The 57,671-nt window shown below is 44.9% G+C and carries 54 protein-coding genes and 1 riboswitch (1 of these 55 running past the window's edge); of the genes, 15 read left to right on the top strand and 39 right to left on the bottom strand.

What is annotated here, in order from left to right; genetic code table 11:
• Nucleotides 1-1,024: the 3' portion of an adenine deaminase gene (gene ade, locus ACIGG7_RS04775; protein ID WP_397549029.1), read on the top strand. The gene continues 722 nt to the left of window position 1, outside the view; the window shows 1,024 of its 1,746 coding nt (coding positions 723-1,746); its start codon lies beyond the left edge, outside the window; its stop codon occupies nucleotides 1,022-1,024.
• A 203-nt stretch (nucleotides 1,025-1,227) separates the two neighbouring features.
• Here ade and ACIGG7_RS04770 read toward each other — a convergent pair whose 3' ends face one another.
• The 4 genes from ACIGG7_RS04770 to ACIGG7_RS04755 all read right to left on the bottom strand — a co-directional run bounded on the left by ACIGG7_RS04770 (nucleotide 1,228) and on the right by ACIGG7_RS04755 (nucleotide 4,527).
• The gene (locus ACIGG7_RS04770) at nucleotides 1,228-2,742 is read right to left on the bottom strand and encodes a flotillin family protein (RefSeq protein WP_397549028.1); all 1,515 of its coding nucleotides are present in this window, start codon (nucleotides 2,740-2,742) and stop codon (nucleotides 1,228-1,230) included.
• Between the two features lie 183 nt (nucleotides 2,743-2,925).
• A complete protein-coding gene (locus tag ACIGG7_RS04765; RefSeq protein WP_397549027.1) occupies nucleotides 2,926-3,294 on the bottom strand; it encodes a DUF1761 domain-containing protein in 369 nt (122 codons plus the stop codon).
• A gap of 13 nt (nucleotides 3,295-3,307) precedes the next feature.
• Nucleotides 3,308-4,240 carry an AraC family transcriptional regulator gene (locus ACIGG7_RS04760; RefSeq protein WP_397549026.1) on the bottom strand — a complete coding sequence of 311 codons (933 nt, stop codon included), beginning with the start codon at nucleotides 4,238-4,240 and terminating at the stop codon, nucleotides 3,308-3,310.
• Between the two features lie 32 nt (nucleotides 4,241-4,272).
• Complete coding sequence (locus tag ACIGG7_RS04755) at nucleotides 4,273-4,527, bottom strand: zinc ribbon domain-containing protein (protein ID WP_397549025.1); 255 nt, start codon at nucleotides 4,525-4,527, stop codon at nucleotides 4,273-4,275.
• Between the two features lie 81 nt (nucleotides 4,528-4,608).
• A riboswitch (cobalamin riboswitch) is annotated at nucleotides 4,609-4,798 on the top strand.
• Between the two features lie 152 nt (nucleotides 4,799-4,950).
• Between ACIGG7_RS04755 and ACIGG7_RS04750 the strand changes: the two genes are divergently transcribed.
• Complete coding sequence (locus ACIGG7_RS04750; RefSeq protein WP_397549024.1) at nucleotides 4,951-5,424, top strand: acyl-CoA thioesterase; 474 nt, start codon at nucleotides 4,951-4,953, stop codon at nucleotides 5,422-5,424.
• Nucleotides 5,425-5,455: 31 nt separating this feature from the next.
• Here ACIGG7_RS04750 and ACIGG7_RS04745 read toward each other — a convergent pair whose 3' ends face one another.
• The 3 genes from ACIGG7_RS04745 to ACIGG7_RS04735 are packed head-to-tail and all read right to left on the bottom strand — an operon-like array spanning nucleotide 5,456 to nucleotide 7,603.
• Nucleotides 5,456-5,710, bottom strand: a complete 255-nt coding sequence (locus ACIGG7_RS04745; RefSeq protein ID WP_224943233.1) for a hypothetical protein — start codon at nucleotides 5,708-5,710, stop codon at nucleotides 5,456-5,458.
• A gap of 11 nt (nucleotides 5,711-5,721) precedes the next feature.
• Nucleotides 5,722-6,726: a hypothetical protein gene (locus ACIGG7_RS04740; protein WP_397549023.1), complete on the bottom strand. Its 1,005-nt coding sequence runs from the start codon at nucleotides 6,724-6,726 to the stop codon at nucleotides 5,722-5,724.
• Nucleotides 6,719-7,603, bottom strand: a complete 885-nt coding sequence (locus ACIGG7_RS04735) for an ABC transporter permease subunit (RefSeq protein WP_397549022.1) — start codon at nucleotides 7,601-7,603, stop codon at nucleotides 6,719-6,721. Before ACIGG7_RS04735 ends, ACIGG7_RS04740 begins: the two co-directional genes overlap by 8 nt.
• Before the next feature lie 318 nt (nucleotides 7,604-7,921).
• Between ACIGG7_RS04735 and ACIGG7_RS04730 the strand changes: the two genes are divergently transcribed.
• On the top strand, nucleotides 7,922-8,296 hold the full coding sequence (locus ACIGG7_RS04730; protein ID WP_224943225.1) for a hypothetical protein: 375 nt from the start codon (nucleotides 7,922-7,924) through the stop codon (nucleotides 8,294-8,296).
• A gap of 38 nt (nucleotides 8,297-8,334) precedes the next feature.
• Here ACIGG7_RS04730 and ACIGG7_RS04725 read toward each other — a convergent pair whose 3' ends face one another.
• Both ACIGG7_RS04725 and ACIGG7_RS04720 read right to left on the bottom strand, forming a co-directional pair.
• Complete coding sequence (locus ACIGG7_RS04725; RefSeq protein ID WP_397549021.1) at nucleotides 8,335-10,305, bottom strand: beta-propeller fold lactonase family protein; 1,971 nt, start codon at nucleotides 10,303-10,305, stop codon at nucleotides 8,335-8,337.
• A 12-nt stretch (nucleotides 10,306-10,317) separates the two neighbouring features.
• Nucleotides 10,318-12,381: a hypothetical protein gene (locus ACIGG7_RS04720; protein ID WP_397549020.1), complete on the bottom strand. Its 2,064-nt coding sequence runs from the start codon at nucleotides 12,379-12,381 to the stop codon at nucleotides 10,318-10,320.
• 205 nt (nucleotides 12,382-12,586) lie between these two features.
• Between ACIGG7_RS04720 and ACIGG7_RS04715 the strand changes: the two genes are divergently transcribed.
• From ACIGG7_RS04715 to ACIGG7_RS04705, 3 genes are all read left to right on the top strand, one after another.
• Nucleotides 12,587-13,249, top strand: a complete 663-nt coding sequence (locus ACIGG7_RS04715) for a VC0807 family protein (protein ID WP_224943217.1) — start codon at nucleotides 12,587-12,589, stop codon at nucleotides 13,247-13,249.
• A 108-nt stretch (nucleotides 13,250-13,357) separates the two neighbouring features.
• Entirely contained in the window at nucleotides 13,358-14,608 is a 1,251-nt protein-coding gene (locus ACIGG7_RS04710; protein ID WP_397549019.1) for a helix-turn-helix domain-containing protein, read from the top strand.
• Between the two features lie 95 nt (nucleotides 14,609-14,703).
• Nucleotides 14,704-14,889 carry a hypothetical protein gene (locus ACIGG7_RS04705; RefSeq protein WP_219167074.1) on the top strand — a complete coding sequence of 62 codons (186 nt, stop codon included), beginning with the start codon at nucleotides 14,704-14,706 and terminating at the stop codon, nucleotides 14,887-14,889.
• A 58-nt stretch (nucleotides 14,890-14,947) separates the two neighbouring features.
• On the opposite strand, the gene ACIGG7_RS04700 is transcribed toward ACIGG7_RS04705, so the two are convergent.
• The 13 genes from ACIGG7_RS04700 to mnmH form a co-directional block, all read right to left on the bottom strand.
• On the bottom strand, nucleotides 14,948-15,643 hold the full coding sequence (locus tag ACIGG7_RS04700; RefSeq protein ID WP_224943204.1) for a DUF3600 domain-containing protein: 696 nt from the start codon (nucleotides 15,641-15,643) through the stop codon (nucleotides 14,948-14,950).
• On the bottom strand, nucleotides 15,640-16,215 hold the full coding sequence (locus ACIGG7_RS04695; RefSeq protein WP_397549018.1) for a sigma-70 family RNA polymerase sigma factor: 576 nt from the start codon (nucleotides 16,213-16,215) through the stop codon (nucleotides 15,640-15,642). Before ACIGG7_RS04695 ends, ACIGG7_RS04700 begins: the two co-directional genes overlap by 4 nt.
• 135 nt (nucleotides 16,216-16,350) lie before the next feature.
• Nucleotides 16,351-17,304, bottom strand: a complete 954-nt coding sequence (locus tag ACIGG7_RS04690; RefSeq protein ID WP_397549017.1) for a PDR/VanB family oxidoreductase — start codon at nucleotides 17,302-17,304, stop codon at nucleotides 16,351-16,353.
• On the bottom strand, nucleotides 17,301-17,783 hold the full coding sequence (locus ACIGG7_RS04685) for a hypothetical protein (protein ID WP_224943195.1): 483 nt from the start codon (nucleotides 17,781-17,783) through the stop codon (nucleotides 17,301-17,303). Before ACIGG7_RS04685 ends, ACIGG7_RS04690 begins: the two co-directional genes overlap by 4 nt.
• Nucleotides 17,780-18,718: a heme-dependent oxidative N-demethylase family protein gene (locus tag ACIGG7_RS04680; RefSeq protein WP_224943192.1), complete on the bottom strand. Its 939-nt coding sequence runs from the start codon at nucleotides 18,716-18,718 to the stop codon at nucleotides 17,780-17,782. Before ACIGG7_RS04680 ends, ACIGG7_RS04685 begins: the two co-directional genes overlap by 4 nt.
• A 58-nt stretch (nucleotides 18,719-18,776) precedes the next feature.
• Complete coding sequence (shc, locus tag ACIGG7_RS04675) at nucleotides 18,777-20,648, bottom strand: squalene--hopene cyclase (RefSeq protein ID WP_397549016.1); 1,872 nt, start codon at nucleotides 20,646-20,648, stop codon at nucleotides 18,777-18,779.
• A 106-nt stretch (nucleotides 20,649-20,754) separates the two neighbouring features.
• Nucleotides 20,755-21,471, bottom strand: coding sequence for a DUF2161 domain-containing phosphodiesterase (locus ACIGG7_RS04670; protein ID WP_397549015.1), 717 nt, complete (start codon nucleotides 21,469-21,471; stop codon nucleotides 20,755-20,757).
• A gap of 253 nt (nucleotides 21,472-21,724) precedes the next feature.
• On the bottom strand, nucleotides 21,725-23,167 hold the full coding sequence (nagE, locus tag ACIGG7_RS04665; RefSeq protein ID WP_224943186.1) for an N-acetylglucosamine-specific PTS transporter subunit IIBC: 1,443 nt from the start codon (nucleotides 23,165-23,167) through the stop codon (nucleotides 21,725-21,727).
• A gap of 650 nt (nucleotides 23,168-23,817) precedes the next feature.
• Entirely contained in the window at nucleotides 23,818-25,305 is a 1,488-nt protein-coding gene (locus ACIGG7_RS04660; protein WP_397549014.1) for a glutamate synthase subunit beta, read from the bottom strand.
• A 17-nt stretch (nucleotides 25,306-25,322) separates the two neighbouring features.
• Nucleotides 25,323-29,921: a glutamate synthase large subunit gene (gene gltB, locus ACIGG7_RS04655; protein ID WP_397549013.1), complete on the bottom strand. Its 4,599-nt coding sequence runs from the start codon at nucleotides 29,919-29,921 to the stop codon at nucleotides 25,323-25,325.
• A 492-nt stretch (nucleotides 29,922-30,413) separates the two neighbouring features.
• Nucleotides 30,414-30,869, bottom strand: coding sequence for an SRPBCC family protein (locus tag ACIGG7_RS04650; RefSeq protein WP_397549012.1), 456 nt, complete (start codon nucleotides 30,867-30,869; stop codon nucleotides 30,414-30,416).
• Nucleotides 30,862-31,212 (bottom strand): MerR family DNA-binding transcriptional regulator, encoded by a 351-nt coding sequence (locus ACIGG7_RS04645; RefSeq protein ID WP_224943175.1) that lies wholly within the window; start codon nucleotides 31,210-31,212, stop codon nucleotides 30,862-30,864. Before ACIGG7_RS04645 ends, ACIGG7_RS04650 begins: the two co-directional genes overlap by 8 nt.
• Nucleotides 31,213-31,317: 105 nt before the next feature.
• Nucleotides 31,318-32,361 (bottom strand): tRNA 2-selenouridine(34) synthase MnmH, encoded by a 1,044-nt coding sequence (gene mnmH / locus ACIGG7_RS04640; RefSeq protein WP_397549011.1) that lies wholly within the window; start codon nucleotides 32,359-32,361, stop codon nucleotides 31,318-31,320.
• A gap of 270 nt (nucleotides 32,362-32,631) precedes the next feature.
• Here mnmH and ACIGG7_RS04635 point away from each other — a divergent pair, with 270 nt between their 5' ends.
• The gene (locus ACIGG7_RS04635) at nucleotides 32,632-34,188 is read left to right on the top strand and encodes a glycoside hydrolase family 10-like protein (protein ID WP_397549010.1); all 1,557 of its coding nucleotides are present in this window, start codon (nucleotides 32,632-32,634) and stop codon (nucleotides 34,186-34,188) included.
• A gap of 38 nt (nucleotides 34,189-34,226) precedes the next feature.
• On the opposite strand, the gene ACIGG7_RS04630 is transcribed toward ACIGG7_RS04635, so the two are convergent.
• The 7 genes from ACIGG7_RS04630 to ACIGG7_RS04600 all read right to left on the bottom strand — a co-directional run bounded on the left by ACIGG7_RS04630 (nucleotide 34,227) and on the right by ACIGG7_RS04600 (nucleotide 40,813).
• Nucleotides 34,227-34,778 carry a cysteine dioxygenase gene (locus tag ACIGG7_RS04630; protein ID WP_397549009.1) on the bottom strand — a complete coding sequence of 184 codons (552 nt, stop codon included), beginning with the start codon at nucleotides 34,776-34,778 and terminating at the stop codon, nucleotides 34,227-34,229.
• Between the two features lie 18 nt (nucleotides 34,779-34,796).
• Complete coding sequence (locus tag ACIGG7_RS04625; protein WP_397549008.1) at nucleotides 34,797-35,720, bottom strand: DMT family transporter; 924 nt, start codon at nucleotides 35,718-35,720, stop codon at nucleotides 34,797-34,799.
• 390 nt (nucleotides 35,721-36,110) lie between these two features.
• Entirely contained in the window at nucleotides 36,111-37,442 is a 1,332-nt protein-coding gene (locus ACIGG7_RS04620; RefSeq protein WP_397549007.1) for a 6-phospho-beta-glucosidase, read from the bottom strand.
• Nucleotides 37,443-37,457: 15 nt separating this feature from the next.
• Nucleotides 37,458-37,748 carry a hypothetical protein gene (locus ACIGG7_RS04615; RefSeq protein WP_397549006.1) on the bottom strand — a complete coding sequence of 97 codons (291 nt, stop codon included), beginning with the start codon at nucleotides 37,746-37,748 and terminating at the stop codon, nucleotides 37,458-37,460.
• A 582-nt stretch (nucleotides 37,749-38,330) separates the two neighbouring features.
• Nucleotides 38,331-39,611, bottom strand: a complete 1,281-nt coding sequence (locus ACIGG7_RS04610) for a PTS sugar transporter subunit IIC (RefSeq protein ID WP_397549005.1) — start codon at nucleotides 39,609-39,611, stop codon at nucleotides 38,331-38,333.
• 27 nt (nucleotides 39,612-39,638) lie between these two features.
• Nucleotides 39,639-39,944: a PTS sugar transporter subunit IIB gene (locus ACIGG7_RS04605; protein WP_060673327.1), complete on the bottom strand. Its 306-nt coding sequence runs from the start codon at nucleotides 39,942-39,944 to the stop codon at nucleotides 39,639-39,641.
• A 2-nt stretch (nucleotides 39,945-39,946) separates the two neighbouring features.
• Nucleotides 39,947-40,813, bottom strand: a complete 867-nt coding sequence (locus ACIGG7_RS04600; protein ID WP_397549004.1) for a MurR/RpiR family transcriptional regulator — start codon at nucleotides 40,811-40,813, stop codon at nucleotides 39,947-39,949.
• Nucleotides 40,814-40,973: 160 nt separating this feature from the next.
• Here ACIGG7_RS04600 and ACIGG7_RS04595 point away from each other — a divergent pair, with 160 nt between their 5' ends.
• The 6 genes from ACIGG7_RS04595 (at nucleotide 40,974) to ACIGG7_RS04570 (ending at nucleotide 47,324) form a co-directional block, all read left to right on the top strand.
• Nucleotides 40,974-41,312: a PTS lactose/cellobiose transporter subunit IIA gene (locus tag ACIGG7_RS04595; RefSeq protein WP_397549003.1), complete on the top strand. Its 339-nt coding sequence runs from the start codon at nucleotides 40,974-40,976 to the stop codon at nucleotides 41,310-41,312.
• Between the two features lie 12 nt (nucleotides 41,313-41,324).
• Nucleotides 41,325-42,422 carry a DUF871 domain-containing protein gene (locus tag ACIGG7_RS04590; protein WP_397549002.1) on the top strand — a complete coding sequence of 366 codons (1,098 nt, stop codon included), beginning with the start codon at nucleotides 41,325-41,327 and terminating at the stop codon, nucleotides 42,420-42,422.
• Nucleotides 42,423-43,337 (top strand): BadF/BadG/BcrA/BcrD ATPase family protein, encoded by a 915-nt coding sequence (locus ACIGG7_RS04585; protein ID WP_397549001.1) that lies wholly within the window; start codon nucleotides 42,423-42,425, stop codon nucleotides 43,335-43,337.
• On the top strand, nucleotides 43,330-44,493 hold the full coding sequence (anmK, locus tag ACIGG7_RS04580) for an anhydro-N-acetylmuramic acid kinase AnmK (RefSeq protein WP_397549000.1): 1,164 nt from the start codon (nucleotides 43,330-43,332) through the stop codon (nucleotides 44,491-44,493). The genes ACIGG7_RS04585 and anmK overlap by 8 nt, the downstream gene beginning before the upstream one ends.
• 102 nt (nucleotides 44,494-44,595) lie before the next feature.
• Nucleotides 44,596-46,008 (top strand): glycolate oxidase subunit GlcD, encoded by a 1,413-nt coding sequence (gene glcD, locus ACIGG7_RS04575; protein WP_397548999.1) that lies wholly within the window; start codon nucleotides 44,596-44,598, stop codon nucleotides 46,006-46,008.
• Complete coding sequence (locus ACIGG7_RS04570; protein ID WP_397548998.1) at nucleotides 46,005-47,324, top strand: (Fe-S)-binding protein; 1,320 nt, start codon at nucleotides 46,005-46,007, stop codon at nucleotides 47,322-47,324. The genes glcD and ACIGG7_RS04570 overlap by 4 nt, the downstream gene beginning before the upstream one ends.
• A 70-nt stretch (nucleotides 47,325-47,394) precedes the next feature.
• Here the strand turns inward: ACIGG7_RS04570 and ACIGG7_RS04565 are convergent, their stop codons facing one another.
• The 3 genes from ACIGG7_RS04565 to bioD all read right to left on the bottom strand — a co-directional run bounded on the left by ACIGG7_RS04565 (nucleotide 47,395) and on the right by bioD (nucleotide 49,818).
• A complete protein-coding gene (locus ACIGG7_RS04565) occupies nucleotides 47,395-47,556 on the bottom strand; it encodes a hypothetical protein (protein WP_224943135.1) in 162 nt (53 codons plus the stop codon).
• A gap of 200 nt (nucleotides 47,557-47,756) precedes the next feature.
• Nucleotides 47,757-49,076 carry an adenosylmethionine--8-amino-7-oxononanoate transaminase gene (bioA, locus tag ACIGG7_RS04560; RefSeq protein WP_397549097.1) on the bottom strand — a complete coding sequence of 440 codons (1,320 nt, stop codon included), beginning with the start codon at nucleotides 49,074-49,076 and terminating at the stop codon, nucleotides 47,757-47,759.
• Between the two features lie 13 nt (nucleotides 49,077-49,089).
• Complete coding sequence (bioD, locus tag ACIGG7_RS04555; RefSeq protein WP_397548997.1) at nucleotides 49,090-49,818, bottom strand: dethiobiotin synthase; 729 nt, start codon at nucleotides 49,816-49,818, stop codon at nucleotides 49,090-49,092.
• A gap of 94 nt (nucleotides 49,819-49,912) precedes the next feature.
• Here bioD and ACIGG7_RS04550 point away from each other — a divergent pair, with 94 nt between their 5' ends.
• A complete protein-coding gene (locus tag ACIGG7_RS04550) occupies nucleotides 49,913-50,485 on the top strand; it encodes a biotin transporter BioY (protein ID WP_397548996.1) in 573 nt (190 codons plus the stop codon).
• Between the two features lie 143 nt (nucleotides 50,486-50,628).
• On the opposite strand, the gene ACIGG7_RS04545 is transcribed toward ACIGG7_RS04550, so the two are convergent.
• From ACIGG7_RS04545 to ACIGG7_RS04520, 6 genes are all read right to left on the bottom strand, one after another.
• Nucleotides 50,629-51,546 carry a ketopantoate reductase family protein gene (locus tag ACIGG7_RS04545; protein ID WP_397548995.1) on the bottom strand — a complete coding sequence of 306 codons (918 nt, stop codon included), beginning with the start codon at nucleotides 51,544-51,546 and terminating at the stop codon, nucleotides 50,629-50,631.
• 74 nt (nucleotides 51,547-51,620) lie between these two features.
• Nucleotides 51,621-52,229: an SAM-dependent methyltransferase gene (locus ACIGG7_RS04540; protein ID WP_397548994.1), complete on the bottom strand. Its 609-nt coding sequence runs from the start codon at nucleotides 52,227-52,229 to the stop codon at nucleotides 51,621-51,623.
• Between the two features lie 343 nt (nucleotides 52,230-52,572).
• Nucleotides 52,573-53,964 (bottom strand): nucleoside recognition domain-containing protein, encoded by a 1,392-nt coding sequence (locus tag ACIGG7_RS04535; protein WP_397549096.1) that lies wholly within the window; start codon nucleotides 53,962-53,964, stop codon nucleotides 52,573-52,575.
• Nucleotides 53,951-54,676: a FeoB small GTPase domain-containing protein gene (locus ACIGG7_RS04530; RefSeq protein WP_397548993.1), complete on the bottom strand. Its 726-nt coding sequence runs from the start codon at nucleotides 54,674-54,676 to the stop codon at nucleotides 53,951-53,953. Before ACIGG7_RS04530 ends, ACIGG7_RS04535 begins: the two co-directional genes overlap by 14 nt.
• A gap of 1 nt (nucleotide 54,677) precedes the next feature.
• Nucleotides 54,678-54,929, bottom strand: coding sequence for a FeoA family protein (locus tag ACIGG7_RS04525; protein ID WP_224943098.1), 252 nt, complete (start codon nucleotides 54,927-54,929; stop codon nucleotides 54,678-54,680).
• Nucleotides 54,930-55,151: 222 nt separating this feature from the next.
• Nucleotides 55,152-55,697, bottom strand: coding sequence for a GNAT family N-acetyltransferase (locus tag ACIGG7_RS04520; RefSeq protein WP_397548992.1), 546 nt, complete (start codon nucleotides 55,695-55,697; stop codon nucleotides 55,152-55,154).
• Nucleotides 55,698-55,867: 170 nt separating this feature from the next.
• On the opposite strand from ACIGG7_RS04520, the gene ACIGG7_RS04515 reads away from it, so the two are divergent.
• The gene (locus ACIGG7_RS04515) at nucleotides 55,868-56,542 is read left to right on the top strand and encodes an NAD(P)H-dependent oxidoreductase (protein ID WP_397548991.1); all 675 of its coding nucleotides are present in this window, start codon (nucleotides 55,868-55,870) and stop codon (nucleotides 56,540-56,542) included.
• A gap of 46 nt (nucleotides 56,543-56,588) precedes the next feature.
• On the opposite strand, the gene ACIGG7_RS04510 is transcribed toward ACIGG7_RS04515, so the two are convergent.
• Nucleotides 56,589-57,647 (bottom strand): C45 family autoproteolytic acyltransferase/hydrolase, encoded by a 1,059-nt coding sequence (locus tag ACIGG7_RS04510; protein ID WP_397548990.1) that lies wholly within the window; start codon nucleotides 57,645-57,647, stop codon nucleotides 56,589-56,591.
• Between the last annotated feature and the right edge of the window lie 24 nt (nucleotides 57,648-57,671).

The raw sequence follows: 57,671 nt of genomic DNA, 5'->3' as shown, positions 1-57,671 counted from the left end.
GTTGATCCGGGAAGGAAGTGTGGCAAAGGACCTAGTATCCCTCATCGGTGTCGTGAATGAAAGAAATGCCCGCCGCTGCCTTTTCTGTACCGACGATAAACATCTCGATGACTTAATTGAAGAGGGCAGTATCGATCATAATGTCCGTCTGGCCATCAAGGAAGGACTCGACCCAATCATAGCGATCTCCATGGCCTCCCTAAACGCCGCCGAATGCTACGGACTTCACGAAAAAGGAGCCATCGCACCGGGCTATGAAGCTGACTTTATCCTTCTTGACGACCTTGAAACAATCGCAATATCGAGCGTGTACAAAGCCGGAAAGCATGTCGCCGGAAATGGAACATATACCGGGAGACCGATTGTAAAAAAAACTGCCCAACCAGCTCTGACTTCAACTGTCAAAACGCCCGAACTTACAGATCATGATCTTCAAATCAGATTAGGCGATACAAAAAAGGCCCATATCATTGAGATCATTCCCAATCAGCTCAGAACGAATAAACGGATAGAAGAGGTTCATTCAGTGAATGGTGCCTTCATCCCTTCCACTGCACAGGATCAGCTTAAGATGGTCGTTGTGGAAAGGCATCACCACACAGGAAATATTGGATTAGGTATCGTAAAAGGATTTGGATTGAAAGAAGGCGCTATCGCCACAACCATTGCCCATGATTCCCATAACATTGTGGCAGCGGGTACAAATGACGGAGATATCCTGAAAGCCATCAAAGCACTGGATGAAATGAACGGCGGTCTTGTCATGGTGAAAGATGGAGAGACCATCGCTTCCCTACCGTTATCCATCGCAGGTTTAATGTCTGATGGCAGCTATGAAGAAGTTGCGGCCGGACTTCTTCAGTTAAAGGATGCCTTTGTACAGCTGGGATTCACCGGGGATTTCAATCCCTTTCTCACCCTTTCCTTCCTGACACTGCCCGTAATACCTGAATTAAAGCTGACTGATCTAGGTTTGTTCGATGTGGGGGATTGCCGTCATATTGAGGTAGGGGTGAAGGATTGAGGATTGGGATTATTCAAGTTTGGTTTGACTGCTGAATAATGGTGTTTTTTTTGACAGATGAAATTCAGGATGTTTTCAGCTGCTGAATCAGTTGTACCAGGTACATACTATTTAATCTGTACCTGGTACAACTACGGTATGGTACCTTCTCCACACAAAAAAGAGATGTTCTCCCTACCGGAAAACATCTCTCTTCTTATTCCCTATTTACTTCCTTGCCCGGCTTCCTCTAACTCTTTTTCTTCGACTTCATTAGAGGCCGCCACTTCCTTATCTGCCGATTCAGAAATTGCAGGTTGATAATGAACCGGCTGTGTTCTATTGGCATACGACTTCAGTAACTCACCTACATCGATACCGGTCATTTCACGGAGTGGCTCCTGCATGTCAAGCATCGTTCTCGTGATGCTTTTTCCAAAGGAAGGAACCCCTTGGCCGTTGCCTGAATCGATGATCTTGACTGAATCGATATTGTTCAGTGGCTGAGCGATCTTCTCTGCGAATATCGGCAGCATTTCAATGAGTTTCTCGGTGATGATGACATCGCCGTGTTTTTCCATGGCTTCTGCAAGGAGCTTACGGGATTCTGCTTCTGCTTTACCGCGCTCACGGATGACATCTGCTTCTGCAGACCCTTCTTCCCTGCGGATCTTCGCTTTGGCTTCCCCGTCGATTTCCGACTTACGTGCTTCGGCTTCTGCTTTACGAGTCGTTTCGTAATAATCTGCATCAGCTTTTGTTTTACGGACCTTGGATTCTTCCGCTTCAAGCTTAACCGCACGTTCCCGCTCAAGGAATTGAAGCGTTAATTCTTCTTCTTTTACTTCCTTGGCAAGTTTGGCTTTTTCAAGTTCATAGGACTGCTCGGACTTTGCTCTTGCGCGTTCGGTTTCTTCTTTGAACGCAGCATCTTTGATGTCTTTTTCTTTCTTGGATTGAGCAATTGTAATTTGACGCTTGTACTCTTCTTCCTTCGCTTCCTGGTCGGTCTGGGCACGGTGAATCCGTGTTTCACGCTCTGTGTTTGCTTCTGCGATTTCCGCTTGCTTTCGAACCTCTGCGATACGTGGACGACCGAGGTTTTTCAAGTAGCCGTTTTCTTCATCGGCATCACGGATATCTGTCAATCCGAGAGACGTGATTTTAAAGCCCATCAAATCAAGCTGTTTCTGTGCGATTTCTGACACATCGGCATTGAATTTCTCTCGGTTGCTGTTAATGTCCTCAACGGTCATTTTAGATAAAATGGCACGAAGATTACTTCCAAGCACTTCGATGATTTCATCTTCAATTTCCTTTTGATCCTTCCCAAGGAACTGCTCGGCATAGTTGGCAATTCCGTTCAAGGTGTCTGCAACCTTTACCATGGCCACTGCATCGGCCACAATAGGAACTCCTCCGTTTGTGTATACACGTGGAGTCGATAGTTTCAATTGGAAAGATGTTAGATTAACAGGCGTGGATGTTTGGAAACGTCTTAATCTGTATCCTCCACCACGGATGATCTTCATGGAACGGCCTTCCTGGTCGGTAAATATATTCGATTCCTTTTCAGGATCCCCCAGTTTCGGTCCGGTAATGATCAGTGCCTGATTGGATCTTGCGGTACGATAACGGAACCTCATCCAGAAATAATATGCGATCCCTACAATTGCCGCAATGACCAGTACAGGAATCAAGAAAACGAAAAATCCGATAACACTCAATGATCCTAGCATTCTGACAACCCCTCTCGACATTTTGTTTAAACCAGCATGCTGTCTGATTTAATTTTTAAATAAAAGTGCTAGCTACACTACTATATACGGAGCCCACCCTTAAAAAGTTTCAATTTTTTAGGCGAATATCCTATTTTTATATTTTTATATAAAAATAACCTGAACTTAAAAAAGTTCAGGTTACTACCATAACCACCCATGCAATGCGCCAAGCAAAGTAAAAACGATGAGATGATCTCCGACAGCAATTAGAAACATCCTTTTCGTCATGAGTCCAAATAGGGCATTTTTCAAATAGACGATGGAAATCAACATTCCAACGATTCCTCCAATGAGCGCCCCGGAAGCTAAACCACTTGATCCCGTCCCTTGAACGAGAACTCCAATCAGGGCTGAACTGATGAACGCTACCAAAACAGCCACTACATATTTCACCGGTCCTGTGCCTTCCTGATCTTTCTTTCCAAGAAGGATCGAGTAATAAACTCCTCCGTAGATCATATACAACACGGCCCCTGCTAGAAACGCGGGCAAATTCAAACCTAGGGTCATCCTTATTCCTCCATTATTTGGGTTCAATGGCCAGAGCGATCGCCTTAATGCCACACCTTACATCGAGGGATCCTTCGATGCTCTCTACTTCAACAAGCTCAACCGGATTCCCGAGATACCTAAATCCGCTTTGGGGCAGCCAATAACTATAAAGTTCTGAGTAGCATTCAATCAGCATGCCTCTTTCCTCATAATCGACAGGCTCCGAAAACTCATATATTACATGCTTGCCTCCGGAAAAATGACCAAGTTCCTCACCAAGGGTACCTCGATCTTTAACGGCCAGACGGCATTCATACCTGTTTTTTTCAGGCGGGGTGATGTACGGGTTACTCTTAGGGACTCCGAATATCAGCGGGCTATCGTCCAACAGATCCCTAGCATTCCCCCAATGGTAAAGATCCTGCCAAGTTGCAGGAATGCCTTTGACGTAGGATCCTGTATGGTACCGGTTGATGGTGGAGCACTCTGGTAATTGTGCGACTTTCACATTGGAAAGATCCAGCCATTTAAACTCATTATAAGTCTCTCGATCTCTGGAAGCTTTCGGATTTGTGCTGGAAAGTTTAGATTTCTTGCTATACAGATATTCCCTTGGAAATCGTTCTAAATACGCACCTTCCCTCCAGCTTTTTGGATTGGTATTGAAATAGGCATTGAACGAATAGGTGAAATAAGATAAAGAAGAAAACCCACAATTCAAGGCAACTTCTGTTACTGGTACCCTTGGCTCATAAATCAGCATATGTGCGGCATTTTCCAAACGAAGCCTTTTCACATAGCCGGCTGGCGTCTCGCCGATGAACCCTTTGAACAATCGTTGGAAGTGAAAGGGTGAATAGGTAGAGACTTTGGCGAGCTGCTCTAAAGATAAATCCTCTGTAAGATGTTCATCTATGTATTGTATTACTCTATCAATCTGCGTCTGTTGATCACTATATGTCATGTCAATTCCTCACCTGTACCTTTTAAATCTCCCTACTTCCATCGCTCAAGCTTGTGCATATTCCTCACAAACATCCCTGATAAGAAAGAAGGAACGCCCATTTCAATGCATTTGTTTTTCACAAAGACCTTCATTTCGTCGAGCGTGATATCCTTTTGAGTAAATTCTCCTTGTTGGTAACAATGCTTGCAATACATGGCACTTTCCTCTGAATTTTTTTCCGTTCCTCGATCTTCTACTTTTTTCAGAGGCATACCACAACTTTGACATTTATTGAATTTCTTCATAGCACTCCATCTCCTTTTTACCATTTTACCATAGAGGATGCTCATTCACGGAAGGTGTATGGTAAAATAGAAACGTTCACAATTTAATTATTGCTCGTTGGTGAAAATGATCGTTGGTCATTTTCTTAAAAGGGAAGTTGGTGAAAATCCAACGCGGTCCCGCCACTGTAAGGCTGAGGTTTCATATGGATCCACTGTTTCACGTGAAATGGGAAGGAATATGGAATTGGAGACGCTGAGCCAGGAGACCTGCCAATTCGAGAAGAACACGAAAGTTCCTACGGGAGATAGGAGGGTGTTACGCGAATGAAACGTCTAACAGGGAATCAGAGGATCCCCGACGCTCACTCAGGGTAGCTGCATCTTCTTTTCACAAAGGAGATGTTTTTTGTTTCAACATTATACAATCAGGGAGATGAGAAAATGGAACAAGCTTATTCTGTGGAGCGTTCACGAACCGTACAAACCCGATTGGTATTGCCGCCGGATACCAATCACATGCAAACCATCTTTGGAGGGAAAGTCCTCTCTTATATCGATGAAATCGCGGCGTTATCGGCCATGAAGCACTCAAATTCCGTCGTTGTAACAGCATCGATCGACTCTGTGGATTTTTTATCATCCGCCACGGTGGGCGACGCTTTGAGCCTTGAGGGGTATGTTACATCGACAGGAAGAACATCCATGGAAGTATATGTGAAGGTGTACTCGACCAATCTGCTGACGAATGTCAGAACGTTAACGACGGAATCATTTCTGACAATGGTCGCTGTGGATGAGAATGGTAAGCCGAAACCGGTGCCAAAGGTCATCCCTCAGTCGGAAGAAGAGAAGAGACTTTTTAAGACGGCACCTCTTCGGAAAGAACATAGAAAAAACCGTGCATTGATATTATAAAAAAAACACTCAGATTATTTCTGAGTGTTTTCTATATAAAGTATGGAAAAAGGATGTATATCAGAACCGCAACGGTCATCACGCTAAAGCCTATTGTATAATAGCGACGGCGCTCCTTTATGTTGATGACCACATACATAATGTTGGTAGCGAGAAGGATGAGGGGGAACCATATAGGCTTGTAAGAGTCTGATTGAAATCCCGTATAGATCGAAACAAATCCCGCAAACACAAATAAAAGTACGGATACAATCAGAAAGGCCTTTCCGCCTTGTTTTTCCTTCATACAATCTCTCCTTACTGTTTCAAAGTAAATAGATCCGATGATACCGAGACAGCCTTCTCTCGACGCTCCTCCCCTGCCTTGTTCTTCACCTTGGTTCCTTCCCCTTCAATCAAAGATCTTCTAAGGGTCGCACTGATCGAGTTCACGCATAGGATCAAGATGGCGAATAAAGTCAGTGGGACGACGACAAGCATCGGACGCAGGAAGATCTGCTGAATGTTGATGGCGATCGTCGCTGCCCATTCGTTCGTTTCGGAAAAATATACAGGGATACTTTCCATGATGCCAAAGTTAGCGATCTTCAAGCCGCCAAGACACATATGGAGAATGCCGAGTTGAATAAGTAAAGCCAGAGTTTGGGACACCTGTTCTGAAAATAGCACTATCGAATGCCTTCTGAACTGTGGAAGCAGGTGCTGCTTAAAAAGATGGAATCTTCCTGCCCCCATCGTTCGTGACACCTGAATGAATTCGCTCTTCATAAAGAGTTTCATCTCTTCTCCTAAATAGATTCCGAGAGAGGGGATCGTCACAGCGGCAATCGCGATCACTTGAATGAAGAAGTAACGGTTGGAAGGAAGCACCCCGGAATGAAAAGCACCTTCTAAGGGAACCAGTAACGCAAACACAATAATGACGAGGGGGATGTACTGAAAAGACTCTCCCAGTCCTTTCATCAATCTCCCTACAAAATCTGGGAGGAACGTATACAGAACAGCAAAGAAAAAGCCTAAAACCATCCGCAGTAATGCGATGGCCAAAGCTGCAAAAATAGTATATTTGGCTCCGACCAATAGTAAAAGCAGAAAGTTCCTCCCCAGTTTATCGCTTCCCAGTGGAGGCATTTCACTTGGGGTGAACGGTGGTGCTGCGATTACTCTCCCATTTTCATCGGAGAGATAATCCACAACTTCATCATACCCGGGATTCAATACCGGAACCAGGAAACTGACGGCGATGAAAGCAACAAGGACCAGGACGGGAAGTGCCAATCTTCTGGTCATCCAACTATTCATCCATTTCCCCTCCTTTCAACCATTTTGATAGAATATAAGACCCTATATTGAAAACGACAAAGAACGGGACAAATATAAGAAGCATCCCGAGAAAGAACGCAGAAGGTGAACTTGTCGCCGTGCGAAGCAACGTCTGCATGAATCCGTTAATGTTAAACAGAAGTTCAATGATTAATAGATTAGAAAGCATCAGTAAAAAAATCGGTTTCAGATGAAAGAAGAAGTGAACCCACACATTCCGAAACAAGTGATGCCAAACCGTATAGGCCCTTCTGAATCCCTTTGAATAAGAGAACTCCACATATGGCTTGCTTTCTTCTTCTTTGAGCTGGAACAGAAATTGCTTTAACAAGAATACGACAGGCAAAACGGACAAACAGAGAATAGGTAAAAAGTAGATTCGCTCTTCACCGAGGGCATAGATATCCAACACGAGCAGGTTCGTCTTTTTGAATAACCAGATGATGAAAAGCTGAAATAATACGACAATGAACACATCCGGTAAGGCATCCAGGACATTGACGATCTTTACAGAGAAACGATATACTTTCCGGGGCAATAACATGAGGGAATAACTTAAGATCACCGCCAGGCAGACCGCCAAGAAGAAAGAACTGAATAGAATAAGAAAAGAGTACGTATACGTTTGAGAGAAGACTTCCGTGATGCTGTATTGCTTATTTCCCTCTCCCCAATAGATATATATCGATGAAGGATGCATAATCTCAACCCACGTCTGCTGCAACCGGTCACCATAGGCCGCGAGATTGATCAGCAATTCTGTATCATAAGCGAGAAGCGAGCCGATCCCGCTAAGTAAATACAATCCCAGTACGACCACCAAAAATTGAAAGGGAGTCTCTAACACCCTTCTCATACAATCCCTCCAAACAATTTCCAAAATGATACAATTTTTCTATATTCATGTTACAATAATGTAATATAATTGTAAACACAATTCTGAAAAGGAAGACAGGAGGGGGAACCAATCCGAAAAACAAAGTTCCTTTTTATCGTAATCATCATCACTTTACTCAGCATGCTAAGCGGTTGCCGAGTAATTTTGACCCAGGAAGCTTCAGGTGCAGACAAAAAACCAATAAAACCGCAAACAGTAAAGATTGATGCTACGGTCAATTTAAAGTCGAAGAAAATCATCATACGGGGAAACTCCACTCTTCCTCCGGGGTCAATCTTGGACTTGGCATTAAAACCTTATAATGATGATACCCCCCGGGAAGAAATCGAGCCCTATCTAATCGAACCAGAAGACAATGTGGTCACGTTCTCCACCACAAAGGTGAATGATGATGGTTCACTTGAATTAACGGTAATGAAACGGCCAGATTCGAACAAAAGGTACCGCTTGGATCTTCTATTCATTCCAGACAAACAACCGGAAGATGTTAATCTTGAGGAAAAGATAGATGACACTGAGGGGTTCACTTCTCTTCAAGTCGACGGTAAGACCGTAACGGGGATGCTTCTGCATGTGAATATCTTCAAAGAAGATGAAGTATTCGGTGACAATATTACGATGGATTTCATTCCGAAACAGAATACACCATAAAAAAAAGCTTGAGGAAACAATCCTCAAGCTTTTTTTTACTAATCCAGGGAACGCACATAATCTGCAATCTTAGCCATTTCAATTTGACTGAGCTCGGATTTCTCATCATATTGATGACGCTCAATAGACTCTTCAATCGTCTTCGCACTACCATCATGCAGATATGGGCCCGTTGCCCACACGCCAACTAAGCTAGGCGTATCAAAGCTTTTGCCGTCCCTTGGATTGGAGAAGGCTGCCCTTGCGTCCCCCTCCGATGGAACATCAAATTGGTTGGCTGTGCCAATATCATGAAGATAGTCTGTCATGTCCGTGGTCAACTTTCCATTCTCACCGGTCGCTTTCACACTATCTGTAAACTGATTGCCGCTATGGCAGGAGATACAGGAAGCTTTCCCTTCAAACAGAGCCTTCCCATCTTTAGCAGAGCTTGTCAGTTCCCCGTTTTCCTTATAAGGACTTTGTGGTACAGGAAAAGAGGTCGGTTCCTTCAGAAAGGCAAATAAATCATCATACATCTTCTCAACCTCTGCCGGCAGTTCTTCACCTGGTTCATACTTCATCATCCCTCCCATTTCACCTTGAACGGTCAGGAGGTAGTCCGTGAAGTCATCCCGGCTGCCATCCCAAAGGAAGAGGCCGTTTTCTGAGGTTTGCGTGTTGGTCGGGACATTTCGCTGCCCCTTTCCCGTCATGAGAGTAAGCCCATTGATTTCTCCATCACTGTGGCAAGACGCACAGCTCATCCAGTTGTTACCGGTAATATCCGCTTCAAACTCATCGCTGTTGGCGCTGTAGAAAATCGTCTTACCTTTACGAACCTGCGGGTCGAGCGGATCCTTTTTAATCAAGGAAATGTTGTCATTGAGCTTCTTCGCCCTGGAATGTACAGAAGCCCCTCCAGAATCAATGGTCGCAAGATCGTGACTCATGGCATTATGAACATAGAGGGTTTCGCCGTCTTTACTTAATAAGACTCCCCTGGGATTGTCCCCCTCGATTCTTCTTAAAATTTGAGTGGCATTCCCACCACGTTTCAAATCAAAGACGACCAGATCCTCACTCCCCGACATGATCGCATATGCTTTAGAACCATCCTCTTGGAAGGTCACATCATATGGATTTGAAACAATCATCGTCTCATTTTTTGAATCCAGCACATTGATTTCTTCAAACAATTGTTTTCGTTGATCCACTATCTCTTCGTCTTTTTCAAGATCGATGATGGATATGGCAGGAAAGATCGTTTCTTCAAACTGAATGGCTGTATCAACATTGGTCACTAAATGAGGGATCCAAGCTGTTTTCCCATCAGGGGAAATGACAAATTGCTCAAGGGTATTCGGGATCCCCTGGCTTTTTTTCGGATCCTGCACATCAGGAGAGTCTGCCAGTTCAATCGTTTTCGTCACCTTGTTCGTTTCAGTATTTAAAACAGAAATTTCACCGGATAAATAATGGGGAACGTATAATTTCTTCCCGTTTGCAGTAAGAGCCAACGTTCTTGGTCGATCGTGAACAGAAATTGTCTCCGTCACATCCCCACTCTTCACATCCACCATCATAATCGTGTTTTCCCGGTAATTGGCCACATACAAGGTCTTACCGTTTTGGCTTGTCATGAGTCCAAAGGGTTCCGATCCTACTTTATAGGAATCTACTACTTTCCCTTCTTCCAGTGAAATGACATCAATCTTGTTATCGTATCGGCACGAAACATACAGGCGATCTTCATCTGGTGATAGAGCCAGTTGGACCGGCTCTTTCCCGACAGGAATTTCTTTTTGTACTTCCCAGGTCTTTTCATCCACAATGGATACGGTATTCGCATCGAGATTGGCAATATAAAGCTCAGTACCTTCTTTATTTTGAAGGATGTTATCGCTATTGACTGCTTCTTTGCGAATCGTATCGAAGCTCGGGTCATCTTTTGTTGTGGTTTGGATGGAACATGCAACAAGCGTTCCTGCTATGAGAAACGCTGCCGCATATCCTATTATCTTCTTCATAGGATCCCTTCTTTATCGTTTTTCGACTGTGACTGGAAGAAGAACGGGTGCAATTCCGTTTTCCCCATGTCCTGCCTGGATTTGTGGAACATGATCTCCATCGGTATTTCCAGATGAATCCTTGCTGTTGTAATAATCCCCAGTGTCCCAGAATTCACTTGCCTGCATCCCTTCTTTGAGGGACGGACCATCAATGACCGTATCATAGAAATCACTGTACCTTGAGGTGATCGCATCGATTTCAAGGCTTTCAGGTGCCTCTGAATCCGATTCCCTGTTGCTTAAGTTTTGCAGGGCAACACGGTAGGTTGCAGACAATGCGCCTGCTGTATAAGGGGTGTAATCCATTTTCCCTTTGGACGTTTCATATGCTTTCAGATCTTCATCCCATAGCTCGGAATCCATCGCTTCATAAATCGCACGGGCCGCTTCACGATATTTCTCATCGTCCGTTGCTAAGTAAGCTGCTGTCAATCCCCTGATTGCACCTAATTGGGCATCCAATGTCACTTGATTGTCCGCACCGTTTTTAGTATCGAATCCTTTTGCTACGAGACCAGAATCCATAACTAAGTTATCCATGATGAAATCTGCCTGCTTACGGATCATTTCCAGTGCACGTTTTCCTTCCGGCGTCTTCAATCCTTCAGCAGATTCTCCTGAAGCATATCCAACAGGAAGCCCATCAATCGCACGTTGGAAAATCCTCATCGATTCCATCGTGTATCCGGCCTGGAATGTATCCATATACGTACCTTGTTCTTTTCCATCATTCTCAGTGACAAACATTCCTTTTTCGTCATTAAAATGCATGGCATCTATATTCTTGAATACATGAAGCATCACATTTTGATTGGCCGTAAAAGGATCTGTTCCGTTCACATCGTTATCCGTTGAGTCATCCGTATTCTCTTTAGGTGCGGAAGGATACGGGGCACCGTCGAACAATGCCTGGAATGAAGGCGTAGTGTTTGGATTACTCTCTCTTTGGTCGGTCATTCCGAAGAATTCTGAACTTGGCCACAGCATCATCCACTGATCTTGAAGAACACTGTTTGAATCTTTGACAGACAGTGATTTAGCCATTGGCGCCTCTTTACCGACTTCTGTCACTTCCACACTATGTGGTAAGTAAACAAATCCTTTATCGGGATCATACTGGCTTCCGAGTCCCGCAGCCGTTAATTCCCCTGTCGCGCCATCAACAAATAATTCATTTGAAATATAATTCACTTTATTCCAGATTTCTTCCGTCAGGACCGCTCCCTGGAAACCATCCGCAGAGCTTACACCGAGTGCAACATTCTTGTCATCGTCATCCTTTGACGTTTCGCCTGCGAGTTCTTCATCACCATCTACTGTATGGAATCCGCCCATGAAATCCCCTGCCCAAAGTGCCTGCTTCAAGAAGGTTGCTCCGTACGCCGAAGGTACGAGTGTTTTCTCCATTTTATCACGATCCCAGCGCAGTGATTCGAAGTTTACTTGATACATAGGGACATAGCTTCCATCATCATTTGAAGCATACTCACTCGTATCTACTTTGTTTTTATAGTGTGGATCACCGGCAGAGTATTCGATAAATGTCGGATACATATTTCGGAATATCTCATCCTGTGGATATCCGACAGCATCGGCCAATTCATAGAAACGATTGCCCAGCTTTTCATCAGATGTGTTGCCGTTCTCTAAAGTCTTTACGGCTGGACCATTGATCAGATGCAGTCCCATCCCTGACTTTTCAACCACTTCATACATGGCTTCCTCAGAGTATTCATATGATTCAACGCCAGCTGTGTAATCAAACTTCGTTGGTTGATCCAACGTATTGATATCTAATATATCTAAATCCAAACCGAGGCTCTCTGCCAACGGCTCACCGGATAATTCAAATTCTGCATACGCAAACATATTCCCGGCAGTATCGAATGTATAATCAGATACACTTACCTTGCTTGCTCCTGTTTTCTTTTCTCCGTCTGATTTTGACACTTCTTCCTTTTCGCTGACACATCCAGCAAGTAATAGTGAAGATGCCAATACAGATGCTGATAATACTTTCCATGGTCTATTCATTCTATGTAACCCCTCTCAACGATCCTGAACCATCCGAGAATGATTCTCATTACTATTTATCAGTATAGTGTAATTGAGAAGTAATCTCAATAAGATTTTCATAAAAAAATAAAACGATTTCAGTACAAATGATTTCCATTCTTTGAAACTTTATGATCTTGGGAACCGTAATCTTTGTATACGAAAAAAAGGAAGAGTGATAGAAGTGAAGAAAAACATTGTTCTATTGGATCTGATGATTTATGTGGCCCTCCCTTTATTTGTTTGGAATATTTTACGAGATTACACAGGAGATTATTATGCGATGCTGCTCTCCTCTATTCCCGGAATAGTGTACACGATCTACCGTTTCATTGAAATGAAGAAAGTGAATACATTCGGCCTGTTCATTCTCTTTACATTGATCGTCGGTACGCTCATTGACGTACTGGCTGGTTCGTCCTTACAGCTTCTTTGGAATAATGTCTATTACGCGGCTGGAATGAGTTTGTTTTTCTTAGTGACCATGATGATCAAAAGACCCATTGCCCTATACTTTGCTCTCGACTTTGCAGAGCTACAAGGCTATGACCGCACGTTTAGTCATCGGCTTTTCTATAAGAAACCTTTATATACCTTGTTTCAATTGATCACTCTTTGCTTCGCCATGAGAAGCGGGATTCTCGCTATCGTGAAGACCTGGCTTATTATTGAGTATGGTGTAGAAGCATTCGATAAAGGGATCATCCTGCGCCAGGCATTTAGCTGGATCATGTCAGGAATCACCTTTGCAGGCTTCTTCTATATCGGGAAAATCATCAACAAATCACCTCATTTAATCAAGGAAGTGCAGGATGAACTCGAGGAAGAAAAGACTAAAGCCGTATAACGGTCTGGATGATTCTGCCTTCAGACCTCCGTCTTGTTTCACTTCTATAGTACACGGAGAATATTTTTCCTATAATGGATAATAAACTATTTTACTTCGAGGTGTACTATGATTGAAGGTAAATTAATTAAATTCCATCGTGAAGATGCAGGATTGACTCAAGATCAGTTGGCACGGGGAATCTGTTCGACCACGCATCTAAGTAAAATTGAAAGAGGGATCACAGAGTATTCCAGTGAAATCACAGACTTACTTGCTGACAGGCTCGGAGTCGATATGGATGCTGAACGTTCCCGCTATCAATCTCTTCAGATTACATTAGCAGAATGGAACGATGCGATCATTATGATACGTATCCGTGAAATCCATCATCTAAAAGCAGAAATTGAAAAAGAACCCTTGCGATTTCTATCCGATTTTTTTGTACAATACCATTTATTATTAGCAAGGTATTATTTGCTTATGGAAAACCCGCAGAAAGCAAAAGACCTCCTGGACATGCTAGAGAATAAAAAGGACACACTTTCCCCATACGAGCTCAACTTATTACTGCATGTGAAAGGAATCTATCACTATTCAACGAGGGAATTCCACTCCTGCATCCAAGCCTTGAAAGGGATCGATGATGAATATCCGAACGCTGAATATTATTACCATCTGGCAACAGCCTATCATTCCGTTCATTCAAACACTTTCGCCTATTATTATGGTCAAAGGGCACTGCAATACTTTCAAAAAACATTAAATATCCTCAGGGTCATTGATTCTGAAATCCTTATACTCATCCAACTGAATGCCAAAGAACCGTTCGACATGGAGCAAACCAAGCAACAATACGATAAACTTCTCAGAGTCTGTGAATCTGTCAATTCGAAAGAAAGGGCCCACAAGATCCACAATAATCTGGGGTTTGAGTATTTCCGAAGAAAACGATATTCAGAATCAAAGGGATCGTACGAAAAAGCTTTGGCCCTGACGACAGAGAAAACGCCCGCTTCCTCTTATTTAGTCACACTGAGCGGGTATATCCTTTCCTGTATGAAAGGAAACCTGCTTCCTAAAGAAGAGCTTGATCACTTGGTAAAAAGAGGAATGAAGATGTCCAGGGCGCATCAGGATCCCACGCATGTATTCTTCGAGATCTACCTATTGACCCTGAAAGAAGATGAGAACAAGCTTTATACATATATCGAACAAACCGCCCTTCCCCATTTTAAACATACAGGTAATCAGTTGATGAATCAGCATTATGAAAGAATGCTATTTTTGCATTATGTCAAAACCGGGCAAACAGAAAAAGGGTTCCAGCTGGCATCCGAGAAGATGTCCAATGAAATCAGCTATTATGAATTGGAATGACCAAGGCTCACTCCTTTTTCACATCTGCTAACAAATATTGGGTTCAACTTCCCGTTCCCTCCTACATATAATAGCCCGAGAGGAGGCATAACAGAATGGATCGATTTATTCTTTTGTTAGTAGCAGGAATTCTTTCCGGTTTCGCATTGTTAAAGGTTCCATTGGCCGGTACATTTTTAGCAAGTGTATCCCCGGTAACGGACATCATCGGTATTTTAGCTATTCTCATATTCTCACTTTTCTTAATCTATAAAGGGATTATGGCGATACTCGGTAAGTGAATGAAAAAGACCCGGGTCTGTTCCGGGTCTTTTTCTTTGTATTAGATATTGTTTACATTCATTGTGCTTTCAAATTTACCTGCTTTTCATTTACATATTCCAGGTAAGAACTAATATCCAGAAATGTACGTTGGAATTCTGGGAGGATATCTTCCACTTTGACACCGCTTGATGGATCGACGCCACTTTGGGAAACGATGGTTTCGTACAGCATAAGGGCATCAATATAACGATTATATTCTTCGCCCGATAACACATCCTTACTTGACACCTGATTGTTCAACTCATCAAAATACGGTTGGATTTGAAAAAAGGTTTCCCGCATTTCCAAAGCCTTCTCAGGAGGTAACGTTGTGTAGTCGATGTTTCCATATGAATCAGCGTAGGTCAATTTAGCCTGGGTGATCTTTTTCAACAATTCCTTGAATTCATCGTACTCTTCCTTATCCAGTTCTCCTTTTGCCTGGGAAAACTTCGCATCGAGAAGGAAATACCCTTTCATTGTTGCGGTGGAAATATGTCTCTTCAGATTGTCAAAGGAACCGTAGAGACTGTCGGCGGCATAAGACTGGTAAGCGATGGTCGTGGTCGGAACAAAGAACATGAGCAGGAGTATCACTGTAATCAGTCTTTTTTTCCATCTTTTATGTTTCTCGGGCAGCGTATTCATGATGGCCATCCTTAATCGTGGAGGCGGACTGATTCTTTGCCCTTTAACCTGTAGATTTTCCCTGATTTGATCTTCCAAATTCATGATAAATCCCCCACCCTTCTCATCAAGATCTTCTGCTTTTCCCCGCTCATCCGCAACTTTTTCAAAGCAGCATGAATACGGGATTTGACGGTTCCGATGGGAATGTGCAGGATTGCTGCTACTTCCTCTTGAGAATACTCATTTACATAGCGGAGGATGATCACTTGCTTTAACTTAAAGGGAAGTTCTTCAATCGTCTGATAAAGAAAATCATTTTCTATGCCCGTGATGATCTCAGCCACTTTCTCCTTATTCCGCTCATTCTCTGCGACTTTTCTTGAGAGGCGTTCATATACCCAGTTCTTCCTTCTGAAGGACTTCACCTGATTGACCGCGATTCCTATGAGCCATGGTGTAAACGGCTGGTCACCGTTAAACTTCCTTAGTGAACGATAAACACCCATATAGATTTCTTGAACCAGATCATCCACTCCGTCTTTATTCGATAATAGAAAATAGACATTCTTATAAACATCCCCGATGGTTGCATCATACAATTTTCCAAAGGCTTCTTTATTGCCCGCTTTTACCTGATTCACCAGGCTCTTTAAGTCTTCCTCTTTGTCATTCAAAGACGATCCCCCCTTGCATGTATACTATATATTGGTGAGTTTTTCCTTTTTCGTTCGATTTTTTGTTGAAATAAGAAAAAACACGCAAGGGCGTGTTCATGAGCGGCAGACATCTCATGTTATGGCAATGACACATTACAGTTCTATCCGTAATCTCTTTGTCTTTGCCCTGGAGACACATGTTAAGATCGAGCGGTGTTCATTTCTTTCTTCTTCACTCAAGAAAGAATCACCATGTTCGACTTCTCCCTCCAATACGTTAATCTCACAAGTTCCACATCGACCGACCCGGCATGAATAAGGTGCTTTGATTCCTGCATTGTGAAGGGCTTCTAATAGGGTCATATCCTGTGTCACCTGAATGGTGGGACCACTCTCCAACTCTACCAAAAAGTCATGACGGACGATTGACTGTGGAGGGGTGAACCGTTCATAGTGAATGCTTGAGCGGGGATATCCTATTTTAGTGGCGCTTGCAATGAATTCATCCATAAAAGAAGATGGCCCGCAAAAATACACATGAGTCCCGATTCTATGTTCCAACAGACTCTCATCATTTAGTCTCTTTTCGTTTGAAAAATAAAAGTGGGTCTCTTCAGGATACTTGTTTTTTAAATGAGAATAGAATGAACAATCTTTCTCTGACTTTGCTGCATAGTGGAGTTCAAAGGAGCGCTCTTCCCCTTTAAGTTCTGCCATCATGGATAGGAATGGAGTGATCCCGATTCCCGCAGCATAAAATACATGATGCTTCGCTTTAAAGCTCAATGGAAAATGATTCTGTGGATGACTGATGCGGAGGGTGTCTCCTACTTTCATTCTCTCATGCCAAAAACGGGATCCGCCCTTGGATTGTTTATGTAAACGGATGGCTATGTGATAAGTATCCGATTGTTGGGGAGAATTCGTGAGGGAATAGGACCTGATAATCGTCTCGTTTTCCCCCTCTACATACGTAGTGATATGGGAACCCCCACTAAAATAAGGAAGAGGCTCATTCCCTACAGGAGCAAGTGAAAAGCGTTTGACATGCGCAGTTTCCTGATGAATCCATTGGACGATGACGGGTATGGTTTTATCTTGATTCAACTGAGGTCACTTCCTGTCGTTGCTGCATAACCGAGATAGGATTCGTGTAAGGAAGAGTAGTGATCGGAAATGGATAACACCAAATGGCATTGTAAACAGGTTGTGCATGAGTGGATCAGCCCGCTATTCACTTTCATTTTCTGATGACATTTAAAACAGTACACATTGATGAACCTTTCTCCGTGACCGATATACTGTGCTTCCTCTTCTGAAAATCCGCACTCTTCTGCGATTTTTTTGACATCTGTAAGCCTGTTCCATTCCATTGCTATGTAAAGATAACTCCCCATTTTCTGATTCTCCATCCATCGAGCGATATCCGTTTCTTGCTTTCCATTCACCATGAACGATTCAAAAGGCAGATGATCCTTACGTACTTTTTCGATAACAGAGGAGAGTCGCTCCATTCCTTCTTGATCACCGCAGAATAAATACTTTCGTTTGGATGGTACAAACGAAGGCTGCAATGTTCCCTTCAATTCCTCACCCTCTTTTCTCTCAAGTAATCCATGACCTCTTCTTTAAATAGGATGATGCCTTTATAATCGGCAATCCGGTCAGGAAGCTCCTGTAGAATATGATAAAACTGATCCGTCCAAGCCTGATTTTCCGTAAATTCTTCAAGTGAGAGAAGATGGGTGTGAATCGTAAAGAGCAGCCCATTTGAACCAGGCAAACGAAACAGCTTCTGTACCTCTACCCGCAGGTGAACATATTCTCCAACGTTTTCTTTTGAGACATTTCTTCGTCCTTTTCCCCACTCATCGAATGTTTCCAGAGAAGTATCCAGGCGATTTCCCGCCATTAACGACCAATTCCTCCTTACCCACGGATCTCCCGCTTCCATTCTCATTAAAAACGTTAATATCCGCTGATCCAAACCCTCATCTTTAAAACCTGGGATCGGTCCGTGTATCTCCTTGAAATTCATTCCGGTATTAAACACCAGGGACCAGTTGGCTGGAAAACAAAGCTGCCCCGCATCCAGAAATAAATCCCCGTCCCGCTGCATCATGAAGATCAGGTCCTCTTGAACATGACGGCCGATGAAATCAAGTGGCTCCATGGACAAAGTGGAGTCATCCCCCGGTATAAAGGATGTTTGCTCATCCAGGATATGGTTATGGAACGTCCATTTCCCTCCATTTTTTTCAAGAGAAAACTTCTGAGGATATTGCCGGATGAGATGCCCGATCACAAGCTCCGCTATTTCCCATTGAGCTTTCAAGGTATGCGGCAGAGACTGAAAGCACCGGTCGGGATGGTGAGTCAACAATTTCCGTTTAAGCTTGATTTCTTCCAGATAAGAAGAAGTTACTTCCACACTCCCCGCCTCTTCCAATGGAATCGAATTATTTGAATACCGATACACATCCCCCTTAAAGGGATAAGGGAACGAAGCCTCTTTCACCATGCCACCACCTTTTATTAGAATATTCTTACTTTTATTCTACCTCTAGGAGGGACGGACCTCAACCGTATTTCTCTTTGTACCGGCTGAGGGTGATGAGCGGCCAGATCCATTGATAGCTGTGGTAATGAATGTAGAAGTTTCCTGGAAGGCCGACTCCCGTTGGGTATGTTCTGTTTATGCCTCCTGCTGTACCATTCAATAATTCGAGAAGCGCCGTGACACCAAGATCAATCGCAGGTGTCGGTTTATCTTCAATACAGATAAGCGACTCCAATGCCCATGCGGTTTGTGAGGGAGTACTGAAGGAAAGGGGTACAAATGTCTTTTTCTGATCACTGTAACAGGATTCTCCCCAACCTCCGTCTTTTTGTTGAATGCTTTCCAACCAAGTCTTTGCTCTCTGAATCTGTTTATGGGACGAGGGCACTCCCACCGCCTTCATTCCCGTGATCGCGGCCCATGTTCCATAGATGTAGCACACACCCCAGCGACCGTACCAGGATCCGTCTTCCTTTTGCATTAATTTCAACCACTCAACACCCTTTTTCACCTGCGGATGGTCCCCTGTCAATCCTGCCCTGCTCCCAAGAAATTCAAGTGTCCGCCCCGTTAAATCAGGAGTGGAAGGATCGATGGCCGCAGCTTCAGCACCATCCAACGGAAAAGACGTGAGAATCTGTTTGGTCTTGTTTTTTTCAAAAGCCGGCCACCCTCCGTCCCGGTTCTGCATACCGATCACCCATTCAATCCCACGATCCCACGATGGACGGATGAGCGGATTTTCTGCAGCGGAGTAAGTGATAGACCTGAGAGCGGCTGTCGTATCATCCACATCAGGGTGGATACTGTTACTCTCTGAAAACCCCCATCCTCCGGGATTCACCCCACTCTCTATTGCCCAATCCCCGTATTTAAAGTGTTGCTCCTTGAGAAGATAACCCACCGATTTTTTTATGGAACCTTCTCCTGCATCCACTCCTGCTTCCTGCAAGGCATAACTGATCAGGGCTGTATCCCAAACGATGGAAGGAGAATTTTGAATATGAATCCCCTTGTTTGTTTCACAGGCCATCTCTTTCAATCCCTGCATAGCCTTTACGATAATGGGATCATTCTTCTTATATCCCAGTGACAGCAGTGCAAAAATCATATAGAAGGTCGTGCTGAAGTAACTGAGATAGGTTCCGTCCTTTTCAATCCGTTGCAGCATGTAAGACAGGGCAAACTGACGGGCTTGTTGATGGAGTTGGGATGGAATGCTTGCCAACCCCTGTATACCTTCACTGATTTTTGAAAATAACCTCAGCTCACGGTCGTTGAAACTGACGATTTCAGAGGAACGGGAAAGATCCCGGATGTTCGGTATGTTGCTTGTTTTCAAAATGAAACGTTCATTTTTCAGCAGCAAGAGCGGAGCCAGGTGGACGCGTGCATAACTGCTTAGATCCCAGAAATTCAGTGGGAATGTTTTCGGAAGCAACAGAAATTCAATCGGAATCGGTAGGAGATGCTTCCAGTCAAATTGGCCAAAAATGGCCAGCATGAATTTCGTGATAGAATGAGCCTTATGAAATCCACCCTTTTTCTTGATAAACTGTTCGGCTCTCAGCAGTCTCTTATCTTCCTTTTCAACCAACCCACTGAACCTCAAAGCAAAATATGCGTCAATGGTGGACGACAGATTGCCTTCCCTCTCATCTTCAAAGAGTTTCCACGTCCCTTCCCTTGTCTGACATTTCCAAAGGCGGTCAACCAGTCGCCTTGTTAGTTCATCCTCATCCGCCTCAAGTGAGCGTATAAGAATGATCATATACGCATCGGTCATCACACTATTTTCAAAACAAAAGGACCAGCTGCCTTGTTCACTTTGCCGCTGCTTAAGGTCATGTATTAAACGACGGATCGTACTTTCTATATTTTTTTTCATCATTCGTCCTCCCGGGTACCTTCATTAATCTTATGTATATGAATAGAACGCGGGTACTAGTAGTGGGAAGCAAATAAGAGCCTGCCCCGGTTTCCCGTGAGGCAGGCTCTTATTGATTTTCTTCTATTTTCTGTGAGTAATAGCTTACAAGTTCAGGATATTCCTGAAGCTCTTTTCTACCCGTGTCCGTGAGTTGATACACACCCCTTTTCACCCTCTCGAACCACTTATAATAATTCTTCTGGAGGATGGATGGCGTTTTGTCACCCGTACCACGCTTTGCCAAGTTCTTTGGAGACATGGGTCCGTAAGCTTCGAGGCAGCAGGCGATGTGAATGCAGCTCTCCTTATAAGCGGTCATGATCTTCGTTTTATTACTCCCGCCCACATTGTAATCCGCACTACGTCCTTCGATTTCTTTCACCAGGGCCACACGCTTCTTCTTGCTATTCCTCATAGTCTTCTTCCGATCAAAGGGTTCCGGATGAATGACAAAATCAAGCTTCGGAGTCTTTGTCGTAAATGAAACCGTGATCAGACCAAGCTCCAGCCTCCTGACCAAATGGCGTACATCATTCCACCGCTTAGATCGGGTTCGCTTCGGCTTCGGAATCGCAATGTACACAAGATCCGTCAAACGCTGACGCTTCGTTGCCTGGATCAGAAGCTCGACATTCAAGGAAAGCTTCAGCTCGACGATCAACAGCTCCCCTTCTTTCATTGCCGTCAGATCACAGTCGTTCACTTCACCGTTCACCTGATATCCCTGTTTATGAAAATGCTTCTGGATCGGTTGATAAAGATCCGATTCTTTCAGTTTCGTCATGGGTAAAAACCTTTCCGTGGTAATTTCTATAAGATAAGTATAGACCATTAGAAACGTTTTTGCAGTGTAGAAGAGAAAGAGAACCCACTCCTTTTTGGGGAGAGTGGGTGGAATTTGTTTATCTGCCGTTTTGGGGGATTTATGTGCCATTTGAGAAATATATCTGCCATTTGGAGTATATATCTGCCAAAATCACGATATATCTGCCATTCGACAAAAAACAACAATCCCCCTTGCCTCAGGAAGAAAAATCTTACCCCCGGATCCTCTCGATTTCATCCGCCACAAATTGCACCGATGTCCCGACAATCACTTGAATGCTATTTTCACCAACCACATGAATGCCCGGAACGCCGGTCGCTCTGATTCGCTCCTGATCCACTCCCCCCATGTCCTTCACTTCCACTCTCAATCTGGTAATACAGTTTTCAACAGACGTTACATTTTCGTCTCCGCCAAGTCCAGCGTAGATTTCCGCTGCCATGACGGCAAACTTATCTTCCCCTGTGAGGATAGGTGACGCCTGCCCCTCTTCGCCGTCCTCTTCACGCCCCGGTGTCATCAGATTGAACTTCGCAATCATAAAACGGAATAAGAAATAATAAAGGAAAGCAAATACCACACCTTGAATCAAAAGCATATACGGAAGATTTGCCAGCGGAAGCCTTGAGCTCAGGACAAAATCGACGAACCCGGCACTGAAGCCGAAACCTGCCGTCCAGTGGAAGAAGGAAGCGATCGCAAGGGATAACCCTGTCAGCACGGCATGTGCTACATATAAGAGTGGCGCAACGAACATGAAAGCAAATTCAATTGGCTCCGTTACTCCGGTGAAGAACGAAGCAAATCCTGCTGCAAGCATGAGCGAGGCGACCTGTTTTTTCTTAGCCGGTTTCGCTGCATGATAAATGGCAAGACCTGCTGCCGGAAGACCAAACATCATTACCGGGAAAAATCCCGCTTGATACATCCCCGTCACACCTTTTTCCCCAGTGCCGGACCAGAAGTTCCCGATATCATTGATTCCGGCCACATCGAACCAGAACACGGAATTCAGTGCATGATGCAAGCCAGTAGGAATTAATAACCGATTAAAGAAACCGTATAATCCGGCCCCTGTAAACCCGAGACCGCTGATTTCCTTCCCGAACGAAACAAGCGCCGTGTAAATCACCGGCCACACAAACAGCATCACGCCTGAAACAACCAGCATAGCGACGGCCGACATGATCGGTACCAATCGTTTCCCGCTGAAAAAGGCAAGTGCATCCGGAAGCTTCACAGAACTGAAGCGATTGTACATACTGGCTGCGACGATCCCAGAGAGAATCCCGACAAATTGATTTCCGATCTTGGCAAACGCCGGATTCACCGCCTCTTTATCAATCCCTTGCAACAAAGCAACGGAATCCGTCGATAGCAATGTGGTAATAACAAGATAAGCGACCAATCCGCTCAGTGCAGCCGAACCATCCTTCGCTTTCGCCATCCCGAGTGCGACCCCTACTGCGAACAGAATCGCCATATTGTCAATAATCGATGCCCCTGCCTTAATCAGGAAAGCGGCAATTGGACTATCGGCTCCCCATCCAGACGGGTCGATCCAATACCCGATCCCCATCAGAATCGCCGCTGCCGGTAACACGGCTACAGGCAGCATCAACGAACGACCAATACGCTGCAAGTATTTCATCATTTTGTTCTCCCCCTATCAGTCTGTTTTGAAAATGCTTTGTCTCTTTATAGCGGACAAAACCCCTTCTATAAAAAATATTCCGGCATGTACTTGTTTAGAAGTGGGTGTCGGTGTGTATGCAGGACTTTTAGTGGAATTATAGGTGAAGAGGGACGGACCTTAGATGGGGATTTGGGTTAGTGAAGGTTTGTTCAATTTCAATAAAATGGAAAATGGCGCAATTATTATGTAGAACGACGCAATTAATGATGAAAATGACGCAAAAAACTTAATAATGACGCAATCACGGGCCAAAATGACGCAATTATCTCCAATACCTCAATAGAAAGCTTCTTCAGGACCATCTAATGAGACCTATTTATATTTCTAAGCGCAAGTTCAGAGCGATCAAAGGAATGCGTCACCACATTCCACATAGAAAATAGCTGACTCCCTCACTTTTTAACCAATTTCCGACCCACACCCTCCCAAAAAAAGACCCTCCGACTATCATTCACTACTTCCACCGATAAGATATCCTTTGCCTCGTGGAGGTCCATCCCTCATACAACAGAAATCTCATCAGGCTTCATGCCCCACAAAGGTCCGTCCCTCAAACAACAAAAAACCCCATCAGGCATCCAGCCTGACGGAGGTCCGTCCCTCTACTATTAAGGTAGTTCTGTTGTGCCCATGAGGTAGCGGTCGCATTCGCGGGCTGCTTCACGGCCTTCGTTGATGGCCCAGACGATGAGGCTTTGGCCACGGCGCATGTCTCCTGCAGCGAAGACACCGTCGACGCTCGTCATGTAGTTTCCGTACTCTGCTTTCACTGTGGAGTTGCTGTTTGTTTCGACTTCAAGTTCCTTGATCAGGTCTTGTTCGGGACCGCTGAACCCGATGGCGAGAAGGACAAGATCCGCTGGCCAGACTTTTTCGGTTCCAGGGATTTCATCACGAATTTTATTGCCATCTTCGTCATATCGAAGTTTCACGTTAACCGTATGCACTTCTTTAATGTGTCCATTTTCATCACCGACGAATTTCTTGGTCATGACAGCGTACGCACGCGGATCGTCTCCAAGTACTTCAGCCGCTTCTTTTTGTCCGTACTCCACTCGGTGAATGACCGGATATTGCGGCCAAGGGTTGCCGACTTCATCACGAATGGCACCCTTTTTATCATAAATATCGAATTGCGTCAGGCTTTTACAATTATGCCTTACGGAAGTGGCCAGGCAGTCAGTGCCCGTGTCCCCACCACCGATGACGATGACATTTTTTCCTTCAGCAGAAATATAATTACCGTCCTGCAAATTGGAATCTAATAAGCTCTTTGTATTGGAATGCAGGAATTCCATGGCGTAATGCACGCCCTTCAAATCACGACCATCCACTTGGATATCGCGATGGACGGCTGCTCCGCCGCACAGAATGACGGCATCGAAGTTTTCACGGAGGTTTTCAACTGTATAGTCTTTTCCTACCTCTGTATTCGTCACGAATTCAATGCCTTCTTCTTCTAAAATATCGACACGTCGCTTTACGACTGAGTATGGAAGCTTCATTTCAGGAATACCATACGTCAATAGTCCGCCTACTCGATCATTCTTCTCAAAAACAGTGACAAGGTGACCGGCTTTATTCAGCTGTGCCGCAGACGCCAATCCTGCCGGCCCTGATCCCACGACGGCCACACGTTTGCCCGTACGGTGCTCCGGAGGCTCAGGAATGACCCAGCCTTCTTCAAAGCCCTTTTCGATAATCGAGCGTTCCACGGTTCTGATCGCTACAGGCGGCTCATTGATACCGAGGACACAAGCCCCTTCACACGGTGCCGGACAGGCAAAGCCGGTGAATTCGGGAAAGTTATTCATCTGATGCTCTCGCTTTAATGCCTCTTTCCATTGTCCTTGATAGACCAGGTCGTTCCACTCCGGTATCAAGTGATAAACGGGACAACCAGTAGTCGATCCGTTGATTTCCATTCCGGACTGACAGGTGGGAACGCCGCAATCCATGCAGCGCGCACCTTGTTTCTTGACCTCTTCTTCCGAAAGAGGCGACGTATAATCGTTCCAATCCTTCGTCCTTTCAGCCGGATGCCGTTCATCCAATGTTCGTCGTTTATATTCCATGAATCCAGTTGCTTTTCCCATTATATCCCCCTCCCTGATTAATTCGCAGGTTCCAGTACTTTTTTATCTTCTTTCGTACCTTCTTCAAATGCAGCCATTTCCGCATCGAATTTCTCTAATCCACTATTTTCAAGCTCACTGATCCGCTCTCTCATCTTGAGATAGGATTTCGGAATCACGCGCACAAATTTGGACACGTAGGAATCCCAGTTCGCTAATATTTTCTTACCATTATTACTGTTTGTATAATGAACGTATTTTTCGATCATCTGGTATACATCTTTCATTTCTTCCGGATCAAATAAAGGCTGCACAAGGACAAGTTCCTGATTACATCTTGAACGGAAGGTTTCATCTTCATCCAGGACATACGCTACTCCGCCAGACATACCGGCTGCAAAGTTTCTTCCTGTAAGGCCAAGGACAACGACTTTTCCTCCAGTCATATACTCACAGCCATGATCCCCGACGCTTTCCACGACAACCTGTGCCCCACTGTTACGGACGCAGAAACGCTCGCCTGCCACTCCATAAATATAGGCTTCTCCTCCGGATGCCCCGTAGAAGGACACGTTTCCGATGATGGTGTTTCGTTCAGGGATGAACGTTGCTGTCGGATCCGGATGGACGATGATCTTACCGCCTGATAATCCTTTTCCGACAAAGTCATTGGAATCTCCAACAAGTCTTAATGTCAGTCCTTTTGGAATATAAGCACCAAAGCTCTGTCCGGCAGATCCTTTGAATGTCAGACGGATTGTATCTTCAGGTAAGCCTTCCGCCCCATACCGTTTCGTGATTTCGCTTCCAAGCATCGTCCCGGTTACACGATGAATATTACGGATTGCTGTCGTCCATTCAACCGGCTCACCAGTTTCAATTGCATTCCTGCAGCGTGGAATCAACTCTTGATAATCAAGTGTCTTCTCAAGCTCATGATCCTGCTTTTTGGTAGCATAACGGCTTACCTTCTCAGGTACATCTGGTTGATACAGAAGCGCGGAAAGATCGATTCCTTTTCCTTTCCAATGATCGATTGCCTCATTGGCTTCCAGGATATCGGTTCTTCCTATCATTTCGTTGATTGTCCTGAACCCAAGCTGAGCCATCAGCTCCCTGGTTTCCTGGGCAACAAAGCGCATGAAGTTCGCTACATGTTCCGGGTCACCAGTGTATTTTTTGCGTAACTCAGGGTCTTGTGTCGCAATTCCGACAGGACATGTATTCATATGACATACGCGCATCATGACACAGCCAAGAACAACAAGAGGCGCTGTCGAGAAGCCGTATTCTTCTGCTCCAAGAAGTGATGCCACGACCACATCGCGGCCCGTCATCATTTTACCGTCCGTCTCGACGACAATCCGGTCGCGAAGGCGATTTAGCAATAAAGTCTGATGCGCTTCGGCAAGACCGATTTCCCAAGGCAATCCTGTATGTTTCAGACTGGTTCTTGGTGCAGCACCTGTTCCACCATCGTACCCACTGATCAACACAACGTCCGCTCGACCTTTTGCCACACCTGCCGCAATCGTCCCAACTCCTACGGCTGATACCAGCTTTACGCTGATGCGGGCTTGGGGATTTGCATTTTTCAGGTTATAGATTAGTTCGGCAAGGTCTTCGATTGAGTAAATATCATGATGGGGCGGTGGCGAGATGAGCTCCACTCCCGGGGTCGATCCCCTAACTTCAGCAACCCATGGGTAAACCTTTTTACCAGGAAGATGTCCTCCTTCACCCGGTTTTGCCCCTTGGGCGACCTTGATTTGGATTTCGTCTGCGTTTACGAGATAGTGACTTGTAACACCAAAGCGTCCTGACGCCACTTGCTTGATCGAGCTGCGGCGTGAATCCCCATTTTCATCCGGAACGAACCGGCTCGGATGCTCCCCGCCTTCTCCTGAATTACTCCGCCCACCGATTTTATTCATGGCAATTGCCAATGCTTCATGGGCTTCCTGACTGATGGAGCCGAATGACATCGCGCCGGTCTTGAAACGGCGACAGATTTCTTCGACTGATTCCACCTCTTCAATCGGGATAGGCTTCGTTTCTTTAAATGAAAGGAGCCCTCGCAATGACTGCAAATTCTGCTTTTCATCCGTCAGCATATTGGAATATTTCTTGAATAGTTCATAATTATTCGTACGGCATGCATGTTGGAGTGTGTGGATCGTACTTGGGTTGTACGCATGATCCTCTCCGTTATTACGATATTGGAATTCGTCTCCCGACTCCAATGTACGTTGATTGTCTTTACGATCATTGAATGCTTTTCGATGTCTTAAAAGCACTTCTTTTTCGATGATATCCATCCCGATTCCACCGAGTCTTGAGGCGGTACGGGTGAAGTATTTATCGATGACATCCTTATGGATGCCCACCGCTTCAAAGATTTGCGCACCACGGTAACTTTGTATAGTAGAAATCCCCATTTTGGATAGAACTTTGATGACACCGTCTGTTCCAGATTTCACAAAGCTGTTCACCGCTTGTTCATACGTTTTGTCTTGAAGCTCACCTTTTCCAATCAAATCCCGCAATGTCTCAAACGCTAAATATGGATAAATAGCTTCTGCCCCGTATCCAAGAAGGGTTGCAAAATGATGGACTTCCCGTGGCTCTCCCGATTCGAGCAGGATGCTGACGGTTGTACGCGTCCCTTTGCGGATCAGATGGTGATGCAGACCGGAAACAGCAAGAAGGGCTGGAATCGCTGCCTTATCCTTCACCACACCTCGGTCGGATAAAATAAGGAGGGTCGCGCCACCTGCTACGGCCTGGTCAGCTTTTTCATATAGAGCATCCAGAGTACCTTCAAGTTGATTTCCTTCCTCAGTTACATCAAACAAAATTGGTAACGTTACGGCTTTAAAGCCTTTTTCATTTTGGTGTCTAAGCTTTTCCAGTTCTTCACCAGTCAGGATCGGTGTCTTGAGGTGGATATGCCTGCAGCTTTCAGGTCCCGGATTCACCAGATTTCCTTCTGCACCAATCGTGGTTCCGACTGAAGTAATGATCTGCTCCCGGATCGCATCGATCGGCGGGTTCGTGACTTGTGCAAATAATTGTTTGAAGTAGTTATAAAGAAGCTGGGGCTTTTTCGATAGAACCGCCAGAGGTGAATCATACCCCATTGAGCCGACCGGATCTTTACCATCCGTCACCATCGGCTTGATGATCTTGTTCAATTCCTCTGTCGTATAGCCGAAGGCCTGCTGCTGCAGGAGCACTTCCTCCGAATCTAATTGAACCACTTCATGGGTCGTTTCGGGCAGATCATCCAGTTCGAATTTGTTATTATCAAGCCAGTGTCTGTATGGCTGCTCAGAAGCAACACGCAGTTTGATTTCTTCATCCGGTATGATTCGTCCTTTCTCAAGATCGACAAGAAGCATCTTCCCTGGCTGCAGACGGTCTTTGTACACGATGTCGTCGGCAAAGATATCGAGGGCACCTACTTCAGATCCAAGAACGATCATGCCCCCCTTAGTCACATAGTAGCGGGCTGGACGCAGTCCGTTACGGTCAAGGCAGGCACCTATCTGGGTTCCATCCGTAAATACTAGGGCTGCCGGTCCATCCCAAGGCTCCATTAAACAGCTATGGTATTCGTAAAAATCTTTCTTCTTGGGGTGGATCGTTTCATCGTTTTCCCACGGTTCCGGAACCATCATCATGGCCGTATGGGCAAGGGATCTTCCTGATAAATGAAGGAATTCAAAGCAGTTATCAAACATGGAGGAATCACTGCCTGTCTCATCAATAACGGGGAGGATTTTTTCCAAATCTTCATCCTTAAATGCACTTGATCGGCACAGTTTTTCACGTGCGCGCATCCAGTTCACATTCCCTCTGAGCGTATTGAATTCTCCATTATGAATCGTATATCGGTTTGGATGAGACCGTTGCCAGCTTGGAAAAGTGTTTGTACTAAAGCGGGAATGTACAAGTGCTAATGCTGAACGGAACTCAGGGTGGTTGAGGTCAATATAAAAGGAATCGAGCTGTTCCGGGATGAGCATCCCTTTGTAGACAATGGTCGTGGAAGACAAGCTACATAGATATACATCCTCTTGTCCTTCTACCGTTGCGACTTCTTTTTCAATTCGCTTTCTTATCACATATAACTTGCGTTCGAAATCCATCCGGGATTGAATGTCTTCGGATACTCCGATGAAAACCTGTCGTATGAACGGTTTTGACTTCGATGCTACTTTCCCTACAAAGGAATCGTTGAGAGGAACAGGTCTCCAGCCAAGTGTCTTTTGACCTTCTTCTTCAATGATGCGTTCAAAAATTTCTTTACTCTTTTGGCGCTTCTCATAATTTTCAGGAAGGAACACCATTCCAATCCCATATTCCCCTTTTCTCGGAAGGATGATGTCTTCTTTCTCACATTGCTTTTTAAAGAAATGATGAGGGATTTGGGTGAGGATACCTGCACCGTCCCCGGTACTCGTATCAGCCGATTGTCCCCCGCGATGCTCTAAGTTACATAAAATATTAATGGCGTTTTGTACGATGCTGTGACTCTTCGTCCCATCAATATTTGCGATCATTCCAATTCCACATGCTTCATGTTCTTGCGCAGGATCATACATCCCTTGCGCTACAGGAAGATTCGTTTTCATCCAATGTCCTCCTCTACTAAACTTGTATATTTTTTGAATAAATAACCGATTAATTAAATTTTCTTAATTTTCGTTAGTATATCATGAAATTTAGAAAAAACGAAAAATTATGTTAATGGATACAGTGTATATTTTACAAATATATATGGAATAATAAAGTGGAAGCCCGTTAGATTAACACTCTCATTGACTTAATATTCAGAATCTTTAAAAGCTTGATGTTATAATAAAGAAATCGCTTACAATAATTCGTGTTCCTAAGCAAATCCAACTAGAAATCAACATGAATTTTCATGCAAAATAATCACTAAAAAAAATTTTTTAAGATGCAAGAAATTTCCGTAATGCTAGGAGGGACGGACCTCTAATTCAAATGGGACCAACCGAGCATTCATCAGCTGAAACTCTTCTTCTATTCCCAGATAATCATTTTTCCAAACCACAAGAAAAAGGGACGGACCTCCGAAAAAATCGGAGGTCCGTCCCTCTTTCTTACGCTTCTTTCAGTGCTTCTGTTTCCACCCTGTCCATGAATTCGGTGACGACTTTATTGTTGTTTCTTTCTCCACCGAGTTTGAGGAGTACTTTGCCCAGGAAGTTCAGTCCTCTGTTTTCCCCTGTATAGATGAATCTGGTTTGCTGCTCATCTATTTTATGCAGGGTGAATGCAGCCTCGATGTCAAATGCCTTGGCCAGTGTGAAGCCGATTTTGTTGTGCTTTTTGTCAGGAGTATTTTCGTATTCCAGATCTTCAACGATGTATGTTTCAATCCTTTTTCCCTCTTTGTATTTCTGCTGGTAGGTCGAGCCTACCACTCCTTCTTTTTGTTCCAGCACCTTATTTTCAACGACATTAGGCATAATGCGCTGAATGTTTTCAAGCTCGAATAAATGCCATACCGTTTCAATATTAACTGGTATGATCCGTTCTTCATGCCATTTAATCATCCATTTCATCCCCCATTCCCATTTCAAAGAAATCGTCCATTTCCTGAATAACCGTTTGTATTCGCTCTACTTCAGCTTGCAGGCCCCGTTTCTTCGCCTTGATTAACTCCTCCAGATTCTCAAAGGATTCATCATTCACGACAGCGAGCATTTCTTGTATGGTAAAGTTAAATCTCCTCAAGTAAACCAATAGTCGCCCCACAAGATAAGATCCATTATCATAGTAGCGGTAATGGTTTGCAGGGTCGATATATACAGGTTCAAGCAGCTTGATTTCGGCATAGTAACGCAGTGTTTCCTTACTCAGCCCCGTCATCTTGGAGAATTCGCTTACCTTGTACACCCCCATCACCTCACACTTCAATCTTAAACCATGTGGTGCACTACACGGTCAACCCATTCTATGAACATTTTATAAAAAGAAAGACCTTGCCCCATGGCCAAGGTCTTACTGCACAGGAACCAATAAACTTTTTTCCTGAAGAAGCTTTTTGATCTCCTGATAGGCTTCTTCGATTGAATGGACCTTGATCGTGACCCTTCTTTCCGCAGGATATTGGTTCGCCATATGCCTGTATCGCGGATCATAATAATACTCCAGGAGCAGCTCCAGAATTCGCTCGTAGTTTTTCCCTTTCAACTCATCCTCAATTTCATTTGCCACCGGGCTGTGGATCCTTCTCTTGATCAACCTGAACGCTTCTACAAATTCCTCATGATGCTCGTGCAGGCGATACTCTTGTAAAATATGATCCACCCTCACCTTCATTGGCATCTCAATGAAGAGATGAAACGCATTCTTCTCTTTCTCCTCCACCAGGAAATCTGGGAGAAGCAGCTTTCCGATCCGTTTACTTTCTGCTTCAAATAAGAGAAAGGGAGATTTCTTCAGCTTCTTCAGTTCTTGGAAAAGGAGGGAATCGAATGTTTTCTGATTGTTGGCGGTCAGCCCGATTTCCCCAAAGATGGAGCCTCGATGGTTGGCCAGTCCTTCAATATCAAGAATTGGATACCCTTCCTTCTGAAGTTCTTTCAAAATAGCTGTCTTTCCGATGCCTGTCCCACCGTTCAATACAAAGGTGTCCGATTTCATTTCAAATTCCTCAAGCCCCTTCAACACCCAGTGCCGATAAGCTCTTACTCCGCCTTGGACCCGTAATGTCTTCATCCCCATCAAATCCAGGAAGGTTGCCGCGGCTTTGCTCCTCATGCCACCCCTCCAGCAAAACACAACAATCTGACCATCCAGCTTCTTACATTCTTTGATGAAACGGGGAAGCTTAGCCGAAAAGATCTCCAAGCCCCGCTCCGTTGCCACTTCTTTACTTACTTTCTTGTACAGCGTCCCTACTTCTGCCCGCTCTCCATCATCAAATACAGGAATGTTCACGCTTCCCGGGATCGTTATTTCCCTGTATTCAGAAGGAGACCGGACATCCACGAATGTATACCGATCGAAATCACATTGATCTATGGCTATGTCCTTGAACATATCATCCACTCCCCAATTGGCCTCTCTCCTATTTTACACCAGATTGTTATTCATTCTTTCCTTTTTCATGTATTTTAGAACGATTCACCTAGTCCTATTATCCTGTTTATCGATTGAATATTCAGATTTTTTACCTCGTTGGTACTATATACCATTAGTTCAAGACCTATTATAATGAAATTAGAAATAATATTTCATATTTTTCTGAATTTTATTGAAGTATTATTTCAACAAAATGAAAACGGTTACTTTTACCAAAACGAGAGGAGTATGTTAATGAAAACAGTAAAGTACATGATCATGGCGGTGATGTTGTTCTCACTTGCTCTCCCTTTCTCTACCGGAAAAGCAAGCGCTGCTGAAACTCAATCACCGAAGCACGAGATGCGGGCTGCGTGGATTGCCACAGTGGTCAATATTGACATGGCGGCCGGAATGGACAAGCAGGAGTTTACCGATTGGGTGGTCACTACCCTCGACGAATTAAAGGAATTGAATTTCAACACGGTGGTCTATCAGGTCAAACCGACAGCTGATGCCTTGTATCCTTCCGAGCTTGCCCCGTGGTCCCAATATATTACGGGTGCCGAGCAAGGAACCGATCCAGGCTATGATCCGCTTGCCATTATGACTCAGGAATCGCATAAACGCGGAATCGAGGTTCACGCTTGGGTGAACCCTTACCGGATCACGATGGCGAATCAAACGATCGAATCACTCGCAGACGATAATGTGGCCAAGCTTCATCCGGAATGGGTCCTGAAGTATGGCAAGCAGTACTATCTCAACCCTGGAATCCCTGAAGTACAAGAATACTTGATTGATACTATAAAAGAGTTAGTGAGCAACTATGACATAGAAGCAATTCATATGGATGATTATTTCTACCCTTATAAAATTGCAGGAGAAACCTTCCCAGATCAAGATACATACGAGAAATACGGCAGTAGCTTCGATTCAATCGACGACTGGAGACGTAACAACGTCGATGAGCTAGTAGCAGACATCAACACAGCAATCAAAGACATCAAAGAGTATGTCCAATTTGGGATTTCTCCATTTGGCGTTTGGAGAAACATCGCCGATGATCCGACTGGTAGTGAAACACAGGCAGGTCAAACGAATTATGATGACTTATATGCCGACACCCGCCAATGGATCAAAGATGGGAGCATCGACTATATTACTCCACAAATCTATTGGTCCAGGAAACTCGCTGTCGCCAACTACTCCATCCTTCTCGATTGGTGGAGCAATGAAGTGAATGAATATTCCTACGAGCATCCTGTCAATCTTTATATCGGGATGGCCGATTATAAGGTAGGCGACAACTTTGACCAGGAATGGTTCAACCCTTATGAACTGCCAGGACAAATCACGGATAACCGAGATAATGGAACAGCCCTTGGACAAATGCATTTCTCACTTCGTCAAATTTTTGCAAACCGTCTTGGATATGCCGACATCTTACGAAATGAAATCTATACGGAGAAAGCCTTGACTCCGGCCACGCCTTGGAACAATGATGCCCTTCCAAAGAAACCGAACACGGTGAAAGCAGACAAACAGGCAGAGGCTATTACCTTGACCATTGATGACAAAAAACACTCAGATGCCAGAAAGTATGTCATTTACCGCTTTGATGGAGTGAAAGAGGGAGATTACACGAACCCTGCGAACATCGTGGATGTCGTGTATTCCCAAGATGATCTTACAACCTATGAAGATACTTCCGTTGAAAAAGACGGGATGTACACCTATGGGGTAACCTCTGTTTCTCCTACAGGCGTGGAAAGCAAAGATGCTAAAACGGTAAGAGTGCATTAATAGAAAGAGCGTTCCTCCGACATGGAGAAACGCTCTTTCTATTTTAATTGCATTTCCTTCACCTTTTGCCTAATATGATCCGGCCACCATGCCCCACACTCTTCAGAAACAACACAGGCAGCGCATTTTTCCAAGTCATACACTTTCATCCCTTGAATGGGCGGGGAATAGATATGGAGGGTCACTAAATCTGCCCTTCCCTCCTTCTTCATTTTGTGAACACCTTTTTTAGGTGCAAAGAAGAATGAACCTTCCCTATATTCGCGATCAAATATCTCACGTGGAAGCCCGTTTTCCTTTACTTCAAAGATTGTATTGACTGAAGTCCCATTCATGACTTGAATCCACCCTTTTGATTCACCGTGATCATGCGGAGCACATTCGATTTCAGACCAATTCATCACGAGAATTTCTACTATTTCATTTTGATAAAGGAGCTTTCGATAATATGGCTTTCCTTCTGGAGATTGTAAGTATGGTTCTAGATCATCAAGACTTAGGTTAAGAGACTGCAAGATTTCTTTCAGTTCCTTCGATGACGGGTTGGTCCATTCGTCCAATCTATTCTTAATCCGTTCACGTAAGGTCACAGCGATCCCCCCCTGATGTTATCGTCTCCTCCATAGAAACCGATGGAAAACAGAAATCATCTGACCATTTACAATGACAACTCCTATTATAATTATGACGCCACCCAGGATGCTTATGAAGAAAATTTTCTCGTGCAGGAGAAGAATCGCCGCTATAAGGGTAGTGACAGGTTCCAAATACAGAAACATCGACACCTTGGAAGCATCCAATACTTCCAGAGCTTTCGCCCAATACCAATACGCGATACCCGAGACAAATACACCAAGGAACATCAAGTGGGCCCATTCCACCTGTGATAAAAGGGACATCCCTTCCCACCCCCGGTTCCGGATCAGAAAAGGGATGGTCAAACTCAAACCGAGCAGACTCATATAAAATGTGATGACGAGAGATGGCAGCTCGATCTGAAGTTTTTTCAGCAGCACGGAGTAGATGGCCCAGTTCAGTGTACTGAGAATCATCAGGATGTACCCGATATTGACTGCAAAACCGATAGACTGCCCGCTCCTCGCTGTCGTCACCATCAGCACACCCGTAATCGCAACGACCATCCCCACCGCTTTGGGGATAGTCATTTTTTCATGTAGAAACACCATAGAGAGGAGGGCGGTGAACACAGGAGAAAATGAAATCATCCATCCTGCTGATGAAGCATCGATCGTAAGCAAGGCCGAAGCCTGGATGACTTGATGAATGAAGACCCCGAGTACACCCAGTATGATCAGGTGAGGAATATACTTCAGGGGAATGGTGATTCGATATCTTTTTAAAAGTAACAGCATGAATAGAAACAGGGCTCCGATCGCAAACCGGAGAACGAGGAGAGTATACGGATCAAGGGTATCCAGCACCGCTTTCGTCGATACGAAGGATATCCCCCAGAAGCTGATGGACATTGTGGCATATAAAGAGGCGGCAACCTTTGCTTTGACTGGAATCATGGACGGGGCATCCTTTCTGAGCATGGGTTCTTTTTATCAAGGTATGCTCGTCCAAGGGAAAGATGTATGGGTGGTTGGATGGATTTGAAAATAAGTTGGTCTGTTTTGAAAATAAATCCTGGATATTGAAAATAAAAGCGGCAGTTTTGAAAATAAGTATCATGTTTTTGAAAATAAACGGGAAGCAGCTCTGGTGCAGGCATTTGTTTATGGATTGGAAGTTGATAATAAAAGGGGGAAAGTCGATAATATATTGTCAAAGTCGATAATAAATGGTCCAAACTCGATAATATATCCGAAAAGTCGATAATAAAACGGCCAAACTCGATAATAAGTCCCCACCCTGCAACAAAAAACGTCCCAAATCACGCTTCGGGACGCTACCTGCCATTATCTATGTGTCAATTCCCCATCAAACTGTGGCAAATACTCTTTATGTGCCTCTAACATTTCATCCAGCAACTGCTTCGCCTTCACGTCACTCGTAACTAGAGGATTGATCGTCATGGCAAGCAATGCCTTCTCATAAGAACCGGTGACGGATGCTTCTGCAGCTACCCGTTCAAAGGATTTGATTTGCTGAACGAGACCACTTACGGAAACGGGAAGTTCTCCGACAGGAACCGGCTTCGGTCCCGCTTTCGTTACGACACAGTTTACTTCGACGGCCGATTCCCGTGGCAAATCACTGAGTGCTCCATCATTGCGGACGTTCAGGGTCTGGATGTCCCCACGATCGTTATAGATGGAAGAGATGAGATTGCATGCTGCGTCGCTGTAATAGGCTCCTCCCCGTTCTTCAAGCTGTGGAGGCTTAACCGCCAAGTGTTCATCCTTATAAAGCTCAAACAGCTCATTCTCCAATTGCTGAACAACTTCTGCACGTGTTGTACCCGTCTTGAATTCTTCTAACTGCTTTTCTAAAATATCTCCGGTTTTATAAAAATAACGGTGATACGGACATGGAATGATGCCTAGACTCTTGATAAAACCAGGTTCCCACGGAAGCGGGGCAATATTTTTCATACTTACCTGTTTCTCAGGATCGCTCATGATGTCCAGCACTTCATTCAATACGGACTCGCCGTCCACCCGCACGTCCAATCCGTAGACCATATGATTAAGACCGGCAAAGTCGATCTCCAGGCGTTCAACCTCTACGCCCAGGAGCCGGGCCAAAGTCATTTTCGTGTTGATCGGAAGATTGCAGACACCCACGACCTTAGGATGAGACCCGTAACGCAGCAGTGCTTCCGTCACCATACCTGCAGGATTCGTAAAATTGATCAGCCAGGCATCCGGACAAAGCTCCGGCATGTCTTCCGAAATTTCCAATAAGACCGGAATCGTCCTCATTCCTTTGAACAATCCACCTGCCCCATTCGTTTCCTGACCGATCATCCCGTACTTGATCGGGAGACGTTCATCCTGGATCCGGGCTTTCAACTGCCCCACCCGCATCTGCGTGGTGACAAAGTCAGCACCTCTCAACGCTTCTCTCCGATCTGTTGTTAGATGGATTTCCATCGGTAATCCCGCTTTTTTCACCATTCTCCTGGCCAGGCTTCCAACAATGTCTAACTTTTCTTTCCCTGCTTCAATATCCACCAGCCACAGCTCACGAACGGGCAGCTCATCATAGCGCTTGATCAACCCTTCCACAAACTCGGGAGTATAGCTTGAACCCCCGCCGATCGTAACGATCTTGATTCCGTTTTCCATTGTGAATGCCTCCTGTTACTTGGCCACAAAGGCCAAAATGAAACTAATGGCGAAACTGACCACAAGCGCTAATACGATCCGTTTCTTTTTAACGGACGCATTCTCAACAGGACCTTCGATTTTCAATAGAATCAGTGAAAGTCCAGCTGTTGCCGAAATTCCTGTTGCTAAAAATACACTCCACTCTTTTGCCAACCCGGTATTCATCAATGGTTTAGAAAGAAGTAAAAGTCCGATAGACACAGAGATCAATAGTACAAACACACTCCTGAAACCGATCCTCTTTGGCACAACTGTTTCTGTCATTTCCTTCCCTCCTGACGCTAGTAAAGAAGTGGGAATCCTAGGACCCCCACTTCTGTTTTGTATCAAAGATATTCAGAGTTGCTTTTTTGTAAAACTCCGGCAGCTAGACCCTCGAGGTCATAAGTCATTTCAGCCAAAAAGGCAAAGGACGCCTTTCCGGATGACTCGTCTTATGCTTGTCGGGTCTGACCAAACCGCCTACGCTTTTCTTTGTCCAGCTACAGGGGCTTGAGGCTCGAGGTCATAAGTCAAACTAACCAAAAAGGAAAAAGCACCTTTCCGGTTAGTTCGCCTTATGCTTGTCGCCTCAGGGCAAGCCCCTTACGCTTTTCTCTGTCCAGCTCCGGCGGCTAGACCCTCGAGGTCATAAGCCATTTCAGCCAAAAAGGCAAAGTTCGCCTTTCCGGCTGAACCGTCTTATGCTTGTCGGGTCTGACCAAGCCGCCTACGCTTTTCTTTGTCCAGCTACAGGGGCTTGAGGCTCGAGGTCATAAGTCAAACTAACCAAAAAGGCAAAGAGCGCCTTTCCGGTTAGTTCGCCTTATGCTTGTCGCCTCAGGGCGAGCCCCTTACGCTTTTCTTTTATGCCGCTTGCTGCTCGTTCTCTTCCATTTTCAGCATTTTTTTGTCGTACATTTTCAAGAATGGGAAATAGATTGCGAATGAGATTCCGATGTTGATCAGAACCATGACGATCGCTCTCCAGTCACCACCTGTTGCCAGGTATGCTCCGATTGGTGCAGGGAGTGTCCATGGCGGCATGATGTAGGTTGGTGATACTAATCCCACGACGGTTGCCACATACGATATGGTTGCCGTGATCAATGGAACTGTGATGAAAGGAATGATCAGAATCGGATTTAATACGATCGGAGCACCGAAGATCACTGGTTCATTAATATTGAAAAGACCTGGTACAAGACATGTTTTCCCTAGTGCTTTTAAATACTTGGAGCGTGAAAAGAATACCATGGCAAGAACTAAGCCAAGGGTTGCTCCTGATCCACCGATCCAGATGAACCATTGGTAGAACGTTTCTGGAGCGATATGTGGAATGGTACCGCCGCTGGCAACAGCATCTGCATTGTTCACGAGGAATACTTCCCAAAGCGGACGTGCTACTGTTCCTACGACAGATACACCGTGAATCCCAAATGACCAGAAGAAATCAATCAGGAATACAGGAACCAATACGCCAAAGATACTGTCACCTGCTGTAACTAAAGGAGCAACAGCCACTTCGACAATGCGGTGAAGATCGACTCCGGCTAATACTGTAACCCCGGAAACTAATAAGATAACAATTGCTACAGGTATAAGTGCTTCAAAGCTTCGTGAAACGGATGCCGGTACTTGCTCAGGCATTTTGATTGTGATGTTCTTTGTTTTACAGAATCTGAGGATCTCGACAGCAAGGATTGAAACGACCATGGCAACGAATAATCCGTGTCCACCAAGGTTGGTCATCGGAAGGACCCAGCCTTCCCCGTCCATTACTTTAGGTGTAATGGTTAAAAGCAGTGCTGCCACTGAAATCTGTGCACCGGATAATGGATCCAGTTTATAGCTTTTCGAGAGATTGTATCCGATCCCGAAGGCTATATAGAGCGACATAATGAACATGGTCAGTCTGTAAGGAATCAGGATTTCGACAATGTTGTCTGCGGCCCACTGCTTGATGTCGCCGAATACTCCGGCGTCCGGCAGTGGCGGGAACGCTAAGATCAAAAAGAATGAACCGACGATAATAAATGGCAGTGCTGAAATAACCCCATCCCGGATTGCTTGCAAATGCCTTTGTTCAGAGAGTCTGGCCATTGGACCTGACAAATTGTTCTCTAGAAAGTTCACAAACTTTTGCATGTTATTACCCCCTTGTTTCCTATTTAATTAATTGGTCAACTCTTTTACTGTTTTCAGTAAAGTCGGCCCGCCAAGTGGCGTGTATGCCTGCGGAGGAATCGGCCCGCACGGAACGTTGGCTTCATCGGCGGCTTTCTTTACCTGGTCAAAACGGTGTCTGATCTGAGGTGCTACCATACATACATCCCATCCCTTTGAGATTTCCTCGGATACTTCCCCTGTTCCGATGGCATGGACCTCCATTTCGATCCCCTCTTTTGTCCCTTCTTTCTTCAAGGCGTTGACTACGATCGCACTGGACATTCCTCCAGAGCATACGAATAATACTTTCATCCCTATTCCTCCTCCTCTTTCATTCGCTGAACCACTTCATGTGTATGGATAATTTGCTCGTAAACGCCATGTCCTTTTTTCATGCATAATGCCACGAATAAAGCATCGATCACGACGAGTTGAGCAATTCTTGCCGTCATGGTCCCGATTCGGATGTTGTGTTCCTCCTCGGAAATCGTCAGGACGATATCGGCGAGCTTCCTTGCCGGTGATTTCCCGTGCTGGGTCAAGAGGACGATGGTGGCTCCCTTTTCCTGCGCGACGTTCATCAGCTTCAATATTTCTTTTGTCTGACCTGAAGTAGAGACGACAAACAAAACGTCTCTTTCCGTTAAGTTCGCAGCCATCATCATCTGAACATGGATATCACTTGCCTGAAACGCCAGATAATTCAGCCTCAACAATTTTTGTGTGAAATCTTCCGCCACTACAGCAGAACCGCCGACTCCATACAGATATACTCTTTCGGCTTCGTGAAAGGCGTTCACTGCACGATCCAGTTCATCAATAGAAAAAAGCTTTTCCGTATTTTTGATGGCTTGATACGTATTGACCAATACCTTATTGAAGACCGTTTCAAGATTATCTTCAAAATGAAGAAGCGTATTGATGTCATGACTCTTTGTTTCTTCGATGTTCGTGCTTTTGGCGAGCTCGATTTTCAAGCCGCTGAAGCTGTTGATCCCGATCCGTTTGCAGAATCGGATGATGGCAGCTTCACTGCTGCCGCAAGACTGTGATAGTTGCTTTGTGGTCATTTCCATTACTTTCTCTGGAAACTCCAGCACGTATTGAGCAACTGCTATTTCAGACGGAGTATAGTTTTCCATCTGACTTTTGATGTGTTTTAAAACCTGGAATTCTGTCATGGTCACCTCCAAAAAAATGATTGTTTTGAAAAGGCTTTCAGTTTAATATGATTATATGCGATAATGAAATTAAATTTCAATATTATTTTAAAATATTTAAACTTTTATTTTACAATTTTGGTAGAAAAGAGTTCTAAAAAGGATTAGGGAGGAATACAGGATGGCAGAAATCCGCAACGTGGAAATGGAGATTTTTGAAATTATATCAAACGGCGGGAATGCGAAAAGTACCGCTTATGAAGCCCTTGCAAAGGCACATGAGGGAAAATTTGATGAAGCAGAAGAAATGATCAAAACCGCCCATGAAGAATTGAATAAAGCCCATAAGACGCAAACCAGCCTGATCCAGGCCGAAATCAACGGCGAAGAATTTGAGAAATCCCTTCTCATGATTCATGCACAGGATCACTTGATGACTTCCATCAGTGAAATGTCCCTGATTGAACAAATGATTCCAATGTTAAAGAGAATCCACACACTTGAAAGCAAATCGAATTAAGGAGGCATCCCCATGAGTAAAAGACTTGGCGTTTCCATCTATCCAAACCATTCTACCACAGAAAAAGATAAAGAATATCTGGCACTGGCAGCTTCTTACGGTTTTAAGCGTGTGTTTACCTGCTTATTATCCGTTGATGGGGACAAGAATGGGATCATCTCGAACTTCAAAGAAACAATCAAATTTGCCCGTGAGAAAAACATGGAAGTCATAGCCGACATCAGCCCCCGTATTTTCAAGGAACTGAATATCTCTTACGATGACCTTTCCTTCTTTGCAGAACTCGGTGCTCACGGAATCCGGCTTGACCTGGGATATACCGGCCATGAAGAAGCGATGATGTCGTACAACCCCCATGATTTAAAAATCGAACTGAATATGAGCAATGCCACGAAATACATTGATAATATCATGACGTACCAGCCCAATAAGGATCAATTATTAGGATGTCATAATTTTTATCCGCACCGCTACTCCGGCTTATCTTATCCTTTCTTTATCGACTGCAGTCAGAAATTCAAAGACTTCGGCATGAGAACAGCAGCCTTTGTGTCTTCCTCCGACGCCACATTCGGTCCCTGGCCGGTCACGGAAGGATTGCCGACGCTTGAAATGCACCGTTCTCTTCCTATTGATGTGCAGGCGAAGCATCTATTTGCCACCGGGTTGATTGATGACGTCATCATCAGTAACGCCTACGCATCAGAGCAAGAAATGCAGCTACTCAGCTCACTGAACACATCGAAGCTGGCCTTTACCGTCAACACCCATGAAACGACCACCGATTTAGAAAAAACGATCATCTTTGAAGAACCTCACTTTTACCGGGGAGACGTATCGGATTACATGATCCGTTCCACTCAAAGCAGGGTCAAATATAGAGGAAGGGAATTTACGCCTCATAACACGGCCGACATCAAACGCGGCGATATCATCATTGAGAATGATCTGTATGCCCAATACGCCGGCGAACTACAGATTGCCCTTCAGGATATGGAGAACTCCGGCAAAACGAATGTAGTGGGACGAATCCGCGAAGAAGAAATTTTCTTGTTGGATTATCTGAAGCCTTGGGCCAAATTTGCCTTTCAATCAGGGAAGTTTCAATAGATGACTAGAGTGATAGGAATCGATGCAGGAGGAACAAAGGTTCAAGGTCTTGTTATGAATATGGATAAGACGATCCTATTCCAAAGCTTATCAGGCCACGGAAACCCTTCTGTTTCCTATGAGGAAGCTTTGAGAAATCTATCATCCGTCGTCCAACAATGCCTGGAGCATTCCGCGTCCGATCGGGTCACTCATATTGTGATCGGGATGGCGGGAGGAGGTTCTGGAAATCTATCACAAAGAATTCAGGCAGAATTGAGTAGAATGACCTCCCGTCCTATTATTCTTTTAAATGATGCTACTCTTGCCTACTTTAGTTTGATCGGGAACCGGGATGGTGTAATGACCATCGCAGGCACGGGATCCATTTGTTATGGACGGAATGGGAACCAGGAAGGGACCACAGGGGGATGGGGACATCTGATCGGGGATGAAGGCAGTGCTTATCACCTCGCCATCCAGGCAAGTAAGCAGATTGCAGATGAATGGGACTGCGGCATTCCTCTCTCCCCCCTCTCCCGCAGCCTGCTGAACGAAATCAACGCAAAGGATGTCAAAGGATTAAAGGGATTCATCTATGCTTCTTCAAAAGGGGAAATTGCCCAACTCGCGAAAGTGATCAACAAGGAAGCAGAAGCCGGCGATGAAAGTGCGCTTTTTTTATTACAAACAGCCGGCGAACAGCTTGCCCGGCAAACCGTCGCATTAATCGAGAAGTTACAGATTGATTCAAAACCGATCATAGCACTAAAAGGCAGTGTCCTTGAGAAGAATCCGGTTGTGCAATCCTCTTTTAAAGAAACGATCTTAAAACGGTTTAACGATACAACCTTTATCGTCGATTCCACATCCCCTGCGACTGGTGCAGTGGATGTAATTGAAGCCATACAGGCAGGGAGGTATAGATGTGAGTAAGCGTTTAGCAGTAGGATTAATGTCCGGTACGTCTGTTGACGGAGTGGATGCAGCCCTTGTTTCCATTGAGGGAGCCGGTACGGATACGGTGGTGGAGCTGGTTCATTATTCAACCACCCCCTTCCCACAGCAGGTAAAAAAGAAAATCTTTGATGTGATGAGTCCCACCGATTCCTCCACTCCCCTCCTATCAAGCCTTCACTTTGAATTAGGGGAGGTTTACTCAGATGCCGTATTGAAGGTGTGTCTGGAAGCTAACATTTCAGTAGAAGACCTCAGCTTTATCGGTTCCCATGGCCAAACGGTCTATCATCAACCGTTTCACACGGAGGATTTGGTTGCTTCCACCCTTCAAATCGGGGAACCGAGCGTGATTGCCTATAGGACCAATACACAGGTCGTGTCCAATTTCCGTTCCATGGATATGGCGGCAGGAGGAGAAGGTGCTCCACTCGTCCCATATACAGAGTTCCTCCTTTACCGAAGAAAGGACGAAGGCAGACTACTACAGAATATCGGAGGGATAGGAAATGTGACGGTCCTACCGAAAGATTGTTCCCTAGATGACGTATTCGCGTTCGATACCGGCCCCGGAAATATGGTGATGGATGGACTTTGTGAGAAGCTATTCGGCTTGTCTTATGACGAAGATGGAACGATTGCAGCCAATGGCACTATACATCCGGAAGCCGCAAGGGCATGGATGGCATGGGAAAAGGAATTTTTCAAGAAAGCACCGCCTAAATCCACAGGGCGGGAACTGTTTGGTGAGGTGTTCGTGAACCGGATCCTTCAGGAATATGGCGATCTGTCGAAAGAAGATCTGGTAGCGACAGCCACCTACTTTACCGCCCTTTCTATTTCGGATGCGTATAAGACGTTCATCTTCCCAGAACACCCCATTAAAGAGGTGATCATCGGCGGCGGGGGAAGTTATAACGGGACGCTCCTCCGCATGATGAGGGAACTTCTCCCTGAAGTGACGATCATCACCCAGGAAGAGATCGGGTACTCCTCAGATGCCAAGGAAGCGATCGCCTTTGCCTTATTGGCCAACGAAACCCTGCATGGCAATCCGAGCAACGTCCCAGGAGCAACCGGCGCGAAAATTCCCGTCATCCTTGGATCCATCACCCCCAGCCCCATCAAACAATAAACGTTTATCTTGAGGGACGGACCTTGATCTTAAGTCGGGTACCGTCTCTCTAGTCTTTTCCGGACAGAATTGAAAAACATGTAAAAAAAGGTGGAAACTAGAATGATCACTCCAGACATTAAAAAGAAGTTCATCGGAATCGTCGGCGAAGAAAATTATCGTGACACTCCTGCTGAGAAGCTTGTGTATTCCTATGATGCAACACCCAATTACCAATCCATGCCCGATGCAGTCATCGTTCCACGTTCCACAAAGGAAGTAGCGGAAATCGTAAAAATCTGTAATGAGCATGGCATCCCCATGGTACCCAGAGGATCCGGAACAAATCTTTGCGCCGGAACATGCCCTACTGAAGGGGGAATCGTCCTCCTATTCACCCATATGAACAACATTCTCGAATTGGATGAAGAAAATTTGACCATCACCGTGCAGCCGGGTGTGATCACCCTGGATTTGATTCACGCCGTTGAAGCCAAGGGCCTGTTCTATCCCCCAGACCCGAGTTCTATGAAAATCTCCACTATCGGAGGGAATATCAATGAGAACTCAGGTGGACTCAGAGGATTGAAATATGGAGTCACCCGTGATTATGTCCTTGCTCTTGAAGTCGTCCTTCCCAATGGAGATATCATCCGTACAGGGGGGAAACTTGCGAAGGACGTTGCAGGATATGATTTGACCCGGCTGTTTGTCGGCTCGGAAGGAACACTGTGTGTCATCACCGAAGCAACATTAAAGCTTGTTCCCATGCCTGAGACCAAACAGACGATGCTTGCTCTTTATCAGGATATTGAAGCAGCGGCGCAAAGTGTTTCCAGCATCATCTCTCATCGCATCATCCCGACGACCCTTGAGTTTTTAGATCAACCGACATTGGAAGTCGTAGAGGACTTTGCCAAGATCGGTCTGCCTACTGATGTAAAAGCCGTCCTGTTGATTGAACAGGATGGCCCTCCGGAAGTCGTGGCACGTGATATGAAACGGATGGAAGAAGTATGTTTGCAGAATGATGCGGTATCCGTTCAACTGGCTAAAACCGAAATCGAAGCGGACGCTCTTCGCACCGCCCGACGTTCTGCCCTATCAGCTCTTGCCCGCCTCAAACCGACAACCATTTTGGAAGATGCGACGGTCCCCCGCTCAGAAATTGCGAAAATGGTGAAAGCCATCAATGATATAGCAGATCGTCACGGGTTGAAGATCTGTACCTTTGGACACGCAGGAGACGGAAACCTTCATCCGACGGTGGCAACAGACGCACGGGACCATGATGAAATGGAGCGGGTTGAAGCAGCATTTGAAGAAATCTTCGCCCATGCCATTGACTTAGGTGGGACCATCACCGGAGAACATGGCGTCGGCATGATGAAAGCCCCTTACCTCGAATGGAAATTAGGACCTGAAGGAGTTGGAGCCATGAAAATGATCAAGCAATCGTTTGATCCGAACAACATCATGAATCCAAATAAGGTATTCGCGAAAGAATCAAGAAAACGTGTGGTGATTTCAAGATGACAACTGTGAAGGAAAAGCAAACGATACAACAGGAATTCAAAGACCGCATGGATGAAGATGAATTATTGAACTGTATGAGATGTGGGTTCTGCCTTCCCTCCTGCCCCACCTATATCCAATCGGGGTTCAAGGAATCCCACTCCCCCCGCGGCCGAATCGCCTTGATGAAAGCCGTCGTCGATGGTGTGATCGAGCCTGATGAAGAAGTCGAGCGTACTCTCGATCTGTGTCTCGGTTGCAGGGCCTGTGAACCTGTCTGTCCCTCAGGTGTCAATTACGGACACTTGCTGGAGGAAGCACGGGATATCATCAATCAAAATAAAAAACATTCCCTTCCTGTCCGGGTTGTTAGGAAGAGCGTGTTTCAAGGGTTATTCCCCCACCCGGATAGAATGAGGATGGTCACGAACCTACTGGGGATTTATCAACGATCCGGATTGCAAAAAGCCGTCCACACGACGGGCGTGATGAATCTGTTCCCTGAAAGCATGGCCACGATGGAACGTGTACTCCCACAAGTACCTAAAATGAAAGACATGAAGAATCGCCCAACTGCCCTTTCTTCCATTGGGGAGGTTCGGAAAAACGTCGCTTTCTTCTCCGGTTGCTTGATGGATACAATGTTTCTGGAAACGAATAAAGCCACAACCAAACTGCTTCAGCTGGCAGGCTGTGACATCGAGATTCCAAAATCGCAAACCTGCTGTGGAGCCTTGCACGGACACAGTGGCGAAAAGGATGCTGCAAAGGAATTGGCCAAACGGAACATCGAGGCATTTGAAGACGCAGAGGTTGATTACATCATCACCAATGCAGGAGGATGCGGAGCGTTCCTCGTCGATTATGATCACTTACTGAAAGATGATCCAGAGTGGAAGAAACGTGCTGTCTCATTTAAAAATAAGATCAAGGACATCTCCTCGATACTGGTAGAACTAGAGTTTCATAAAAGGGAATTGAACGTTTCACCTCAGCGAATCACGTATCAGGATTCCTGTCATCTTCGAAACGTTCAGAGAACATTCATGGAACCAAGACTACTCCTTCAATCGGTGGAAGGAGCTGATTTCGTTGAGATGAAGCAGGCCGATCACTGCTGTGGATCTGCGGGCATCTACAACATCGTCGAATCCGAAATGTCTATGAAAATCCTCGATCACAAAATGGAAAACATCGAAGACACCCGGGCCACCACCATCATCACCTCCAACCCGGGCTGCCTCCTCCAAATGAAACTCGGCATCGAACGAGAAGGCCTATCTCACAAAATGCGCGCCATCCACATCGTGGACTTTTTGTTAGAAGCAGTCGAATAAGAGGGACGGACCTCTCCAACCATCATTTTGCCGGCGGCAAATGGACGGTTGGAGGTCCGTCCCTCCCTTTTTATCGTTTCCTTCTCTTATAGAATGAGAAGTAGACGAGGTAAGATAGGATGATTCCATAGGCTGCAAGTAGTGAAATGGCATTGGTGGCGTTGGTTGTGAGCCAGATGATGATGGTGGTGATTGCAATGACCACTGCGCTAATGGTGATGAGTTTGTTCATGGGGTACCTCCTTTTTGGTCAGGATGGATGATATGGTTATTTACGTTTTAGGTGAGGGAACGGTTTCTTTTTTTTATTTTTGGTTGAGTTTTTTGTTCCTGGTACACTTTCTGCTGATTGTACCTGGTACACGCTCTTCAGGCACAAGAAAACGTAAAAAGACGAACCCTTATCCAAGGTCCGTCCCTCAACGACTCTTCTTATACCCCAACCGCTGCTTTGGTGGTGATGTCGATGGCTTCGGTCATGATGGTGACCATTTTCTGTAGTTCTGCTTCAGTTGTGGCAAGTGGAGGCATGAAGACGATGGTATCTCCGATCGGGCGGGTGAGCATGCCTAACTCACGCATTTTGATCGTCGTCCAATATCCAACCCTGTCTTCCCAAGGAAATGACTTTTTCGAATCTTTGTCCTCGATCAGTTCAATCCCGCAGATCATCCCGAGCTGCCTGATGCTGCTCACGTGGGGATGATTCTTCAATGGTGCCAACAGGGACTTTATGATGTCCACTTTCTTCTGTACCTTCCCAATCAAATCATCTCTTTCATAGATTTCCAGATTCGCCAGTGCCGCTGCACAACCCAGTTGATTTCCTGTATAGGAATGACCGTGGAAAAAGGTCTTTAATGAGGTGTAATCATCATAAAAGGCTTCATACATTTCTTCTGTTGTGAGAGTGGCGGCAACGGGCAGATATCCTCCTGTAATTCCTTTCGCCACGGTCATGATATCCGGCTGCACACCTTCATGCTCGACGGCAAACATTTTTCCTGTCCGCCCAAAGCCTGTTGCTACTTCATCGACTATGAGCAGGATCTCATATTTCCGGCAAAGCTGCTCGACTCCCTTGAAGTATCCCTTTGGCATGATATTCATGCCGCCGGCTCCCTGTATCAGAGACTCCACTGTCATGCCTGCGATCTCGTGGTGATGCTCTTGAAATATCGTTTCTAATTCACTCAATGCCTGATCCCGAACTTCCTCCTCTGTCGATAAATCAGAATGATGGACCACGTCTGGAAACGGGGCAACAAAAGACTCAAACATAAGGGATTTGTAAACTCGATGAAAAATATCCACTTTCCCGACACTGATGGCACCGACCGTATCACCGTGGTATGCATTTTGAAGTGTAATAAATTTCTGTTTTTCTGGTCTGCCTTTATTTTGCCAATATTGGTACGCCATTTTGATAGCGATTTCAACCGACGTTGCTCCACTGTCTGAATAAAAGACTCTCTTCAAGCTTTCCGGTGAAAGAGACACCAGCTTTTCCGCTAATAATATCGATGGTACATTCGTGGCACCAAGCAAAGTGGAGTGTGCGATTTTATCTAGCTGATCTTTGATAGCCTGATTGATTTCCTCATTGCGATGTCCATGAACATTTAACCAAAGAGAAGAATATCCATCCAGATATTCGTTCCCATGGATGTCTCGCAAATAGACACCCTCCCCGCTTTCAATCACTAAAGGGTTCTCATCATAATCCTTCATCTGCGTGAACGGAAGCCACATATACTGGCTGCTTTTATCGATTAGCTGTTGCTGATTCACTTTGAACATCCTCCTTCAACACGTCCATTTTCCAATTACTGAATAACTCTTTCACATTCACTTCAGCTAATGCATCTTGTGACATGTAAGGAATCAACCCAATCACAGATACTCCTGTCAACTTTTCTATCATCCGCTTGTTGTCCCGTTCGATTTCCTCCAACTCATCTGGAGAAGTTTGATTTAGAACGATGCCCGCTATGTGAATATTTCGCTGTTTCAACGCCATCACAGACAGAACCGTATGATTGATGGTACCGAGTCCGGCCCGTGCGACGAGAATGACCGGCAGGGACACTTCATTAATCAAATCCAAGATAGTTGCCTCCTCGTTCAAAGGAACGATTAATCCTCCCGCCCCTTCTACAAGGAGGAGTTCATGGGCGTTTCGTAAATTCTTCACCTGCTCTACGATCGGCTCAAGCTTAATCGACACACCGTCGATCCTAGCGGCAAGATGAGGAGAGCTGGGTGTTTCTAATACGTATGTATTGGCTTCATTCCCAAAATGACGGTTCGTGACATTTTCATAAAATTCCGTGTCAGACGCTACCAATCTATCATCCTTCCTGATTGCACCGCTTTGCACAGGCTTATATGGAAACACATCAATGCCCTCTTCTATGAAATACTTTGCCAGCAAACCGGTGGTTAACGTTTTACCGATCTCTGTGTCCGTTCCAGTGATAAAAAAACCTTTCAATTTTCCTCCCCCTTTTTGTTAACCTAATTTACAAAATGGTTAACATTTAAGATAATAACAATCATACCACAGTTTCTAGGGGGAGAAAATAATAATGGGAAAAACAAGGGAATTAGTCTTATGCGGCCTTTTTGCTGCTTTAATGGCAGTCGGGGCGAATGTATCTTCATTTCTAATGATCGGCGGGGTTCCGGTGACCCTTCAACTTATGTTCGCCATCATTGCAGGGGGGATGCTCGGAAGCCGTGTCGGTGCGAAGGCGATGCTCGTGTATGTCGCACTGGGGTTGATAGGTGCACCAGTCTTCGCCCAGTTTAGAGGTGGACCCTCAAGCATACTCAGTCCCACCTTTGGGTTTGTTTTATCGTTTATAGTGGTTGCATTCGTGGTGGGGTTGGTCCTTACAAGGACACGTTCATTTGTAGGATATGTTTCTGCAGGGGTAGCTGCTTTAATATTGAATTACATAATTGGAACGAATTTCATGTACCTGGCCCTTACCTTCTGGGCAGATGCACCGAGTGGTTTCAGATATAGTGTTGCCTGGGGGTGGATGGTGGCATATTTTCCCCTGGATATCATCGTAACCGTTGTTTCCATGATGGTTGTACAACGATTATCTAAGTTGGGGCCTTTGAGGAATGTTCGTCCTTCTCTTCAAAAGTAGATTGATAGAGTGGTTTGTTTAAATTGGTTCAGCTGCTGATTTTCCTCTACTATTCAGCAGCTGACTCCTTCCACTTTTTCACCTGCTGAACACAAAAACAAAAAACACCAGACACCCCAAAAGGCATCTGATGTTCCCCAGTCTTATCGACTCGCCAGCTCATAAATCTTCAAATTTCCATAAATCAACCTCAAATCAGGAACCTCAACACTGTTACGATCTGCAGCTTCTAATAGATAACCATAAAAATGGTCAGCCTCCACAGACAGCTCCTTCTCCATGTCGCGCTGCAGGGAAGATTTCATGCTGTAGCCCATTTCTCTGATTTTACCTGAAAGAGTTTCTTCAATCTTTTCAGCAAGAGGCGCACCCAATGCCCTCATGACAGCTGCCGCCTGAGAAAGTACCGCCTCGATTCTGTCCGCTCCCTCAACGTTGTCTCTGATCGGCCCGATTGGTGCACGATACAGGGATGTGACACCTGACAACGTAGTAATAAAGAGGTATTTATGCCACATTTCCTGTTCGATGGTGTCGGATAAACGGAAGTTCGCTTTCGTACCTGAGAAGGCATCTTCAAGCTTGATGATTCTTTCCGTCCGTTCCCCGCTTCTCTCTCCAAAGACCAGGTCATGAATCGGACTTGTCTGAATGACTTTACCCGACCCGTCAAGCGTAGATTCGACGAAGCATAAGCCTCCCAGCACCTTTTCTTTCCCAAAGGCTTCCATCATGTCATCAACATGTGACATTCCATTCAATAATGGAAGGATCATCGTGTCTTCCCCTACAAACGGTGTCATACTATCAATCGCCTCTTTTAGGTGATACGCCTTTGTCGATAATATAATGACGTCAAAAGGCTCTGCTTTTTCTTCTGCTTTTAGTGTTTTCGGTTGACAGTGAAAATCGCCGTGAACGCTTTCGATGTGTAATCCATGTTCTTTCAGCTGATGTTCCCTTTTTTCCCTCACAAGAAACGTGACGTCTTCGCCCTTTTCTACTAATCTACCCCCGAAGTAACCTCCGACGGCACCAGCACCTACGACTAATATTCTCATATTCATCCGCCTCCCATTCTATTCATCTTCCATTCCATTCTCCGATATGAAAGCGGATAAATCAAAAATCTTGATCAATACATCAATCCATATACTAAAAATCTCTCATATTCATTCGCCTCAAACTCCCCAGTTAATGAAACCTCTTTTCTCAGCTGAAATAAAGGATGATCCTCCAGATAGTGAACATAGTCATCTGAGCTGTAATACAAAAGGATCTCAATGTCACGGGGAAAGGCTTCGACTGATCGGAGAATATTGTTGATGATTCCCATAAAGATTTGGACAGAAAACGGATTGAAAAAGTAGAAACGATTGTCTTCCGGATGAATGTCATAGTCCTCTGCCAGGCAGTGGCGAAAAGAAATCATGTCAGTCTTCATTCTCGTTTTCTCTAGATAGGTTGCGAGATTTCTTAAGCATTCCTCATAAAAATCATCGTTCATTTCCACCCCGACAACCGTGGATTGAAAATGATGATGAATGAAGAAATTCAAGCGCCCCTTGCCACATCCAAAATCGACGACCCGATCACTGTTTTTCAGTTCATACTGCTGAAACAACTCCTTTAGTGCCGCATAAGGAGTCGGTTCATAGCGGTGATAATGAAAGGATCTGTGAAAACCTATTTGGGGCTGGGTTGTCTTGATATTTAATAATGTATCAAACTCATGTTCTTTCATTGTGATCTCCTTATAGAACCTGCCGTGTATATATCCATGGTACCACGTTTACTCATACCTTTTTAGAAACAAAAAGCTCTTTTCGCAAAGATTGTTATAGTGAAACAATTACGCTTGGAAAGTTGATTGGAGCGGAAGGTGCTCGACTCCTGCGGGAAACGCTGGACAGGTGAGATCCCACAGGGCTTTAGCCCGAGGAGGCTCACCGCCAGCCCCGCGGAAAGCGAGCACCTGGAGTGGAAATCAACCACCTCTCGCTTGTTTAAAAGCAACAATGATTTCGCAAATTCCCAAACAAAAAAAGCAAATCCTCATGTAAAAAGGATTTGCTTTTTCATTCGTTTTATACCCACCCGAGCGCTCTGACGATGCTTGCCACAAGGAAGGTAACCCCAATCGCAATCGCTGTCGGAATCGCAAAGGACATGAACGTCCATTTCTTGCTTTTCGTTTCCTTGTAAATATTCACAAGGGTCGTTCCACAAGGGAAATGGAGCAGTGAAAATAACATCATATTAAGTGCCGTGAGCCACGTCCAGCCATGACTGACAAAGACGGCTTTTAATTCTGTCAGATCGTCAAGTTCAAGCATCGCTCCTTGAGACAGGTAAGCCATGATTAAGATAGGAACAACAATTTCATTCGCAGGAAGCCCGATGATGAAGGCTGCCATGATGAAACCATCCATACCTAGTGCCTGACCGAATGGATCCAGGAAATTGACGAAGTGCATGAGAATGCTTGTGTCACCGATGTTGATATTTGCGATGATCCAGGTGATGATCGATGCTGGTGCTGCCACGATCACGGCACGTTTTAATACGTACCAGGATTTATCGATACTGGAACGTAATACTGTATTCCAGATTTTCGGACGACGATAAGGTGGTAACTCGAGCGTATAATGAGTCGGAACCCCTTTAAGAGCTGTCTTGGATAACACCCACGATACAGCAATGGTGACAGTAATCCCGATCAACACCATCGTCATGACCATTCCAGCCGTCACAAGGGAAGCCATACCACCTGCATACCCGGCTGCCATGAATAAAGAAGCGAGCAGAATTAGTGTCGGCCAGCGTCCATTACAAGGAACGAAGTTATTCGTCAGGATGGCTAGCATCCGTTCTCTTGGTGATTCGATGATCCTTGTCGACATGATGGCAGCAGCGTTACATCCAAAGCCCATCGCCATCGTCAAGGATTGCTTTCCATGTCCTCCTGCCTTCTTAAACAGGCGATCCATGTTAAAGGCAACACGAGGTAAATACCCGTAATTTTCAAGCAGCGCAAAAGCCGGGAAGAAAATCGCCATCGGTGGAAGCATGACGCTGATGACCCAACCGGTACCCCTGAAGAAACCGAGAACGAGCACACCATGAAGCCATTCAGGTGCATTCATGGCGGTAAAGAGCAGGGTCAGCTGTCCTTCCATCCAGGCGAATCCCTGTGCAAGCATACTTGAAGGGACGTTTGCCCCTGCGATTGTCAGGTAGAAAACCGCCCCAAGCATGGCAAGCATGATGGGAAATCCCCAAATCGGAGAAGTCAGCACTTTATCCAGCTTTTCTGAATGAATTCTTTCTTTATTTTTGTACTTTACAACTTCTTGGCAGATTCCTCTGCTCGTCGAATAGATATTTTCGACAATTTCATCCCGAAGGTTGTCACTCGACATCCCTTTAGCATGATTGAATAAATACGCGAGTCCCTGATCTCCTTCATGTGGTTGCATTGATTGAGACATTGGAAAATCCTCCTCCCTTACGTTCCCTCCGGAAGTAATCATTCATCGAGTTGAGTATACTTTCATCTCCATCTAATAAACGCAAGGAAATCCATCGAATCGGGAACTCATCGCCAATCATTTGCCGTACTTTGGGTGAGAGCTCTTCAATTTTTGCTTCGATATCCTCTGAATAGGTCATGCGATATGGAGTGGTCGGTACATTTCCTTGGGCCATTTCATGGACAGTGTCCAATAATTCTTTGATTCCCGTTTTATTTCTTGCCGAGATTTTCACAACAGGAACACCCAATTTTTCCTGAAGTGCTTCACTGTTTACTTCTATTCCTTTTTTCTTGGCTTCATCCATTAGATTAAGGGCTACGATCACTCGATCCGTCATTTCCATGACTTGAAGAGCAAGGTTCATATTTCTCTCCAGTGACGTTGCGTCAAGGACTACAAGTGTCACATCCGGTTTATCAAAAATAATATAATCCCGTGCCACTTCTTCATCCTGAGAATTGGAATAAAGGGAGTAGGTTCCGGGTAGATCGACAATGGTAAAATCCGTCCCATTGTGTTTGAACTCGCCTTCAGCGTGAATGACGGTTTTACCAGGCCAGTTACCTGTGTGCTGACGCAATCCCGTCAATAGATTGAATAATGTACTTTTCCCTGTGTTCGGATTACCTGCAAGAGCAATTCTGTATGAACTCATTCTATGCACCTCCTAATTTCTCAACATGAATACGTGAACTTTCTTCTTTTCGCAAAGCAATCGTCGTATCGCTCACCCGAAAGGCCATAGGATCCCCCAATGGGCTTTTTTGGATGACGGCAACTTCGGATCCCTTTACAAATCCTAAATCCAATAATCTTCTTCTCATCGTACCTTCTAATGATAATGATGTTATAAGAACACGGTCCCCTGGCTTACATTCTGATAGAGGCATCGATTTGACTTCGGACATGTTTCATTCCTCCGGTAAATTATATTGTCTTTATATTAAAAAGTTTCCCTTGTGCAAATTATATGTTCATCTTATTCCCTTCACCCCTAAAATGTCAATAAAAGTTTCATATTTTTATAGAATTTTTGAATGAACATGTTTACCAAGAAGCATCCATTTATAAGAAAAGAGGCATCTGGCAGTCCAGATACCTCTTTCTTAAAATACTTATGGATTCACCTTCTAACCAAGATATCCTAATAAATCAAGCTCTCCCTCTTCCCAGCCTTTCTCACTTACTTCTTTTACCATTAGCTCATTGATGACTTCAAAGCCTATACCAACAGTGGTTTGATTTTCATCATTGATCTTTAACCATTTGCATCGATTTTTAACTTTTTCAAACCCATTCTTTTCATATAATTGCGTATGATCCGCAAATAACAACATATAATCGATGTCTCGATTACGACAAAATTGCTCTGCTTCCTTCAATAAAATTGAGGCGACTCCGCGGGAACGGATTTCTGCAGATACACAGACATCGATGAGACTCAGTACATTAATACGTCGCCCATTTAGATTCATTACTCGATAATCACATGCAATATGACCGACCAACCGATCCTCATTGTATGCCAGAAATCTTAGATGTGGCTTCTGTTTAAAATAAATCCTGTCCTTAGGGAAATCCTCTCCAAAGCATTCACATAATAATGGCTGCAAGCGCTTGCGAATATCTTGGTCTAAATCAAACTCCGATACGGTCCTTATTTCAACAATTCTCAAGTCTCATTCCTCCTAACACCTCAAATGTATAGTCAATATTTACGGATATGATAAACCCATTGTTTCATCTTACTCCAAAAAAAGTTCTTCCAATCACATCACATGATTAACCTTTGGAACTTGTGGTAAGTTAAATATGTTGGAAGTCAAAGATAAGGAGTGATTGTTCGATGTCCACTAAAGATCAAGTCAAACAAGACATTTTAGATGCTTACCATTTCAGACATGCAACCAAGGAATTCGATCCGAATAAAAAGGTGTCTGATGACGATTTCCATTTCATTATGGAAACAGGCCGACTGTCGCCAAGTTCATTTGGATTCGAACCATGGAGATTCCTGGTCATCCAAAGTCCCGAGCTGAGAGAAAAGATCAAAAACACAGCTTGGGGAGCATACGGCAAACTCCCGGAAGCCAGTCACTTCGTCGTAATCCTCGCGAGAACCAAGAAGGATACCAAGTATGATTCTGACTATCTACAGGATCATTTTAAAAATAAAAAGAACATGCCTGAGGATCTTTTGGCAAAATATTTGGAGAGAATCGAACAGTTCCAAAAGGTTGATTTCGACTTACTGGAAGGCGATCGTCCTCTATACGACTGGGCAGGTAAGCAGACATATATTGCCCTTGGTAATATGATGACCGCCGCTGCCGAAATTGGAGTCGACTCCTGTCCAATCGAAGGTTTTGATATTGAGAAAATGAATACATTATTGAACGAGGAAGGCCTCCTTGAAGACGGCAGTTTCAGTATTTCCGTCATGGTCGCATTCGGTTATCGAGTCAAGGATCCATCTCCTAAAACGCGTCGTCCATATGAAGATATCGTGAAGTTTGTATAAATAAAATGACCCCGGTACATCACCGCGGGTCATTTTTCTTGCTATTCTATTGTTTAAACCAATCCGCACCCTCATCCATATGAACAAACGGAATATCTGTATCCACTTCACCGGTGATTTTATCCATCTCGACGTCATGCCCTTCCAGCCATTGAGCAAAATCAAAGACGACCGGTTCGCGGTCTCCCCCAAGGGCAAACCAAGCCTTCATCTCTCTAGGTAAATAAGCCGATGTATGGATCGTACCAGCCCAGCTGCCGTAAAGATCCGAGAAAACGCCTTTATCCGAATCATTCATTAAGCGGAAAGCTTTATGGACATCTTGCTCCCCCTTTTCCTGAATAACTCCCAATCTTCGCTTTGAATCGACCAGGTGATTTCGGTTCTCATGGGTCATCACTTCAAAGTGATTGGTACACGCATTCGCTAGGCGAACCTCCACCCCTCGTGGCGACGTTTCCACAATAAACGTCTCTCCACTTCTGTCATACACCACATAGCTGAAGGAATGCCTATGAGGGATTTCCTTCAACATGGCAACCGCTTCCGATACATTACCGCATGATTCCAGGATCAGACGACCGATCATACAACAGATGAAGCCATCACCGGGATTTTTCCTGTGCATGAAGTTATAGCCCAATGCCAGACCTTTTTCGTTCATGCCATCCATCCGCCCTGTCACACGCTGACTCGGACCTATGATACTATACCCGCCGTCCGTCGGTTGATAAAATGTATAGCGCCCCTCGTATGTTTTCGGGTGATAATCATAGTTGCGAATCAAATAGTCCTGTCCTGTTACAATCGAACATCCGGATTTCACATATTCAACCCGGTACCCGCCAAACTCCTTTAGCACCCTTTCCATCGGCCACTCGAGGGCTTCCTGCAATCCATGGAGTTCGTCCCATATGCCGGGGGCAAATTGTTTGATCGCGTCCTTTGTTTCTCCAACGCTGATAGAAAAGCGAGGCTTTCGTACCTTCCACTGATTCTCCCGGTTTCTTACCGTGATTGAATCCTTTATCCGCTCCCCTTGCATATAACCAAAGTCGAAGTGTGAGCCACGAAATTGTATGATATCGCTATGTATTGTTTTCATTCTAAAACCTCATTATCATCAGAA

The sequence above is a fragment of the Rossellomorea sp. NPDC077527 genome, from assembly GCF_044542955.1.
Taxonomy (GTDB): domain Bacteria; phylum Bacillota; class Bacilli; order Bacillales; family Bacillaceae_B; genus Rossellomorea; species Rossellomorea aquimaris_E.
The sequence above is the reverse complement of the archived record's forward strand: the minus strand, read 5'-3'. Positions and strand labels throughout refer to the sequence as shown.

Coding starts and splice junctions, on each gene's coding strand:
- ACIGG7_RS04525 (WP_224943098.1), bottom strand. CDS start 54,929: ATGTCCGAAGTCAAATCGATGCCTCTATCAGAATGTAAGCCAGGGGAC.
- ACIGG7_RS04600 (WP_397549004.1), bottom strand. CDS start 40,813: ATGACAGAATTCCAGGTTTTAAAACACATCAAAAGTCAGATGGAAAAC.
- ACIGG7_RS04750 (WP_397549024.1), top strand. CDS start 4,951: ATGGAACAAGCTTATTCTGTGGAGCGTTCACGAACCGTACAAACCCGA.
- ACIGG7_RS04615 (WP_397549006.1), bottom strand. CDS start 37,748: ATGACAGAAACAGTTGTGCCAAAGAGGATCGGTTTCAGGAGTGTGTTT.
- ACIGG7_RS04540 (WP_397548994.1), bottom strand. CDS start 52,229: ATGAAAGAACATGAGTTTGATACATTATTAAATATCAAGACAACCCAG.
- ACIGG7_RS04565 (WP_224943135.1), bottom strand. CDS start 47,556: ATGAACAAACTCATCACCATTAGCGCAGTGGTCATTGCAATCACCACC.
- ACIGG7_RS04595 (WP_397549003.1), top strand. CDS start 40,974: ATGGCAGAAATCCGCAACGTGGAAATGGAGATTTTTGAAATTATATCA.
- ACIGG7_RS04510 (WP_397548990.1), bottom strand. CDS start 57,647: ATGAAAACAATACATAGCGATATCATACAATTTCGTGGCTCACACTTC.
- ACIGG7_RS04735 (WP_397549022.1), bottom strand. CDS start 7,603: ATGAGAAGGGTGTTAGAGACTCCCTTTCAATTTTTGGTGGTCGTACTG.
- ACIGG7_RS04660 (WP_397549014.1), bottom strand. CDS start 25,305: ATGGGAAAAGCAACTGGATTCATGGAATATAAACGACGAACATTGGAT.
- ACIGG7_RS04590 (WP_397549002.1), top strand. CDS start 41,325: ATGAGTAAAAGACTTGGCGTTTCCATCTATCCAAACCATTCTACCACA.
- shc (WP_397549016.1), bottom strand. CDS start 20,648: ATGATGAAAAAAAATATAGAAAGTACGATCCGTCGTTTAATACATGAC.
- glcD (WP_397548999.1), top strand. CDS start 44,596: ATGATCACTCCAGACATTAAAAAGAAGTTCATCGGAATCGTCGGCGAA.
- ACIGG7_RS04700 (WP_224943204.1), bottom strand. CDS start 15,643: ATGAATTTGGAAGATCAAATCAGGGAAAATCTACAGGTTAAAGGGCAA.
- mnmH (WP_397549011.1), bottom strand. CDS start 32,361: ATGTTCAAGGACATAGCCATAGATCAATGTGATTTCGATCGGTATACA.
- ACIGG7_RS04610 (WP_397549005.1), bottom strand. CDS start 39,611: ATGCAAAAGTTTGTGAACTTTCTAGAGAACAATTTGTCAGGTCCAATG.
- bioA (WP_397549097.1), bottom strand. CDS start 49,076: ATGTGGCTTCCGTTCACGCAGATGAAGGATTATGATGAGAACCCTTTA.
- ACIGG7_RS04535 (WP_397549096.1), bottom strand. CDS start 53,964: ATGCAACCACATGAAGGAGATCAGGGACTCGCGTATTTATTCAATCAT.
- ACIGG7_RS04585 (WP_397549001.1), top strand. CDS start 42,423: ATGACTAGAGTGATAGGAATCGATGCAGGAGGAACAAAGGTTCAAGGT.
- ACIGG7_RS04530 (WP_397548993.1), bottom strand. CDS start 54,676: ATGAGTTCATACAGAATTGCTCTTGCAGGTAATCCGAACACAGGGAAA.
- ACIGG7_RS04705 (WP_219167074.1), top strand. CDS start 14,704: ATGGATCGATTTATTCTTTTGTTAGTAGCAGGAATTCTTTCCGGTTTC.
- ACIGG7_RS04755 (WP_397549025.1), bottom strand. CDS start 4,527: ATGAAGAAATTCAATAAATGTCAAAGTTGTGGTATGCCTCTGAAAAAA.
- ACIGG7_RS04635 (WP_397549010.1), top strand. CDS start 32,632: ATGTTAATGAAAACAGTAAAGTACATGATCATGGCGGTGATGTTGTTC.
- ACIGG7_RS04670 (WP_397549015.1), bottom strand. CDS start 21,471: ATGACGAAACTGAAAGAATCGGATCTTTATCAACCGATCCAGAAGCAT.
- ACIGG7_RS04745 (WP_224943233.1), bottom strand. CDS start 5,710: ATGAAGGAAAAACAAGGCGGAAAGGCCTTTCTGATTGTATCCGTACTT.
- ACIGG7_RS04650 (WP_397549012.1), bottom strand. CDS start 30,869: ATGATTAAATGGCATGAAGAACGGATCATACCAGTTAATATTGAAACG.
- ACIGG7_RS04770 (WP_397549028.1), bottom strand. CDS start 2,742: ATGCTAGGATCATTGAGTGTTATCGGATTTTTCGTTTTCTTGATTCCT.
- ACIGG7_RS04570 (WP_397548998.1), top strand. CDS start 46,005: ATGACAACTGTGAAGGAAAAGCAAACGATACAACAGGAATTCAAAGAC.
- ACIGG7_RS04515 (WP_397548991.1), top strand. CDS start 55,868: ATGTCCACTAAAGATCAAGTCAAACAAGACATTTTAGATGCTTACCAT.
- ACIGG7_RS04760 (WP_397549026.1), bottom strand. CDS start 4,240: ATGACATATAGTGATCAACAGACGCAGATTGATAGAGTAATACAATAC.
- ACIGG7_RS04680 (WP_224943192.1), bottom strand. CDS start 18,718: ATGGTGAAAGAGGCTTCGTTCCCTTATCCCTTTAAGGGGGATGTGTAT.
- nagE (WP_224943186.1), bottom strand. CDS start 23,167: ATGATGAAATACTTGCAGCGTATTGGTCGTTCGTTGATGCTGCCTGTA.
- ACIGG7_RS04605 (WP_060673327.1), bottom strand. CDS start 39,944: ATGAAAGTATTATTCGTATGCTCTGGAGGAATGTCCAGTGCGATCGTA.
- ACIGG7_RS04725 (WP_397549021.1), bottom strand. CDS start 10,305: ATGAAGAAGATAATAGGATATGCGGCAGCGTTTCTCATAGCAGGAACG.
- ACIGG7_RS04710 (WP_397549019.1), top strand. CDS start 13,358: ATGATTGAAGGTAAATTAATTAAATTCCATCGTGAAGATGCAGGATTG.
- ACIGG7_RS04545 (WP_397548995.1), bottom strand. CDS start 51,546: ATGAGAATATTAGTCGTAGGTGCTGGTGCCGTCGGAGGTTACTTCGGG.
- gltB (WP_397549013.1), bottom strand. CDS start 29,921: ATGAAAACGAATCTTCCTGTAGCGCAAGGGATGTATGATCCTGCGCAA.
- ACIGG7_RS04740 (WP_397549023.1), bottom strand. CDS start 6,726: ATGAATAGTTGGATGACCAGAAGATTGGCACTTCCCGTCCTGGTCCTT.
- ACIGG7_RS04550 (WP_397548996.1), top strand. CDS start 49,913: ATGGGAAAAACAAGGGAATTAGTCTTATGCGGCCTTTTTGCTGCTTTA.
- ACIGG7_RS04620 (WP_397549007.1), bottom strand. CDS start 37,442: ATGGAAAACGGAATCAAGATCGTTACGATCGGCGGGGGTTCAAGCTAT.
- ACIGG7_RS04625 (WP_397549008.1), bottom strand. CDS start 35,720: ATGATTCCAGTCAAAGCAAAGGTTGCCGCCTCTTTATATGCCACAATG.
- ACIGG7_RS04765 (WP_397549027.1), bottom strand. CDS start 3,294: ATGACCCTAGGTTTGAATTTGCCCGCGTTTCTAGCAGGGGCCGTGTTG.
- ACIGG7_RS04720 (WP_397549020.1), bottom strand. CDS start 12,381: ATGAATAGACCATGGAAAGTATTATCAGCATCTGTATTGGCATCTTCA.